Annotated in this window: 53 protein-coding genes and 1 pseudogene (2 of these 54 only partly in view); 18 read left to right on the top strand and 36 right to left on the bottom strand. The window is 71.8% G+C overall.

The features are described from left to right. Positions 1 to 898, bottom strand: the 5' portion of a protein-coding gene (locus JIX56_RS37920) for an argininosuccinate synthase (RefSeq protein WP_257547449.1). It extends 305 nt beyond the left edge of the window; 898 of the gene's 1203 nt are visible here — the first part of the coding sequence; the start codon lies at positions 896 to 898; the stop codon falls past the left edge of the window. A 192-nt stretch (positions 899 to 1090) separates the two neighbouring features. Between JIX56_RS37920 and JIX56_RS37915 the strand changes: the two genes are divergently transcribed. From JIX56_RS37915 to JIX56_RS37895, 5 genes are all read left to right on the top strand, one after another. Next, positions 1091 to 1999, top strand: a complete 909-nt coding sequence (locus JIX56_RS37915) for a hypothetical protein (protein WP_257547447.1) — start codon at positions 1091 to 1093, stop codon at positions 1997 to 1999. A gap of 229 nt (positions 2000 to 2228) precedes the next feature. Next, positions 2229 to 2816: a pyridoxamine 5'-phosphate oxidase family protein gene (locus JIX56_RS37910; protein ID WP_257547445.1), complete on the top strand. Its 588-nt coding sequence runs from the start codon at positions 2229 to 2231 to the stop codon at positions 2814 to 2816. Between the two features lie 202 nt (positions 2817 to 3018). Next, positions 3019 to 4356, top strand: a complete 1338-nt coding sequence (locus JIX56_RS37905) for a ferredoxin reductase family protein (RefSeq protein WP_257551340.1) — start codon at positions 3019 to 3021, stop codon at positions 4354 to 4356. A gap of 109 nt (positions 4357 to 4465) precedes the next feature. After that, the gene (locus JIX56_RS37900; protein WP_257547443.1) at positions 4466 to 5551 is read left to right on the top strand and encodes an FMN-binding protein; all 1086 of its coding nucleotides are present in this window, start codon (positions 4466 to 4468) and stop codon (positions 5549 to 5551) included. A gap of 4 nt (positions 5552 to 5555) precedes the next feature. Next, positions 5556 to 6350 (top strand): FAD:protein FMN transferase, encoded by a 795-nt coding sequence (locus JIX56_RS37895; RefSeq protein WP_257547442.1) that lies wholly within the window; start codon positions 5556 to 5558, stop codon positions 6348 to 6350. A gap of 81 nt (positions 6351 to 6431) precedes the next feature. Here JIX56_RS37895 and JIX56_RS37890 read toward each other — a convergent pair whose 3' ends face one another. From JIX56_RS37890 to JIX56_RS37860, 8 genes and pseudogenes are all read right to left on the bottom strand, one after another. Then, positions 6432 to 6989, bottom strand: a complete 558-nt coding sequence (locus JIX56_RS37890) for an arginine repressor (RefSeq protein ID WP_257547440.1) — start codon at positions 6987 to 6989, stop codon at positions 6432 to 6434. Positions 6990 to 6996: 7 nt separating this feature from the next. Continuing rightward, on the bottom strand, positions 6997 to 8223 hold the full coding sequence (locus JIX56_RS37885) for an acetylornithine transaminase (protein ID WP_257547438.1): 1227 nt from the start codon (positions 8221 to 8223) through the stop codon (positions 6997 to 6999). Next, positions 8220 to 9140 (bottom strand): acetylglutamate kinase, encoded by a 921-nt coding sequence (gene argB, locus JIX56_RS37880; protein ID WP_257547436.1) that lies wholly within the window; start codon positions 9138 to 9140, stop codon positions 8220 to 8222. Before argB ends, JIX56_RS37885 begins: the two co-directional genes overlap by 4 nt. Further along, positions 9137 to 10291 carry a bifunctional glutamate N-acetyltransferase/amino-acid acetyltransferase ArgJ gene (gene argJ, locus JIX56_RS37875; RefSeq protein ID WP_257547434.1) on the bottom strand — a complete coding sequence of 385 codons (1155 nt, stop codon included), beginning with the start codon at positions 10289 to 10291 and terminating at the stop codon, positions 9137 to 9139. Before argJ ends, argB begins: the two co-directional genes overlap by 4 nt. After that, entirely contained in the window at positions 10288 to 11316 is a 1029-nt protein-coding gene (gene argC, locus JIX56_RS37870) for an N-acetyl-gamma-glutamyl-phosphate reductase (RefSeq protein WP_257547432.1), read from the bottom strand. The genes argJ and argC overlap by 4 nt, the downstream gene beginning before the upstream one ends. Positions 11317 to 11389: 73 nt before the next feature. Further along, positions 11390 to 11575, bottom strand: a pseudogene (locus tag JIX56_RS48165) (SAM-dependent methyltransferase); the annotation flags it as partial. A 42-nt stretch (positions 11576 to 11617) separates the two neighbouring features. Further along, on the bottom strand, positions 11618 to 13165 hold the full coding sequence (locus tag JIX56_RS37865; RefSeq protein ID WP_257551339.1) for a hypothetical protein: 1548 nt from the start codon (positions 13163 to 13165) through the stop codon (positions 11618 to 11620). Positions 13166 to 13673: 508 nt separating this feature from the next. Next, positions 13674 to 14078 carry a DUF5997 family protein gene (locus JIX56_RS37860; RefSeq protein ID WP_257547431.1) on the bottom strand — a complete coding sequence of 135 codons (405 nt, stop codon included), beginning with the start codon at positions 14076 to 14078 and terminating at the stop codon, positions 13674 to 13676. Between the two features lie 93 nt (positions 14079 to 14171). Between JIX56_RS37860 and JIX56_RS37855 the strand changes: the two genes are divergently transcribed. After that, the gene (locus JIX56_RS37855) at positions 14172 to 14918 is read left to right on the top strand and encodes a LysR family substrate-binding domain-containing protein (RefSeq protein ID WP_257547429.1); all 747 of its coding nucleotides are present in this window, start codon (positions 14172 to 14174) and stop codon (positions 14916 to 14918) included. A 118-nt stretch (positions 14919 to 15036) separates the two neighbouring features. Here the strand turns inward: JIX56_RS37855 and JIX56_RS37850 are convergent, their stop codons facing one another. Beyond that, positions 15037 to 17520, bottom strand: coding sequence for an alpha-L-arabinofuranosidase C-terminal domain-containing protein (locus tag JIX56_RS37850; protein ID WP_257547427.1), 2484 nt, complete (start codon positions 17518 to 17520; stop codon positions 15037 to 15039). A 144-nt stretch (positions 17521 to 17664) separates the two neighbouring features. Between JIX56_RS37850 and JIX56_RS37845 the strand changes: the two genes are divergently transcribed. Then, the gene (locus JIX56_RS37845; protein WP_257547425.1) at positions 17665 to 18114 is read left to right on the top strand and encodes a DUF6314 family protein; all 450 of its coding nucleotides are present in this window, start codon (positions 17665 to 17667) and stop codon (positions 18112 to 18114) included. Positions 18115 to 18128: 14 nt separating this feature from the next. Here JIX56_RS37845 and JIX56_RS37840 read toward each other — a convergent pair whose 3' ends face one another. The 3 genes from JIX56_RS37840 to JIX56_RS37830 form a co-directional block, all read right to left on the bottom strand. After that, positions 18129 to 18704 carry a histidine phosphatase family protein gene (locus JIX56_RS37840; RefSeq protein ID WP_257547423.1) on the bottom strand — a complete coding sequence of 192 codons (576 nt, stop codon included), beginning with the start codon at positions 18702 to 18704 and terminating at the stop codon, positions 18129 to 18131. Between the two features lie 75 nt (positions 18705 to 18779). Beyond that, on the bottom strand, positions 18780 to 19223 hold the full coding sequence (locus JIX56_RS37835) for a GNAT family N-acetyltransferase (protein ID WP_257547421.1): 444 nt from the start codon (positions 19221 to 19223) through the stop codon (positions 18780 to 18782). A gap of 18 nt (positions 19224 to 19241) precedes the next feature. Beyond that, positions 19242 to 20687, bottom strand: coding sequence for an aminotransferase-like domain-containing protein (locus JIX56_RS37830; protein WP_257547419.1), 1446 nt, complete (start codon positions 20685 to 20687; stop codon positions 19242 to 19244). On the opposite strand from JIX56_RS37830, the gene JIX56_RS37825 reads away from it, so the two are divergent. Both JIX56_RS37825 and JIX56_RS37820 read left to right on the top strand, forming a co-directional pair. Beyond that, positions 20686 to 21618: a DMT family transporter gene (locus JIX56_RS37825; RefSeq protein ID WP_257547417.1), complete on the top strand. Its 933-nt coding sequence runs from the start codon at positions 20686 to 20688 to the stop codon at positions 21616 to 21618. The genes JIX56_RS37830 and JIX56_RS37825 overlap by 2 nt on opposite strands. 91 nt (positions 21619 to 21709) lie before the next feature. Beyond that, positions 21710 to 21907, top strand: coding sequence for a DUF1918 domain-containing protein (locus tag JIX56_RS37820; protein WP_257547415.1), 198 nt, complete (start codon positions 21710 to 21712; stop codon positions 21905 to 21907). A gap of 51 nt (positions 21908 to 21958) precedes the next feature. Here the strand turns inward: JIX56_RS37820 and JIX56_RS37815 are convergent, their stop codons facing one another. Beyond that, positions 21959 to 23200 (bottom strand): glycoside hydrolase family 10 protein, encoded by a 1242-nt coding sequence (locus JIX56_RS37815; protein ID WP_257551338.1) that lies wholly within the window; start codon positions 23198 to 23200, stop codon positions 21959 to 21961. A gap of 197 nt (positions 23201 to 23397) precedes the next feature. Here JIX56_RS37815 and JIX56_RS37810 point away from each other — a divergent pair, with 197 nt between their 5' ends. Together JIX56_RS37810 and JIX56_RS37805 are read left to right on the top strand one after the other, a co-directional pair. Then, complete coding sequence (locus JIX56_RS37810) at positions 23398 to 24273, top strand: 3-hydroxybutyryl-CoA dehydrogenase (protein ID WP_257547413.1); 876 nt, start codon at positions 23398 to 23400, stop codon at positions 24271 to 24273. A 189-nt stretch (positions 24274 to 24462) separates the two neighbouring features. Then, the gene (locus JIX56_RS37805; RefSeq protein WP_257547411.1) at positions 24463 to 24720 is read left to right on the top strand and encodes a hypothetical protein; all 258 of its coding nucleotides are present in this window, start codon (positions 24463 to 24465) and stop codon (positions 24718 to 24720) included. Positions 24721 to 24747: 27 nt separating this feature from the next. Here the strand turns inward: JIX56_RS37805 and JIX56_RS37800 are convergent, their stop codons facing one another. The 10 genes from JIX56_RS37800 to infC form a co-directional block, all read right to left on the bottom strand. After that, positions 24748 to 25293: an NUDIX domain-containing protein gene (locus tag JIX56_RS37800; protein WP_257547409.1), complete on the bottom strand. Its 546-nt coding sequence runs from the start codon at positions 25291 to 25293 to the stop codon at positions 24748 to 24750. A gap of 98 nt (positions 25294 to 25391) precedes the next feature. Further along, a complete protein-coding gene (locus JIX56_RS37795) occupies positions 25392 to 26732 on the bottom strand; it encodes a transcriptional regulator (protein ID WP_257547407.1) in 1341 nt (446 codons plus the stop codon). Between the two features lie 104 nt (positions 26733 to 26836). Beyond that, on the bottom strand, positions 26837 to 27922 hold the full coding sequence (locus JIX56_RS37790; RefSeq protein ID WP_443031938.1) for a PP2C family protein-serine/threonine phosphatase: 1086 nt from the start codon (positions 27920 to 27922) through the stop codon (positions 26837 to 26839). Positions 27923 to 28209: 287 nt separating this feature from the next. After that, the gene (pheT, locus tag JIX56_RS37785; protein WP_257547403.1) at positions 28210 to 30729 is read right to left on the bottom strand and encodes a phenylalanine--tRNA ligase subunit beta; all 2520 of its coding nucleotides are present in this window, start codon (positions 30727 to 30729) and stop codon (positions 28210 to 28212) included. Further along, on the bottom strand, positions 30729 to 31850 hold the full coding sequence (pheS, locus tag JIX56_RS37780) for a phenylalanine--tRNA ligase subunit alpha (RefSeq protein ID WP_257547402.1): 1122 nt from the start codon (positions 31848 to 31850) through the stop codon (positions 30729 to 30731). Before pheS ends, pheT begins: the two co-directional genes overlap by 1 nt. A 136-nt stretch (positions 31851 to 31986) precedes the next feature. Then, on the bottom strand, positions 31987 to 33123 hold the full coding sequence (locus tag JIX56_RS37775; RefSeq protein ID WP_257547400.1) for a sensor histidine kinase: 1137 nt from the start codon (positions 33121 to 33123) through the stop codon (positions 31987 to 31989). Between the two features lie 53 nt (positions 33124 to 33176). Continuing rightward, positions 33177 to 34022, bottom strand: coding sequence for a TrmH family RNA methyltransferase (locus JIX56_RS37770; protein WP_257547398.1), 846 nt, complete (start codon positions 34020 to 34022; stop codon positions 33177 to 33179). A 322-nt stretch (positions 34023 to 34344) separates the two neighbouring features. Beyond that, positions 34345 to 34728: a 50S ribosomal protein L20 gene (gene rplT, locus JIX56_RS37765; RefSeq protein WP_257547396.1), complete on the bottom strand. Its 384-nt coding sequence runs from the start codon at positions 34726 to 34728 to the stop codon at positions 34345 to 34347. 114 nt (positions 34729 to 34842) lie between these two features. Next, the gene (gene rpmI / locus JIX56_RS37760) at positions 34843 to 35037 is read right to left on the bottom strand and encodes a 50S ribosomal protein L35 (RefSeq protein WP_003977225.1); all 195 of its coding nucleotides are present in this window, start codon (positions 35035 to 35037) and stop codon (positions 34843 to 34845) included. Positions 35038 to 35169: 132 nt separating this feature from the next. Continuing rightward, on the bottom strand, positions 35170 to 35874 hold the full coding sequence (infC, locus tag JIX56_RS37755; protein ID WP_257551337.1) for a translation initiation factor IF-3: 705 nt from the start codon (positions 35872 to 35874) through the stop codon (positions 35170 to 35172). A gap of 369 nt (positions 35875 to 36243) precedes the next feature. Here infC and JIX56_RS37750 point away from each other — a divergent pair, with 369 nt between their 5' ends. Further along, positions 36244 to 36600 carry a DUF1844 domain-containing protein gene (locus JIX56_RS37750; RefSeq protein WP_257547394.1) on the top strand — a complete coding sequence of 119 codons (357 nt, stop codon included), beginning with the start codon at positions 36244 to 36246 and terminating at the stop codon, positions 36598 to 36600. A gap of 40 nt (positions 36601 to 36640) precedes the next feature. Here the strand turns inward: JIX56_RS37750 and JIX56_RS37745 are convergent, their stop codons facing one another. Beyond that, positions 36641 to 37372: an SseB family protein gene (locus JIX56_RS37745; RefSeq protein WP_257547392.1), complete on the bottom strand. Its 732-nt coding sequence runs from the start codon at positions 37370 to 37372 to the stop codon at positions 36641 to 36643. Between the two features lie 149 nt (positions 37373 to 37521). Between JIX56_RS37745 and JIX56_RS37740 the strand changes: the two genes are divergently transcribed. After that, positions 37522 to 38565 (top strand): class A beta-lactamase-related serine hydrolase, encoded by a 1044-nt coding sequence (locus tag JIX56_RS37740; RefSeq protein WP_257547391.1) that lies wholly within the window; start codon positions 37522 to 37524, stop codon positions 38563 to 38565. Positions 38566 to 38679: 114 nt separating this feature from the next. On the opposite strand, the gene mycP is transcribed toward JIX56_RS37740, so the two are convergent. Together mycP and JIX56_RS37730 are read right to left on the bottom strand one after the other, a co-directional pair. Continuing rightward, positions 38680 to 39924: a type VII secretion-associated serine protease mycosin gene (mycP, locus tag JIX56_RS37735; protein ID WP_443031937.1), complete on the bottom strand. Its 1245-nt coding sequence runs from the start codon at positions 39922 to 39924 to the stop codon at positions 38680 to 38682. A 98-nt stretch (positions 39925 to 40022) separates the two neighbouring features. Beyond that, the gene (locus JIX56_RS37730; RefSeq protein WP_257547389.1) at positions 40023 to 41015 is read right to left on the bottom strand and encodes a hypothetical protein; all 993 of its coding nucleotides are present in this window, start codon (positions 41013 to 41015) and stop codon (positions 40023 to 40025) included. 325 nt (positions 41016 to 41340) lie between these two features. Here JIX56_RS37730 and JIX56_RS37725 point away from each other — a divergent pair, with 325 nt between their 5' ends. Together JIX56_RS37725 and JIX56_RS37720 are read left to right on the top strand one after the other, a co-directional pair. Further along, the gene (locus tag JIX56_RS37725) at positions 41341 to 41766 is read left to right on the top strand and encodes a hypothetical protein (RefSeq protein WP_257547387.1); all 426 of its coding nucleotides are present in this window, start codon (positions 41341 to 41343) and stop codon (positions 41764 to 41766) included. Between the two features lie 978 nt (positions 41767 to 42744). Beyond that, entirely contained in the window at positions 42745 to 43947 is a 1203-nt protein-coding gene (locus JIX56_RS37720) for an amino acid deaminase/aldolase (protein ID WP_257547385.1), read from the top strand. A 37-nt stretch (positions 43948 to 43984) separates the two neighbouring features. On the opposite strand, the gene JIX56_RS37715 is transcribed toward JIX56_RS37720, so the two are convergent. Genes JIX56_RS37715 through JIX56_RS37700 form a run of 4 tightly spaced genes read right to left on the bottom strand, consistent with a single transcriptional unit; the run spans position 43985 to position 48562 of the window. After that, complete coding sequence (locus JIX56_RS37715) at positions 43985 to 44911, bottom strand: DUF2510 domain-containing protein (protein ID WP_257547383.1); 927 nt, start codon at positions 44909 to 44911, stop codon at positions 43985 to 43987. Between the two features lie 43 nt (positions 44912 to 44954). Next, the gene (locus tag JIX56_RS37710; protein WP_257547381.1) at positions 44955 to 45764 is read right to left on the bottom strand and encodes a 3-oxoacyl-ACP reductase; all 810 of its coding nucleotides are present in this window, start codon (positions 45762 to 45764) and stop codon (positions 44955 to 44957) included. Further along, a complete protein-coding gene (locus tag JIX56_RS37705) occupies positions 45761 to 47158 on the bottom strand; it encodes an aldehyde dehydrogenase family protein (RefSeq protein ID WP_257547379.1) in 1398 nt (465 codons plus the stop codon). The genes JIX56_RS37710 and JIX56_RS37705 overlap by 4 nt, the downstream gene beginning before the upstream one ends. A 45-nt stretch (positions 47159 to 47203) precedes the next feature. Next, entirely contained in the window at positions 47204 to 48562 is a 1359-nt protein-coding gene (locus tag JIX56_RS37700; protein ID WP_257547377.1) for a glutamine synthetase family protein, read from the bottom strand. A gap of 137 nt (positions 48563 to 48699) precedes the next feature. Here JIX56_RS37700 and JIX56_RS37695 point away from each other — a divergent pair, with 137 nt between their 5' ends. Next, positions 48700 to 49434, top strand: a complete 735-nt coding sequence (locus JIX56_RS37695) for a FadR/GntR family transcriptional regulator (RefSeq protein WP_257547375.1) — start codon at positions 48700 to 48702, stop codon at positions 49432 to 49434. Positions 49435 to 49545: 111 nt separating this feature from the next. After that, entirely contained in the window at positions 49546 to 50226 is a 681-nt protein-coding gene (locus JIX56_RS37690) for a gamma-glutamyl-gamma-aminobutyrate hydrolase family protein (protein WP_257547373.1), read from the top strand. 238 nt (positions 50227 to 50464) lie between these two features. Here the strand turns inward: JIX56_RS37690 and JIX56_RS37685 are convergent, their stop codons facing one another. Beyond that, positions 50465 to 51391 (bottom strand): LysR family transcriptional regulator, encoded by a 927-nt coding sequence (locus JIX56_RS37685; RefSeq protein WP_257547371.1) that lies wholly within the window; start codon positions 51389 to 51391, stop codon positions 50465 to 50467. A 301-nt stretch (positions 51392 to 51692) separates the two neighbouring features. Between JIX56_RS37685 and JIX56_RS37680 the strand changes: the two genes are divergently transcribed. Further along, the gene (locus JIX56_RS37680; RefSeq protein ID WP_443031936.1) at positions 51693 to 52754 is read left to right on the top strand and encodes a TDT family transporter; all 1062 of its coding nucleotides are present in this window, start codon (positions 51693 to 51695) and stop codon (positions 52752 to 52754) included. Here the strand turns inward: JIX56_RS37680 and JIX56_RS37675 are convergent. From JIX56_RS37675 to JIX56_RS37660, 4 genes are all read right to left on the bottom strand, one after another. Beyond that, a complete protein-coding gene (locus JIX56_RS37675; RefSeq protein ID WP_257547369.1) occupies positions 52681 to 53433 on the bottom strand; it encodes a helical backbone metal receptor in 753 nt (250 codons plus the stop codon). The two genes, JIX56_RS37680 and JIX56_RS37675, sit on opposite strands and share 74 nt — an antisense overlap. Positions 53434 to 53440: 7 nt before the next feature. Further along, entirely contained in the window at positions 53441 to 54019 is a 579-nt protein-coding gene (locus JIX56_RS37670; RefSeq protein ID WP_257547367.1) for a helix-turn-helix domain-containing protein, read from the bottom strand. Between the two features lie 207 nt (positions 54020 to 54226). Continuing rightward, positions 54227 to 55213, bottom strand: coding sequence for a hypothetical protein (locus tag JIX56_RS37665; protein ID WP_257547366.1), 987 nt, complete (start codon positions 55211 to 55213; stop codon positions 54227 to 54229). A gap of 184 nt (positions 55214 to 55397) precedes the next feature. Further along, on the bottom strand, positions 55398 to 56234 hold the final stretch of the coding sequence (locus tag JIX56_RS37660) for an ABC transporter permease/substrate binding protein (RefSeq protein ID WP_257547364.1). 1776 nt of this gene lie beyond the right edge of the window; only the last 837 of its 2613 coding nucleotides appear in the window; its start codon lies beyond the right edge, outside the window — the gene reads right to left on this strand; it ends in the stop codon at positions 55398 to 55400.

Here is a 56234-nt window from a genome sequence, read left to right as displayed (position 1 = left end):
GCTTGTAGCGGGCGAGTTCGCGCTCGACGGTGACGTTCTCCAGTTCCTGGTGGGCCGTGATGAGGGCGATCGCGCCCGGGGCCTCGTAGACCTCGCGGGACTTGATGCCGACGAGACGGTCCTCGACCATGTCGATCCGGCCGACGCCCTGGGCGCCGGCGCGCTCGTTCAGCTCCTGGATCGCCTGGAGGACGGTGACGGGCCTGCCGTCGATCGCGACCGGGACGCCCTGCTCGAACGTGACGACGACCTCGTCGGGGTCGCGCAGGCCCGCCGGGTTCTGGGTGTACTCGTAGATGTCCTCGATCGGGCCGTTCCAGATGTCCTCCAGGAAGCCCGTCTCGACGGCGCGTCCGAAGACGTTCTGGTCGATGGAGTACGGGGACTTCCTGGTGGTGGCGATCGGGAGGCGCTTGGCCTCGCAGAACGCGATGGCCTTGTCGCGGGTCATCGCGTAGTCGCGGACCGGGGCGACGCACTTCAGGTCGGGGGCGAGGGCGACGATGCCGGCCTCGAAGCGGACCTGGTCGTTGCCCTTGCCGGTGCAGCCGTGGGCGACGGTCGTGGCGCCGTGCTTCCGGGCGGCGGCGACGAGGTGCTTGACGATCGTCGGGCGGGAGAGCGCGGAGACCAGCGGATAGCGATCCATGTAGAGGGCGTTGGCCTTGATCGCCGGGAGGCAGTACTCGTCGGCGAACTCGTCCCGCGCGTCGGCCACTTCGGCCTCGACCGCGCCGCAGGCGAGGGCGCGCTTGCGGATGACGTCCAAGTCCTCGCCGCCCTGGCCGACGTCCACCGCGACCGCGATGACCTCGGCACCCGTCTCCTCGGCGATCCAGCCGATGGCGACGGAGGTGTCAAGACCGCCCGAGTAGGCGAGTACGACGCGCTCGGTCACGGGGCTCTCCTCACCTTGCGTTCACCGATATGCATGAGTATGCGGGATCCTGCATGAATAGTCAATCTGGGAGAACTTCCAGAGATCCCCAGAAACGTTTGAACAAACGAAACCGCTTTCCCGTAACTCTCCCCGAACGCAGGCGCCGCGTTTGTAAACAACGACCACACCCGACCCGAGTGAGGCATCCGCATGTCCAGGGCTCTTCCGAAGTACAACAAGCGTCGCGTAGGGATCATCGGCGGCGCCGCCGCGGTCGTGCTCTCCGGAGCGGTCATCGCGGGTTCCGCCCTCGCCGGTGAGGGTGCCAACAACAACGGGCAGGACGCCGCGGGGAACGCGTCCCCCGGCACCATCTCCTGCCCGGCCGTCGAGGGCAGCCTCCCGGCGATCCCCGCCTCCGCCCAGGCCGAGGTCACCAGCAACCTCGCCCAGCTGCAGACCCAGATCCAGGAGGCCAACCAGCGCCTGATCGACACGGTCGGCCAGGGCGGCCCCAACTTCGTCCAGAACGCCATCCTCGGCCCGCTGGAGGACAAGCGCGTCGCCGCGCTCAACCGCATCGAGACCGCCATCGGCCGCGCCGCCGCCAAGCCCGAGGGCCTGGAAGCCCTCGCGCCCTGCGAGCTCGTCCAGGGCGGCGCGGCGGGCGCCGGCGAGGAGGCGGGGGCCGGTGCGGGCGAGGAGGCCACCGCCGCGCCGACCGAGACGGCGGCCGGTGGGGAAGCGGGCGCGGGCGAGGAGGCCGGGGCCGGCGAGGAGGCGGGCGCGGGTGACGCCGCCGGGGACGCGGGCGACGCCGGTGCCGCGGGCACCATCTCCTGCCCGGCCGTCGAGGGCAGCCTCCCGGCGATCCCGGCGTCCGCGCAGGCCGAGGTCGACCGCAACCTGGCCCAGCTCGACACGCAGATCCAGGAGGCCAACCAGCGCCTGATCGACACGGTCGGCCAGGGCGGCCCCAACTTCGTCCAGAACGCCATCCTCGGCCCGCTGGAGGACAAGCGCGTCGCCGCGCTGAACCGCATCGAGACGGCGATCGGCCGCGCCGCCGCCAAGCCGGAGGGCCTGGAGGCGCTCGCCCCCTGCCAGCTCAACCAGTAGGACAGCCGGTCACGGTGACCTGGCCGCTCACCGAGTGACCTGGCCGCTCACCGAGTGACCCCCTGCGCTCCTTGTGGGCGACAGGAACCGTGGTCGCCCCGCGCGCCGGCCGGGGCGGCCACGGAAGACCCGGTTCCGGGTGGATCCCAGCGATGGGTCCACCCGGAATTCGCGTCTTCGAGCACAATTCCTCAGACAGGCGAAGCGTTTCTGCCGATAATCGTTAGACATGGGAAAGACTTACGAGCGCATCGACGGCCGCCTGCGTACCTTCATCGAGGCCCAGCCCCTCTTCTTCACCGCGACCGCACCCCTGTCCGCCGACGGCACGGTCAACCTCTCCCCCAAGGGCCTCAAGGGCTCGTTCGTGATCCTCGACGAACTGACCGTCGCCTACCTGGACTTCGCCGGGTCCCACGCGGAGACCATCGCGCATCTGCGCGAGAACGGCCGGATCACCCTCATGTGGTGCGCCTTCCAGGGCCCGCCCAACATCGTGCGCGTACACGGCAAGGGCGAGGCCGTCTTCCGTGACGACCCGCGCTTCCCGGAACTCCTCGCCCGCTTCCCCGACATCGACCCCGCCTCCCACGGCCTGCGCGCGATCATCGTGGTCCGGGCCGAACACATCCGCGACAGCTGCGGCTACTCCGTGCCGTTCATGGCGTACGAGGAGGACCGCGACCTGCACGCCCGGCGCTTCGCGCGCGAGGACGACGACTCGCTCAGCGCGTACTTCGGTTCCAAGGAGCACATCGCGACCAGCATGGACGGACTCCCGGGGCTGCCGTTGCCGCTGCCGCCCTCCCACGCCTGAGGCCGGGGCGAGAGCCGCACCTCACGATCGGGGCGAGCGGCGGGCGTACGGCCGTCATCCGGTACCGACCGTTCCGCGAGGCAGTTGGGCACGGGGTTGAACACACGGCACTCCCAGCACGTACGTGTGGGCCAAGGGTCCAGCCCACCACGGAGGAACCGTGTCCACGATCGCCGGAGGTCGCGCCGCGCGCCGCCAGACGATGCGCCGCATCCGACCTCGTCGCTCCCCCGCCGTCCCGCTGCTGATCATCTTCTTTGCGGGCGTGGCCGCGGTGGTGTGGCTGTGGTGGGACAACACGCCCTCCATCGCGGACCAGGGCAGCAAGATGGTGAACGCCGGCCGGATCACCGGCCTGCTCGGCGGCTACCTGATGGCCCTGGTCGTGCTCCAGATGGCCCGCGTGCCCGCGCTGGAACGCCGTGTCGGCTCCGACCGGGTGGCGCGCTGGCACGCGATGACCGGCCGCTACACGCTCTGCCTGGTCGTCGCGCACGTCGTCCTCACGATGTACGGGTACGCCCTCCAGGCCGGGCTCACCCACACCGCGATCCTCCAGCAGACGATCGACTCGATCAACCAGCTGCCGGACATGGGCAAGGCCGCCATCGGCACCGGTCTGCTGGTGCTGATCGGGCTCATGTCGATCGGCCCGGTACGCAAGCGGATCCCGTACGACCTCTGGTACCACACCCACCTGCTGACGTACGCGGCGACGTTCCTGACGTTCTGGCACCAGATCTCCACCGGCAACGAGTTCGCCGTCACGCCCGCCGCGAAGACCGGCTGGTACGCGCTGTACGGGTCGGTGACCGCGCTGGTCGTCTGGTACCGGATCATCACGCCGATCCGGCTCAACATGCGGCACCGGCTGCGGGTCGAGGCGGTCATCGAGGAGTCGCCCGGCATCGTCTCGGTGCTGATGAGCGGGCGCAAGCTGCACCGGATGGGCGCGGAGGCCGGGCAGTTCTTCCGCTGGCGGTTCCTCGCGCCGGGCATGCGGTTCAGCTCCCACCCGTACTCGCTGTCGGCGGCGCCCCGCCCCAACATGCTGCGCATCACGGTCAAGGCGATCGGCGACCACAGCTCGGCGCTGCGCGACCTTCAGCCCGGCACCCGCGTGTGGGCCGAGGGCCCCTACGGGGCGCTGACGGCCGGCAAGCGCAGCCGGGGCAAGGTGCTGCTGGTGGCCGGCGGTGTGGGTATCACGCCGATGCGGGCCCTGTTCGAGACGCTGCCCGGCGCGGCCGGTGACCTGACGCTCCTCTACCGGGCCAACAGCACCCAGGACCTGGCCCTCTGGGACGAGCTGGCGCAGATCGCGGAGGAGCGCGGGGCGCGGCTGATGTACGCGGTGAACAGCCCGGAGGGCGAACGCCCGGACATCTCGCCGGACTCCCTGCGCCGCAAGATCCCGGACATCGAGCGCCACGACGTCTTCCTGTGCGGGCCGCCCGGCTTCGCCCAGGGTGTGTACGCGGCGCTGCGCGGCGCGGGCGTCCCGACCCGCCGTATCCACCACGAGTCGTTCGAGATGTGAGCGGACGCTCCCTCTCCCCACCGGTCCCACCCGACCTCTCCCCTGCCCAGGGGGCTCCCCCACGGGGTTGTCCCTCACGAGACTTCACTTTTCAGGAGCTGAAGGAGCGATGAAGAAGAGCCACCCCATCCGGCGGACCCTGCTCGCCACCGCCGCCACCGTGTCCGGCATCGTGCTGCTGCTGTCGCTGAAGCCCGCCTCGGACCCGGCCGGATCGGTACAGGCCGGTGCGGCGGGGGGTGCTCCTTCGGCACAGGGCGGTCTGGGGGCGGCGGCCGGCGCGCAGACCCTCACGGGCACCGCCGTGACGACCGACTACGGCCCCGTCCAGGTCCGCATCACGGTCAACGGCGGCAAGATCACCAACGCCGAGGCCGTACAGCAGCCCAGTGGCGGCCGTTCCACCCAGATCAGCAGCGACGCCATACCCAAGCTCAACCAGGCGGCCGTGGCCGCCGGTACCGCCGAGATCGACGCGGTCTCGGGCGCCACCTACACCAGCGCCGGCTACAAGGAGTCCCTCCAGTCCGCCCTGGACCAGGCCGGCAGCGCACAGGACTCGGGCGCGCAGGTGCTCACGGGTACCACCGTCCAGACCGACTACGGGCCGGTCCAGGTCCGGATCACCGTCAGCGGCGGCAAGATCACCAACGCCGAGGCCGTGCAGGCGCCGAGCGGCGGTCGCTCCACGCAGATCACCAGCGACTCGGTGCCGAAGCTCAACCAGGCGGCCGTGGCCGCGGGCAGCGCCGAGATCGACGCGGTGTCCGGCGCCACCTACACCAGCGCCGGCTACAAGGAGTCCCTCCAGTCCGCCCTGGACCAGGCCGGCAACGCACAGGACTCGGGCAGCGAGGCCGAGGCGGGCGGCTCGCAGGACGCGGGCGGCGGCGCCGAGGACTCCGGGGCGGGGCAGGCGACGGGCACCCAGGTGCTCACGGGCTCGGCCGTACAGACCGACTACGGCCCCGTCCAGGTCCGGATCACCGTCAGCGGCGGCAAGATCACCGACGCCGAGGCGCTGCAGCAGCCCAGCGGCGGCCGCTCCACCCAGATCAGCGGGACCGCCATCCCCCAGCTCAACCAGAACGCCGTCTCGGCAGGGAGTGCTGACATCGATGCTGTCTCAGGCGCCACGTACACCAGCGGCGGTTACAAGGAGTCCCTCCAGTCCGCCCTGGACCAGGCCGGCTGATCCGGTGGCAGAACCCGCCGGGGGCGCCGCGCCCGCCCAACTGCGGCACGTCGAGGAGGTCATGGGCACCGTCTTCTCGTTCGACATCCGGGGAGGCGAGCCCACGGCGGTCAAGGCCGCGCTGGGAGAGGCGGTGGCCGGGCTCCACGCCGTGGACGAGGTGTTCAGCACCTACCGCGAGCAGAGCCAGATCTCCCGGCTGGCCCGGGCCGAGCTGACCATCGAGGAGTGCGACCCCGAGGTCGCCGAGGTGCTCCAGCTGTGCGCCGAGGCCGAGCGGTTGAGCGGTGGCTGGTTCAGCGCGACGTACGAGGGCCGCTTCGACCCGACGGGCCTGGTGAAGGGCTGGGCCACCGAACGGGCCGCTCTGCGCCTGGTCGAGGCCGGAGCGGTCGGGGTGAGCGTCAACGGCGGCGGCGACGTCCAGCTGTGCGGTGTCCCCGGCCCCGACCGGCCGTGGCGCGTCGGCGTGGCCGATCCCCTCCGCCCCGGTGGTCTCGCCGCCGTCGTCACCGCGGCCGGTACCGACCGCCTCGCCGTCGCCACCTCCGGCACGGCCGAGCGCGGCGCCCACATCGTCGACCCCCGCACGGGTAAGTCCGCCGTGACGGACCTGGTCGCGGTGACGGTCGTCGCCCCTCGCCTGACCTGGGCGGACTGCTGGGCGACCGCGGCCTTCGCGATGGGTTCGCGGGAGGGCCTGGCGTGGCTGGAGTCCCTGGAGGACACGGAGGCGCTGCTGATCACGGCGGGCGATGAGGTGCGCTGCACGGGAGGCTTGGCTTCGCGATTGGGCTGAGGTGCGGCGCCCCGAACGGGGCGCGGGGAACTGCGCGACCGGCCACGACGAACCCGCGGCCGGTGTCCCCGCAAAGCACCCCTATCCGTGCCCGTGCCCGTTCCCGTTGCCGTTCTGAGCCAGCCGCAGCAAGTGATCCGCCAACGCCTGCCCACCCACAGGATCCCGGCTGATCAACAGCAACGTGTCGTCACCGGCGATCGTCCCCAGAATGTCGTGCAGTTCCGCCTGATCGATGGCCGAGGCCAGGAACTGGGCCGCACCCGGCGGCGTACGCAGGACGACCAGGTTCGCCGAAGCCTCCGCGGAGATCAGCAGCTCCGCGGAGAGCCGCCGCATCCGCTCCTCCTTGGCCGACTCCCCCAGCGGGGCCCGGGGGGTCCGGAAACCCCCCTCACTCGGCACCGCGTAGATCAGGTCGCCGTCGTTGTTACGGATCTTCACCGCGTTGAGCTCGTCCAGGTCCCGGCTGAGCGTCGCCTGCGTGACGCTCAGCCCGTCGTCGGACAGCAGCTTCGCCAACTGGCTCTGCGACCGCACAGGTTGCCGGTTGAGGATGTCCACGATCCGCCGGTGGCGTGCGGTGCGGGTCTGCGGCACGGCGGGCCCCGCCTGGTCGTGCTCCTGCGCCTGGCTCATCGTCGTCTCATTCCCCGGCTCGTCCGTCCCCACTGGCTTCGTGCGCCGCCCGCGCCGCGTCGAGAATGCCGGGAAGCGCCTGGAGGAGGGCGTCCACCTCTGCGTCACCGATGTTCAGCGCGGGCATCAGCCGTACGACATCGGGGGCGGGCGCGTTCACCAGGAAACCGGCGTCCTGAGCGGCCTGTTGCGCCAGGGGCGCGAGCGGCTCGGTGAGCACGATACCCAGCAGGAGGCCCGCGCCACGGACATAGTCGATCATCGGGTCGCCGAGGGACTCGATTCCGTCCCGCAGCTTCTCGCTCTGCCGCTTGACGTTCTCCAGCAGGCCCTCCGCCCGGATGGTCTCCAGGACGGCGAGTCCGGCGGCGCAGGCGATCGGGTTTCCGCCGAACGTGGTGCCGTGGTGGCCCGGCTGAAGCAGCTCCGCGGCCCGCCCGAAGGCGACGGTCGCGCCGAGCGGCAGTCCGCCGCCGAGGCCCTTGGCGAGGGTGACGACGTCGGGCAGGACGCCCTCGTGGGCCTGGTACTCGAACCAGTGCCCGGTCCGGCCGACACCGGTCTGCACCTCGTCGAGGACGAGCAGCGAGCCGGTGGCGGCGGTGATGGCCCGGGCGGCCTTCAGATAGCCGGCCGGCGGGACGACGACGCCCCTCTCGCCCTGGATGGGCTCGATGACGACGAGGGCCGTCTCCTCGGTGACCGCGGCGGCCAGGGCCTGCGCGTCGCCGTACGGGACGTGCGTGACGTCGCCGGGCAGCGGCAGGAAGGGCTCCCGCTTGCCGGGCTGGCCGGTGAGGGCGAGGGCGCCCATGGTCCGGCCGTGGAAGCCGCCCTCGGTGGCGACCATGTGGGACCGCCCGGTCAGCCGGCCGATCTTGAACGCGCCCTCGTTGGCCTCGGCGCCCGAGTTGCAGAAGTAGACCTTGCCGTCCCGGCCGAAGTGCTCGAGGAGCCGTTCGGCGAGCGCGACGGGCGGTTCGGCGATGAACAGGTTGGACACATGGCCGAGGGAGGCGATCTGTGTGCTGACGGCCTCGACGATCGCCGGGTGAGCGTGGCCGAGCGCGTTGACGGCGATGCCGCCGACGAAGTCGACGTACTCCTTGCCGTCGCCGTCCCAGACCTTGGCGCCCGCTCCGCGGACCAGCGGCAGCTTGGGGGTGCCGTAGTTGTTCATGAGCGAGCCCTGCCACCGCTGCGTCAGCTCTGCGTTCTTCGCGGTCTCGGTCATCCGGCATCCCCCTCTTGCTCCGCATCCGGCACGACCATCGTGCCGATGCCCTCGTCGGTGAAGATCTCCAGCAGGATCGAGTGCTGGACCCGGCCGTCGATGACGCGGGCGGTCTGCACGCCGTTGCGCACGGCGTGCAGGCAGCCCTGCATCTTCGGCACCATGCCGGAGGACAACTCCGGCAGCAGCTTCTCCAGTTGGGAAGCGGTGAGGCGGCTGATCACCTCGTCACTGTGGGGCCAGTCCTCGTAGAGGCCCTCGACGTCCGTGAGGACCATGAGGGTTTCGGCGTCCAGAGCAGCAGCGAGTGCCGCAGCCGCCGTATCAGCATTGACGTTGTAGACATGCCCCCTGTCACCTTCGTCCTGGCTACGGGCGATCGACGAGACGACCGGGATCCGGCCGTCGGCGAGGAGCGCCTTGATCGCGCCCGTGTCGATCGCGGTGATCTCGCCCACCCGCCCGATGTCGACCAGTTCGCCGTCGATCTCGGGCTGGTGCTTGGTGGCGGTGATGGTGTGCGCGTCCTCGCCGGTCAGTCCGACGGCGAGCGGTCCGTGCTCGTTGAGCAGCCCGACCAGCTCGCGCTGCACCTGTCCGGCGAGCACCATGCGTACGACGTCCATGGCGTCCTCGGTGGTGACGCGCAGGCCGGCCTTGAACTCGCTGACGATGCCGTGCCGGTCGAGGGCGGCGCTGATCTGCGGGCCGCCGCCGTGCACGACGACGACGTTGAGGCCGGCCTGCCGCAGGAAGACGACGTCCTGGGCGAAGGCGTTCTTCAACTCCTCGTCCACCATGGCGTTGCCGCCGAACTTGATGACGACCGTCCTGCCGTGGTGGCGGGTCAGCCAGGGGAGCGCTTCGATGAGGATCCTGGCCTTGGGGAGGGCGGTGTGCTTCCGCGTGGTGCTCATGAGGAGTACGCGCTGTTCTCGTGGACGTAGTCGGCGGTGAGGTCGTTGGTCCAGATGGTGGCCGTCTCGGACCCGGCGGCGAGGTCGGCGACGATGTGCACCTCGCGGTAGCGCATGTCGACGTTGTCGCGGTCCTCGCCGACGCCGCCGTTCTTGCACACCCAGACGCCGTTGATGGCGACGTTGAGCCGGTCCGCCTCGAAGGCGGCCCGCGTGGTGCCGATGGCGGACAACACCCGTCCCCAGTTGGGGTCCTCACCGTGGATGGCGCACTTGAGGAGGTTGTTGCGGGCGATGGAGCGGCCCACCTCGACGGCGTCGTCCTCGGTCGCCGCGTTGACGACCTCGATCCTGATGTCCTTGCCGGCGCCCTCGGCGTCCCGGATGAGCTGCTGCCCGAGGTCGTCGCACACCTTGCGGACGGCCTCGGCGAACTCCGCGTACTCCGGGGCGACTTGGGAAGCCCCGGAGGCGAGCAGCAGCACCGTGTCGTTGGTGGACATGCAGCCGTCGGAGTCGACCCGGTCGAAGGTGACCTTGGTGGCCGCCCGGAGGGCCTTGTCCAGCGTCTCGCTGTCGAGGTCGGCGTCGGTGGTGAGGACGACGAGCATGGTGGCGAGGCCGGGGGCGAGCATGCCCGCGCCCTTGGCCATGCCGCCGACGGTCCAGCCGTCGCCCTGGGCCACGGACGTCTTGTGCACGGTGTCGGTGGTCTTGATGGCGATGGCGGCCTTCTCACCGCCGTGTTCGGAGAGCTGCGCGGCGGCGGTCTCGACGCCGGGGAGCAGCTTGTCCATCGGCAGCAGTACGCCGATGAGGCCGGTGGACGCGACGGCGACCTCGCCCGCGTTGTGCCCTTCGAGGACCTCCGCGACCTTCTCGGCGGTCGCGTGCGTGTCCTGGAAGCCCTTCGGCCCCGTACAGGCGTTGGCACCGCCGGAGTTGAGGATGACGGCGGAGACCTGACCGCCCTTCAGCACCTGCTCGGACCAGAGCACCGGTGCGGCCTTCACACGGTTGGAGGTGAAGACGCCCGCGGCGGCGAGGCGGGGCCCGTTGTTGACCACGAGGGCCAGGTCCGGGTTGCCGTTCTCCTTGATCCCGGCGGCGATGCCCGCCGCCGTGAATCCCCTTGCTGCCGTCACGCTCACGGTGCGACTCCGATCGTCGTCAGCCCGGTGCTCTCGTGGAGCCCGAGGGCGATGTTCATGCTCTGGACGGCGCCACCGGCCGTGCCCTTGGTGAGGTTGTCGATGGCGCTGATCGCGATGATGCGGCCCGCCGCCTCGTCGTACGCGACCTGCACCTGAACAGCGTTGGAACCGTAGACGGACGCCGTCGCCGGCCACTGTCCCTCGGGGAGCAGGTGGACGAACGGCTCGTCGGCGAAGGTCTTCTCGTACGCGGCGCGGACGGAGTCGGCGGTGACGCCCGGCTTCGCCTTCGCGCTGCATGTGGCGAGGATGCCGCGGGGCATCGGCGCGAGGGTCGGCGTGAAGGAGACGGAGACCGGCTCGCCGGCGACACCGCCGAGGTTCTGCATCATCTCGGGCGTGTGCCGGTGGCCGCCGCCGACGCCGTACGGGGTCATCGACCCCATGACCTCGCTGCCCAGCAGGTTCGCCTTGGGCGCCTTGCCCGCGCCGGAGGTGCCGGAGGCGGCGACGATCACGGCCTCGTTCTCGGCGAGGCCCGCCGCGTAGGCCGGGAACAGGGCCAGCGTCACGGCCGTGGGGTAGCAACCGGGTACCGCGATGCGCTTGGACCCCTCCAGCGCGGCGCGGGCACCCGGCAGTTCGGGGAGGCCGTAGGGCCAGGTCCCGGCGTGGGGCGAGCCGTAGAACTTCTCCCAGTCGGCCGCGTCCTCCAGCCGGAAGTCGGCGCCCATGTCCACCACGAGCACATCCGGCCCGAGCTGCTCGGCCACGGCGGCGGACTGCCCGTGCGGCAGCGCGAGGAACACCACCTCGTGCCCGGCGAGGACCTCGGCTGTCGTCTCCTGGAGCACCCGGTCGGCCAGCGGCAGCAGGTGCGGCTGCAGCCCGCCCAGACGCTGGCCCGCGTTGGAGTTGCCGGTCAGTGCACCGATCTCGACCTCGGGGTGCGCGAGCAGCAGGCGCAGCACTTCGCCGCCCGCATAACCACTCGCTCCCGCCACCGCCACGCGTACCGCCATGGAACCCTCCTCTTGGATGGCATGACTATACGTTTCGTTGCACGTTTATGCAATCCATGCAGGGTCTTCAGGTGTCGATCTCCGACCGTGTCGCGTGGCCCTTGGCCACCAGCTGGTCGCGGACCTGCCACACCGTGGGCGCCGCCAGGGCCGCGCAGGCCGGGCCTATGACGGGAAAGTATGCGTCCGCCCGGGCGTGGGTCAGGCCTGTCTCGCGCAGCAGGCGCGGGAGGCGGTAGCCCGAGGCAGGGCCCGCGCCGGGCTCACCCGCGGCGGTGGACGGGCCGGTGGAAGCGCTCGGTCACACCGGCGCGTGACGGAGCACCGGCGCCGGCGGCCGGCGCAGCAGCTCCGTCATCGCGGTGAGCGGAAGCGACGGGTTGGCGGCCGCGGCTTCCGCCACCTGCTCGTCGGTGTCGGCGAGCAGGTCGACGACGAGCTGCGGCGGGAGGGCCGGGTGGCCGGCGGCGAGGGGCCGCGCCCGGTCGTCCGCCAGGCAGGCGAGCAGCGCGGGGGCCGTCGCGCGGGGGTGGCGGGCGATCTCTCGGAGTGCCTTGCGCACCGGTGGCCGCTGTCGGGTCACGTGTTCCAGGAAGGCCGCAGTCGCGTCCGGGTTGGCCGCCGCACCGGCGATGACCTGGGCGCCGTGCCGGTCGACCATGGCGCGCAGCCGCGCTGCGGAGAGGCCGGGGTGCGGAGCGACGGACTTGACCACCTTCGCGTCGGGGTCGCCGGCCAGCGCGTCACGGATCCCGGCCGGCAGATCACGCCGCTGGGCGAGGAGCATCCGTACGGCCGCGCTCGGCGACCGCGCCAGGTCCTCGACCTCGGCGGCCGTGGCGGCGGCGATCCGCGGCAGCAGGGTGGCGCCGATCCTGGTGATGGCCGCCAGGTCCGTGAGCACGTCGAGCGGCACCCGGGGGTTGTGCGCGAGTCCACGCCGTACGGCGGGGTCGGCGTCGCCGGCCAGCGCGCGGATCAGGGTGTCGTCGATCGCGGGGTTCTCGGCGAGGTCCGCGCGGACGCCGGGCGTGGGGTCCGCGGCGAGCCGGGCGTACACCTCCGGGGGCAGACCGCGGCGGGCGGCGAGCGGCCAGCGCAGCAGCATCGAGGGGTGGTCGGCGAAGCCGGCGACGGCTGCGGCCGGTGTCGCCGGGTTCTCCAGCGCCGCCCGCAGCATGACGTGCGCGGTGGACTCGTGGGAGCCGTCGCAGGAGGCACCCGGCGGCAGCTCGCAGTCGGTCCGCGCGCAGTGGGGACTGTGCGTGAACGGCGGCTCCTCGCGGTCGCAGACCAGGCACCGCCGCGCGGGCGGCAGGCCCTCGCCGGTGACGAGTGCCGCCAGCACGTCCGGCGGTGTCGCCTCGTTGGCGGCCACCGCACGGCGCACCTCGGCATGCGGATGCCCCGCGAGCCTGGCGGCCACGTCCGGCGCGGCCCACCACGCGAGCTCCACCACGACCCGTACGTCCGCGTCCTCGGCCAGCGTCTCCACCACATCGGACGGGAGGTCGGGGCAGGCGGCCAGCTTCTCCCTGCGCTCGACCACCGGGTCCGCCGCGAGGAGACGAGCCCACTCCGGAGTGCCGGCACCCTCGTCGAGCAGCGCGAGGGCGACGTCCGGCTGTGCCGCCGGATCGATGTCGGCGGCGGTCAGCAGGCCCTCGTACGCCAGCCGCACACCGCTCTCCTCGACACGCGAGGCCAGGGCGAGCGCCTGCGCCCGGGTGAGGTCCGTACGACCGGCGAGGTCATGGGCGACATCGGCGTCCGCGACGGCGATCAGCCGGTCGACCAGGTCGGACGGCAGCGCGGGATTGGCGGCGAGCCCGCCCAGGAGATGGTTCACGGAGAGCATCCTGCCCGGGCCCCCGGCCCAACGGCTCATGGTTTTTCGCTGGTGCGGGGCCGATGTGCGGAGCAGAGCGCGGACCTCGCGGCCGACGCCGTACGGCAGATCGCGGACCTCGGCGACCCGGAGCGCGAGGAGCAGCAGGACGAGCCGCTCGTGCGGGTCCTCCGTGGTGGGATGCCGGCGGGCGGCCCACACCGCGATGTTCTCGGCGGCCGGATCGAAGTCCTCGCTGTCGACGACGCGCTGGTCAGTGCGCCGATGTCCGGGCCGCCGTCCGGCAGGACGTGGACGGCGTCCACGCTCGGCCTCCGCGGGGTCGATCTCGGCCCGGACCCGGCTTCAGACGTGGAGCAGTTCGACGGTGCGGGAGTTCGTTCCGGCGGTGTGCGAGTCGGGGCTCTCGGGGTCGGGGCCCTCGGGGATGCCGATCACGCCCTTCAACCACGCGTGATCGGCATCGGCGGTTGCCGCCGGGCGCTCGACACGCCCCCGGTGAGCCGGTTCAGGAACGCCGGCCGTCCGACTGGGCCGCTCGCTCCGCGTTGCGCTTCTTGATGCGGGCGCCTTCCTTGCGGACCTCCGCCTGGGTGGCGCGCTCCTTCCGCAGCCACTCGGGGCTGTCCTGCTTCAGGGCCTCGATCTGCTCGGTGGTGAGGGCCTCGGTGACTCCCCCGCGCGCGAGCCCCGCGATGGAGACGCCCAGTTTCTCGGCGACCACAGGGCGCGGGTGCGGGCCGTTGCGGCGCAGTTCCTCCAGCCAGGCGGGCGGGTTCGCCTGGAGCGCGGTCAGCTCGGCGCGCGTGACGACGCCCTCCCGGAACTCGGCGGGAGTGGCTTCGAGGTACACACCCAGCTTCTTCGCCGCGGTGGCGGGCTTCATGGTCTGGGTGGTCTGGTGCGACGTCATGGGGTCAAGGGTAACGAGCGTGCGCGCCACCGCCGACCACGACCGGACGGTCACGGTGACGGTGACGGTGACCGCGACCGTTAGCCTGGTCACGTGACAGGCTCGGAAGCATCCCCTTCGTTCCGGCTCGCGTACGTCCCGGGAGTGACGCCCACGAAGTGGGTGCGGATCTGGAACGAGCGGTTGCCCGACGTCCCCCTGACCCTCCTCCAGGTGTCCGCCGCCGAGGCGTTCGGCCTGCTGCGGGAGGGCGGTGCGGACGCCGGTTTCGTACGGCTGCCGGTGGACCGGGCCGACCTCAGCGCGATCCCCCTCTACACCGAGACCACGGTGGTCGTGATCCCCAAGGACCACGTCGTCGCGGCGGTCGACGAGGTGACCACCGAGGACCTGGCGGACGAGGTCGTGCTGCATCCCCTCGACGACACCCTCGACTGGGAGCGCCCGCCGGGAGAGCCCGCGTTCGAGCGTCCCGCCACCACGGCGGACGCGATCGAGCTGGTGGCGGCCGGAATCGGGCTGCTCGTCGTCCCCCAGTCGCTCGCCCGCCTGCACCACCGCAAGGACCTCACCTACCGGCCGGTCACGGACGCCCCCGAGTCACGGGTCGCCCTGTCCTGGCCGCAGGACGCGACCACCGACCTGGTCGAGGACTTCATCGGAATCGTCCGGGGCCGGACCGTCAACAGCTCACGCGGCCGCACCAAGGCCCCGGAGGAGAAGCAGCCGCCGAAGGCCAGGCGTGCCGCCGCGGCCGGCAAGCCGACCACCCGAAACCCCCGCGGCAGCAGGAACACAAAGAGCGGCGGCAAGGCCGGAAAGCCCCGCCGCCGCTCCTAGATGGGTCGCAGGCCCGAAGGGGGCGCGGGGCTGCGTCGATCATGCGGCTCCGCCGCGTGGGCGCGACCAGCCCCCACACACCCGCGCCCGGCTCACCAAGCCCAGGCCGCCCCCACCCTCACCGCTTCCTGATCCGCAGGAACGTCACAGAGTTCGCCGGAAACGTGTAACTGAACTCCCCAGCCACCCCACTGAACGTCGACGAAACCGGCGCGACCGGCGTAGCCGTCTCCGTGTTCACCGCATCCGGCGCGGCGGTCAGCGTGGTCACCCGGGCCTTCGAGCGGACCTTGGCCCCACCGAGGTCGATGGCGGTACGCGCGTCCGCGGACTGCGCGTTGACGACCTTGACGATCAGATCACCGGTCTTCGCGTCACGCGTCACCACCTGCCGGAACGGCTCCGCCGGCTTGTCGTCGGTGAAGCTCCCCCACTCCTGGCCGTCGAGCAGCAGGGTCACCTGCCGCCCGCGCACCTTGACCTCGACGTCGTACGTACGGCCCGTCTCGATCGTCCCCGGCTTGGAGATCAGCGTGGACTTGCCGCCGTCCACGGCCTGCTCGACCGCGCTGGTGGTGTTGTTCCAGCCGCCGAGGTTCCACCAGTAGAAGTTGCCGGTGTCCTTGACGCCGAAGGCGACCAGGAAGCCCTCCTTGCCGGCCTTCTTGGTGGCCTTCACCTTCACGTCGTAGTCGTGCCAGGCGGTGTCACCGGCCCAGACCATGGTGTTCTCGGCAGCCACGTCCGTCTGCACGTACTGCCCGTCCTGGATGCTCCAGCTGCCCCGGCCGTTGTGGGTCCACTTCGAGGCGTCACCGCCGAAGTCGTCGCTGAGCAGGCTCGTGCCGTCCGCGGCCGTCACCCGCACATCGTCGTACGCCGCTGTCGTGGCCCAGGTGGACAGGCCCACGGCTCCGGAGATCGGGCCGGTCAGCGCCGGTGTGCCGGTGGCCGTCGACGGCACCACACGGTCGCCGACGTTGTTCATGAAGAGCTTCTGCGTCTCGTAGTTGGCGGAGTTCCACGACGCGTGGTTGTTGAACCAGATCATGTCGGGACTCCACTGCACATAGTCCTCGTTGGCGAGGAGTGGTGCGTAGGAGGCGAGCTTCACGATGTCGGCGTTGCGCTCCAGGCCGGTCATGAACGCGGCCTCGGAGAGGGCGTTCTTGAAGGCGTTGCCCTGGGAGGCGTACTCGCCGAGGAAGACCTTCGGGCCGCCGCGGTCGTAGGAGTCGTAGCGGTCGTTGTTCTGGAGGAACCACTGGGGGCTGTTGTAGTAGTGCTCGTCGACCATGTCGACGTGTCCCTCGCGGTTCAGCTGCCACGCGGTGTCGAAGGTGGTGCCCGTGTCGTCGGGGCCGGAGTTCGAGATCACCGTGATGTCGGGGTACTTCGCCTCGATGGCGGCCCGGAACTTCTGGAAGCGGGCGAAGAACTCGTCGGGCAGGTTCTCCTCGTTGCCGACGCCGAGGTGGGTGAGGTGGAAGGGCCTGGGGTGACCCATCTGCGCCCGCTTCTTGCCCCACTCGCTGGTCACGGGCCCGTTGGCGAACTCGATGAGGTCCAGCGTGTCCTGGATGTGGCGCTGGAGCAGGGCGTCGTCGTCGGTGGCCTTGTTCTGGCCGCAGCCGGTGACGAGGGCGGGCACCACGGGCAGCGGCATCGCGCCGACGTCCTCGGAGAACTGGAAGTACTCGTAGTAGCCGAGGCCGTAGGACTGGTTGTAGCCCCAGAAGTTGGCATTCGTGGCGCGCTGCTCGACGGGGCCGATGGTGTCCTTCCACTGGTACGAGCGCTTGCGCTCCCAGTTCGAGGCCTCGCTGTAGTCCTGCATGGAGCCGGTGTTGACCAGGCAGCCGCCGGGGAAGCGGACGAAGCCCGGCTTCAGGGCGGCGATCTTCTCGGCGAGGTCCTTGCGCAGACCGTTCTTGTGCCCCTTGTAGGTGTCGCGCGGGAAGAGGGACACCTCGTCGAGGGCGGCGGCGCCCGAGGAGGCGACGGCGAGACGGCCGTCGCTGCTGGTGCGGGTCGCGGTGAAGGTGGCCCGGTACTTGGCCCAGCCGCCCTTGACGGCGACCTGGCGGGCCTCGGCGAGCGTGCCGTCGGCGTCCTGGAGGGTGACGGTCAGCGTCGCGGGGCTCTCGGCGCGCGCCCACACCGAGAAGTCGTACTTCTTGCCCTCCTCGACGCGGACGCCGGTGTTGTAGCCGGCGTTCGTGACGGCCGAACCGGCGCCCAGGGAGAGGTAGTTGCGGTTGCGGTCGTTGAGCCGGCCGTCGTCGTTCACGACCTGCGCGGTGCCGTCGACGGTCCAGGAGGTGAGGGGGGTGTAGGCGCGGTTGTCGGCGGTCGAGTACTCGAAGGACCGGTTCTGCACCAGTTCGGCGTAGAGGCCGCCGTCCGCGGCCCGGTTGATGTCCTCGAAGAAGACGCCGTACATCGTGTCGTCGATCTTCGCGCCCTTGGCGGCCGGGTCGACGGTGATCGCGTAGTCGGTGACGTCCTCGGCGTGCGCGGGCGCCGGGACCGAGGCGGCCGCCACCAGGAAGGCGGTGGTGGTGAGGCCGAGTCTCCAACGGGTGCGGGTGCTGCGTGACATGGATACTCCGCGGCTCGGGGTGGGGGTCATGGAGTTGTTCGAAATATCAGACAATGATCAGCACATCGAACGGCAAGATAGGGAGGAGACTCGGAGGCGTCAATGGGTCGCGCAGCATCGGATGTGACGGAAGGGAGGCCCGGTATGGGCGGGTTCCGGCCAGTGCCCGATGTGCTGGCCCACCTCTCCGGGAGTTGGCGGGTCCGGCGGTCCGTGCGGGATCTCGCGAGCGGGGCGGAAGGGCAGTTCGCGGGGACGACCGTTTTCAGCCCGCTGGACGACGGCGGTCTCCTGTACCGCGAGGTCGGAACCTTCACCTGGCAGGGCGTCCCGCGCCCGGCCGAACGCACCCTGCGCTTCCTGCCTGGCCCCACGCCCGGCACGGCGGACGTCCGCTTCGCCGACGGCCGCCCCTTCCACGACCTGGACCTGACCACCGGCCACTGGCGGACGGACCACCCCTGCGTCGCGGACCTCTACCGGGGCGAGTTCGAGGTGTACGACGAGGACCGCTGGCGTACGACCTGGCGGGTCGGCGGCCCCGCGAAGGACCAGCTCCTGGTCACCGACTACACGCGCGAGCGCACGCGGTAGAACCCGCCCCTCGCCTACCGGTCGGCACCCAGCCGCAGATTCCAGCGGCCCGAACGACCGGCCACCGTGACCGTCGACAAGGGGCGGATGTCCATGTTCCAGTACGACGACGGCGGGGCCTTCAGCGCGTAGACCAGGGCGGCGCGCAGCACGGACGGCTCGGCGACGGCGACGATACGGCCGCCGTCGTCCGCCGGACGGGTGTCGAGCCAGCCGCCTATCCGGGAGATGAAGGCGTTCAGCGACTCGCCACCGTGCGGGACGGAGTGCGGGTCGGCGAGCCAGGCGTCCACCGCCGAGGGCTCCCGGGCCATGGCCTCGCCGAGCGTGAAACCGCGCCAGCGGCCCATGTCGCAGTCCCGCAGCGCGGGCTGGGCCAGCGGCGCGTAGCCGAGGGCGTCACCGGTGGCCCGGCTGCGGGGCGTCGGCGAGCAGTAGCGCAGCTCGGCCGCCGCCAGCGGCACCAGCTCGTGGGCGGCGCGCTGCACTTCCTCCCAGCCGGCCTGGTCCAGCGGCCGGTCGTCCTCGAAACGCTCCGCGAGCAGCGAGGAGCAGCGCGCGGCGGCGACGAACGTGACCCGAAGATGCATGCGGCGATCGTGGAGCGGGGGACTGCGCAGGTCAAGAGGCGTTACTCAGGAGTTACCGCCTCACCGGTCACCCTCTCACTCGAGCACGAGCGCCATCCACTGGTCCGGCTTGGCGAGCGGCTCGAACCCGAGCTTCGCGTAGACGCCGTGCGCGTCGTGCGTGGCGAGCAGGATGCGGCGCAGACCGTACGGCCGCAGGTGCTCGCGCGCGGCGGCGACCAGGGCGGTGCCGAGGCCCTTCCCGCGCGCCGACCGGTCGACGTACACATCGCAGAGCCACGCGAACGTGGTCCGGTCGGTCACCACCCGCGCGTACGCCACCTGCTCCCCCGAACCCACCTCGTACGCCCCGAAGTTGAGCGAGCCGTGTATCGCGCTCTCCTGCTTCTCTCGGGGGCGGCCGATGGCCCAGTACGCGTCGGTGGACAGCCAGTGGTGGACGCGTCCGACGTCGATGCGGCCGGGGTCGTCGGAGATCTCGTAGCCCTCGGGGAGGCTGAGGTTCAACTCATCGCTCATGGCGGGACGTTCGCAGGGTCAGGCCCACGCTGTCGAACCGTTTACCGCCGTACGCAACCTCCGCACCCCCTCCGCGATCTCCCCCGCCCCGGTGACTCCCGCGAAGCTCAACCGCAGGTGTCCGGCCGGGGGTTCGGCGCTGAAGTAGGGGCGGCCGGGGGTGACCGCGACGCCCGCGCGGAGGGCGGCGGCGACCAGCGCGGGTTCGTCCGTGCCGTCGGGGAGGCGCAGCCACAGGTGGTACCCGCCGGAGGGGATGTGCGGCAGGGCGAGTTCGGGGAGGTGCATGCGCAGCTCGGAGGTCAGCACATTGCGACGGTTCTTCAACTCCCTGGAGACCGCCCGGAGATGGCGGGGCCAGGCGGGTGAGCCGACGAGTTCGAGGGCGGCCTCCTGGAGGGGGCGCGGTACGAAGAAGGTGTCGACGACCTGGATGGCGCGCAGCCGTTCCAGGACCGGGCCCCGGGCGGCCAGGGCACCGACGCGGAAGCTGGGCGAGGTCGCCTTGGTCAGCGAGGAGACGTGCACGACCACACCGTCCGGGTCGTCGGCCGCCAGCGGTCGCGGCAGTGGCCCGGCGTCCTCGTGCACGAGTCGGCGTACGAAGTCGTCCTCGATCACGAAGGCCCCCGCCTCGCGGGCGATCCGCAGCACCTCGCCGCGGCGGTCGGCGGACAGCGCGGCGCCGGTGGGGTTCTGGAAGAGCGGCTGGCAGACGAAGACGCGGGCGCCGGACGCCTTGAACGCGTCGGCGAGCAGGGCGGGCTTGACCCCGTCCGCGTCCACCGGCACCGGAACGGGCCGCAGCCCGGCCGCCCGCGCGATGGCCAGCATGCCCGGATAGGTGGGCGATTCGACCAGTACGGGTGCCCCGGGCGGCGCGAGGGCGCGCAGGGCGGTGGTCAGGGCGGACTGGCCGCCCGCCGCGACGATCACCTCCGCCGCGGTGATCGCGCCGCCGATGCTCCGCGCGAACCACTCGCGCAGCTCCGGGACGCCCTCGACCGGCGGCCGCGCCCACACCCCGGGCCGCCGCCCCGCCCGGGACAGGGCCGCACCCATCGCCTGCTCCGGTTGCAGCGACGGGTGCAGATAGCCGCCGTTGAACTCGATCACGCCGGGCGGCGGAGTGGCGAGCGAGACCAGCACCCCCGAGGCGTCCACCGTGCGGGGAGACGGCTCGGCGCTGCCGTCGGCGCTGAGCGCGACCTCCTGCCAGGACGTGTCCCCCACGGGCGCCGCCCCGCTCTCGCGGGGGCTCGCCCGGAAGGCTCCCGCTCCCGGCCGGGTCACCACGAGCCCCTCGGCGGCCAGCTGCGCCAGGGCTCGGGAGACGGTCACCGGGCTCACCCGGAAGCGCTCGACGAGCGCCCGGCTCGACGGCAGCTTTCCACCGGATGAGTAGCGGTCCAGCTCCTTTCGCAGCTGTTCCGCCAGTTCCGCCCCACTGCTACGCTCTTGCATGAGAGCAGAGAGTAGCGCTATCGCCCAGATTTCAGTAGCGGTGGACGGTGGCCGGGAAGGCGCCCGACCTCGACCGGCCACCGGCGGCACCCTCCAGGCCGCCTTGGGCGTCACCGCCTTCTCGCTCACCTTTCCGGCCACCGCCTGGGGCCTGGAGGGCTTCGGCCCCTGGTCCCTCGTGGCCGTGCGCAGTGTCCTCGCCGCCGTGATCGCGGGCGGCTGTCTGCTGGCCCTGAGGGTGCCGCTGCCGGGCCGCCGGCACTGGGCGGGGCTCGCGGTGGTCGCCGGCGGTGTCGTGGTCGGCTTCCCCTTGCTGACCACGCTCGCACTGCGGACCTCGACGACCTCTCACGCCGCCGTCGTGGTCGGTCTGCTCCCGCTGACGACCGCCCTGTTCTCTGCGCTGCGCATGGGCACCCGCCCCTCGCGCACCTTCTGGACCGCCGCCCTCGCCGGCGCCGCCGCGGTCATCGCGTTCACCGTGACACAGAGCGGCGGCGCCCTCACGACCGCCGATCTCCACCTCTTCGGCGCCCTGCTGGTGTGCGCGGCCGGTTACACCGAGGGCGGCCGGCTGGCCCGGGTGATGCCGGGCTGGCAGGTCATCGGCTGGGCCCTGGTGCTGTGTCTGCCGCTGAGCGTGCCGGGCGCCCTGCTGGCCCTGTCGTACGAGCCGGTCCAGCTGACCACGCACAGTGTGGCCGGGCTTCTCTGGGTGGCCGCCGGGTCCCAGTTCCTGGGGCTGGTCGTCTGGTACCGGGGCATGGCGGCGATCGGCATACCGAAGGCCAGCCAGTTGCAGCTGGCGCAGCCCCTGCTCACACTGGTGTGGTCGGTGCTGCTGCTCGGCGAGCAGCTCACCCCGGCCGCACCCCTGACGGCCGCCGCCGTACTGGTCTGCATCGCGGTCACCCAGCGCTCAGCCGCCTGAGACCCCGTACGCACACCGGTTCCCACCGGCGCCGCCCGCAATAGACTGCGGCTACGGACAGCCGCTCCCGTGCAGAACGAGGAGGCCCCCGATGCAGGCAGATGTAGGCGACACCCTGCTGGTGCACGGCAGGACCGTCGGACACCACGACCGGACCGCGGAGGTCCTGGAGGTGCTCGGCCAGAACGGGAATCCGCCCTACCGGGTCAGGTTCAACGACGACGGACACGAGGCGCTGATGTCCCCGGGCCCGGACACGGTCGTCCGCCACCCCGGAGATCCGAAGTAGCCGTACCGCGTCGGATCCGCAGTAGCCGTACCGCGTCCGCCCACGGTCCGGTCAGCGAGGTGGTTCCGCCGGCCGCTGGTAGTGGTCGGCGACCACACGCGCCATCGCACCGATCGTGTCGAGCCCGACCTCCCTGGCCGAGAAGAACACATGCCCGCGTGCCTCCGGAAGGTCGCGGGCCAGGGTGAGGTGCGCCGACAGCTCGGCGGGGTCCTGCCAGGCCGCGGGCTGCGCCGGGTCGCCCGCCTTGTACAGGGCCTCCCCGATGTACAGCCGCGTCCCGCTGTCGCGGGCGGTCTCCGCCCACCAGGGCAGCAGCTTGGCGTAGTCGGCGGCGGCGAAGCCGATGTTCCAGTACAGCTGCGGGACGATGTAGTCGATCCAGTTCTCCCGGACCCATTTCCGCGTGTCCGCGTGCAGATCGTCGTACGTCTGCACACCGGCCTGGGTGTCCGAGCCCCGTTCGTCGGTCACGGCGTTGCGCCACACTCCGAAGGGGCTGATGCCGAACTGCGTGCCGGGGCGGATCACCTTGATCTGCGCCGCCGTCTCCCGCACCAGCTTGTCGATGTTGTCGCGCCGCCAGGCCGCCCGGTTCGGGAAGCTCCCGCCGTACCGGTCGTACGCCTCGTCGTCGTCGAAGACCTGGCCCGCGACCGGGTACGGATAGAAGTAGTCGTCGAAGTGCACGGCGTCGACCGGATACTTCCGCAGGGCGTCGAGCATGGCCTTCTGAACGAAGGCGCGGACCTCGGGGACGCCGGGATTGTAGTAGAGCTTGCCGCCGTAGGGGACGACCCAGTCGGGGTTCTTCCGAGCCGGGTGCGAGGCGACGAGACGGGTCGGGTCGGTGTGGTTGGCGACCCGGTACGGATTGAACCAGGCGTGCAGCTCAAGACCCCGGGCGTGGGCCTCCTCGACCGCCGTGCCCAGCGGGTCCCAGCCGGGATCCTTGCCCTGGGTGCCGGTGAGGTACTGCGACCAGGGCTCGTACGGGGAGGGCCAGAGCGCGTCGGCGGTGGGGCGGACCTGGAAGATCACCGCGTTGAGGCGGCGCTCCACGGCGGTGTCGAGATGGGTGAGGAGCTCGGCGCGCTGCTCGTCGGCGGTCAAGTCGGGCTTGGAGGGCCAGTCGCGGTTGACGACGGTGGCCAGCCACATGCCGCGCAGTTCGCCCTCGTCCGCCCTGCGACGGGGGCTCGGCTCCCCACCGGCGATGGCGGTGCCCGCCGCGACACCGCCCGCCGCCACGAGCGTCGCCGCCGCGGTCGCCCAGAACGCCCGTCGTGACATCCGTGGCTTCCGATGCATCGTCCCCTACCTCCGCGTACCGCGTCCTGCGTGTCCGCAACCGTCGCGGACCGTCCGCGGCCAGCCTTCCATGTGACACCCGGGATACTGCTCAGTAGCCGTCGCGGGTAACGTGCAGGTTTGGCACAGGCCCACACCACGGGTATCTGCCAGGCACGTAGACCAGTGAAAGGGACGATGTGACGGACTTCCCAACGGGAGATCTCGCACGAGTCGGAGTCGTGGGCTGCGGCCAGATGGGAGCGGGCATCGCCGAGGTGTGCGCCCGCGCCGGTCTGGACGTGAAGGTCGCCGAGACCACCGGTGAGGCCCTGGAGATCGGCCGTACCCGGCTGTTCAACTCCCTGTCCAAGGCGGCCGAGCGCGGCAAGATCAGCGACGAGGAGCGGGACGCCACCCAGGCGCGCCTCAGCTTCACCACCGACCTCGGCGAGTTCGCCGACCGTGACCTCGTCATCGAGGCGGTCGTGGAGAACGAGCAGGTGAAGACCGAGATCTTCCAGGTGCTCGACCAGGTGGTGACCCGCCCGGACGCGATCCTCGCCTCCAACACCTCCTCCATCCCGCTGGTGAAGCTCGCGGTCGCCACCTCGCGGCCCGACCATGTCATCGGCATCCACTTCTTCAACCCGGCCCCGGTGCAGAAGCTCGTGGAGCTGATTCCGGCGCTCACCACCTCCGAGGGCACCCTCAGCCGGGCGCAGCTGTTCGCCGAGAAGACGCTCGGCAAGCACGCCGTGCGCGCCCAGGACCGCTCGGGCTTCGTCGTCAACGCGCTGCTCGTGCCGTATCTGCTCTCCGCGATCCGGATGTTCGAGTCGGGCATCGCCAGCCGCGAGGACATCGACAACGGCATGGAGATGGGCTGCGCCCACCCGATGGGCCCGCTGAAGCTGTCCGACCTGATCGGCCTGGACACGATCGTCTCCATCGCCCATTCGATGTACGAGGAGTACAAGGAGCCGCTGTACGCCGCTCCCCCGCTGCTCCAGCGCATGGTCGACGCGGGCCGGCTCGGCCGGAAGACGGGGTCGGGCTTCTACTCGTACGCCTGACTACGGACCGTAGGTCTACGACCCGCACGGGCCCGGCACCGGAAACGGTGCCGGGCCCGCCGTATTCACACACCGTGTGCGCGGCGAACACGCATATGCCGGTCGCACACTCTCCCCACGCGCCCACCAGGCGAGTTGACTTGCCGTGCGCATGCAAGGGACGGGACGACTACAGAAAGGAGCGGACTCGTGGCCATCGACCCCGAGCATCCCGTGCTCCACGGCGAACTCGCAGAGTTACGCCGCCGCCTGGATGTGGCGCACGCGCGCGTCGAAGGCGGGCACACCCTGCTGAGCCACCGCGCCGAACAGACCGCCAAGGAACTGGACGACCTGAGCGCACGGATCGTCGCCCTGGAGCACGCCCGCTGGCCGCTGCCCGCGGTCGCGGTCCTGACAGCACTGGGCGCCCTGGTGGTGGCCGTCTGGCAGGCGCTGGGCCACTAGCCGGCCGGGCGGGACGCGACGGGGGGTTCAGGGCTTGGCGTCCTGCCCGAGCCTGAGGTGGTGCAGCAGGAGCAGTGCGGCCGCCATGGTGGCGGCCGGGACCTCGCCGCGGGCGACCATGTCGGGAACGAGCTTGAGGGGAACCCATTCCCGACGGTCCGACTCGAAGTCGTCCACGGGGTGACCGACATACGCGCCCTCGTCGGCCCAGTAGATGTGGTGCCGGGCGTCGGTGAGCCCGTTGGAGGGCTCGACGCTCATCAGGTGGTGCAGGGGTCCCGGCCGCCATCCGGTCTCCTCCTCCAGTTCACGGGCGGCCGCCTCGGCGATGGCCTCGCCGTCCTCGACGACGCCCGCCGCGAGCTCCCACCCCCAGCTGTCGGTGATGAAGCGATGCCGCCACAGGAGCAGTACCTCGTTGGACTCGTTGATCACGGTGGCCACGGCGACGGGCCGCAGCCGTATGAGGAAGTGATCGAGGTGCCGCCCGTCCGGCAACGCCACATCTGCGAGATTGACGCTGAACCAGCGGTTCCAGTACACAGTTTGTTCGCTCTGTTTCGTCCACTGCACGGTTCTGCCACCTTCCGCCGAGTAAGTGGCAATATCGCAGCAGAAGCTTGGTGACAGCAGGCGCACAGCCGGTGCACGGCCGCGCCCCGCGGACGGTGTCAGAGCGGTACGCGCAGTGCTCCGTCGATGAGGTCGGCTGCTTCGGCGGTCCCCGCGCAACCGCTGCGCACGAGGTGCTCGCGTACGGCCCGCAGTCTGTCGCGCAGGCGCATGGACTCCATTCCCCGCGCCCGCTCGGCCATTTCCAGTGCGGTGGGCACCGCCTTGTCCGCGTTGCCCTGCCGCAGTTCGATCTGGGTGAGCATCGCGAGCCGGTGCACGCGTCCCCGGTCGTGCGCCGGGGTGTCGACGGCTGCCGCGGCGTGCTCCGCCGCGGCCGTCAGGTCGCCGAGGCTGAGCAGCGCCTCCGCCACCTGTACGTTGACCAGGCCGGGCTGGACATAGCCTGTCTCGTCGGGTTCGTAGCCGCGCCGGATGCGCTCGGCGGCCTGCTCGGCCCGCCTGATGCAGGACAGCGCGCTCGTGCCGTCGCCCAGGTGCGCGTACGCCTTGGCCTGCATCGCGTACAGGTCGGAGGCGAGCGCCGGGGTGATGTGCTTGCCGGCGGTCCGCAGCGCCGCCTCGGCGAAGGCGACGGCCTGCCGGTACTCCCTCATGAACAGCGACTGGTTGACAAGGAGCGCGATGACATAAGCACCCAGCCCTCGGTCCCCGCTGGCCTTCGCCAGCCGCAGCGCCTGGTGGAAGTACCGCTGGGCGAGCCCGTGGGCGTCGGAGTCGTAGGCACAGATCCCGGCGACCGCCACCAACCCCCCGGTGGCGCGGTGCAGTTGGCGGCCGGTGGCGTCGGTGTAGCTGCCGCGCAGCAGGGGCGCGGCCTCCGCGTTGAGGAACCCGACGATCCGGCTCCGCGTCGCGACGCCGCCCGCCTTGCGGTACATCTGCTCGTAGTGGGTGCGGGCCGCGCGCAGCATGTCGATGTCGGCCATGCTGACGTGATGCCGCCCGCCGCGCGAGACGTCGACGTCCTCCGGCGGGTTCTCCCACTCCCATACGGGCATCACGGCGGGCGTCCCGGTGACGGCGGGGGCACCGAGGACATGCGGGCGCTGCTGTTCGTCGGAGCGCCACAGGGCGGTGGCGCGCTCCACGAAACCGGAGAGGCCGGCGCCGTGCGGGGAGGTCGCCCCGCCCGGGACACCGAGCCCGATGTCGTCGAGGGTGACCGTCCGGTGCAGCCGTCCGGCGAGCACCTCGCAGATCAGGTCGGGCACCTGGCCGCGTGGCCGCTGCCCCTTCAACCACCGTGCCACGGCGGTGTGTTCGTATCTCAGCGCCAGCCCACGGGCCCGACCCGCCTGGTTGACGTGCGCGGCGAGCCCGGCGTGGGAGATACCGGCCTCGTCGAGGATCGCGTCGAGCAGGGTGTTGGGCTGCATGGAGGCCCTCCGGTGGCTCGGTGCCGGCGCTGGCAGCGTAGCGCTTCCCCTTTCACACGGGGTGTGAAGCGAATGCGGTTGCCCTGCCGGGGGAACGGGGGCGACTAAGGGGTGGGGGCTACGGGTGGGTTGTCGACTGCGGGTACATGGTGGCTTGTCGCGCAGTTCCCCGCGCCCCTGAAAGCGAGTGCACGCTCGTTGCGAAGTACCAGTATCGCGATGTCGTCCTTGGGCCTTCCCCCTGTGTGGCGCAGGAGTTGGGTGAAGACGGCCCGGAGTACGGACTGGGGGGAGATGGGGCGACTTCGTACGGCTCCCGCCAGGGCGCCCGCCAAGGGGAAGAAACGGCCCTGCGTGTCCCTCGCGTCCTCCACCCCGTCCGTGTGGAGGAACAGGGCCTCGCCCGGGAGGAGTTGGCCGCACGGCGTGATCGGCAGCTCGCCGGGGAGGGGAAAGGCGCCCAGCGGGGGCATGGGGTCGGCGCGTGCCAGCAGCTCCGCTCGACCGGCGCTCAGCAGATACGGCCAGGGATGGCCGCAGTTGAGGGCGTGGAGTTCGCCGTCGGGGGCGATCTCCAGGAGGAGGACGGTCACGAAGTCCTCGGTGTCGTCGGCGCGGTCGCGGAGGTGGCGGGCGAGGGCACGGTCGAGGCGCGCGAGGACGCCGGCGAGTTCGGCCTCGTCGTGGACGGCCTCGCGGAAGCTGCCGAGTACGGCGGCGACGGTGCCGATGGCGCCGAGACCGTGACCGCGTACGTCGCCCATCACCACCCGTACGCCGTGTTCGGTGGCGATCACCTCGTACAGGTCACCGCCGACGCTCGCGCCGCGGTCGGCGGAGAGCTGCGCGGCGGCGGTGGCCAGTCCGTCGATCCGCGCGGGCAGCGGCCTGAGCAGCACGCTCTGCGCGGCGCCCGCGACCGCGCGGGCCTGCCGCACTTCCCGCAGCATCACCTGTCTGACGTGCAGCAGCAGCCCGGTGCCGACCGTGAAGAACACGGCGCTACTGGCGATCCGGGCACCGAGCCCGTCCTGCCGCGCCGGCGGACAGACCCACTTGTATGTGATCGCCGTCGCGCCCCAGACCGCCGGCAACCCCAACGCCAGCGCCCTCCGGACGGACCGGCGGTCGGAAAGGCGACGCCCCCGGGACCATGCCCGACAAGGAGCCCCAGCCCTGATTCGAATCATGCCGTTGGCCCCCCATCAGGCCCGGACAGCGCGTAAGACCCCGAAAGGCCGGTCCGATTCTGTCGACCGCATGCCCCTATCGGCCAGATCGCCAGAGATTGTCACCCAAATGAGTGAGGTGGCTCCGGGGACCCGCGATGGGGGCCGGGGGGGGGACGCTCGATGGGGGCCGGGGGGGACGCTCGATGGGGGCGCAGCCCCCAATCGAGGGGCGCGGGGAACTGCGCGACCAGCCACGAACCACCCGCGGCCGCCAGAAAACCGCAGCTCCCCGCCCCTTGGGCGCCCTAGCTCCGCAGAACCGCTCCCGTACGCTCGCCCGCGAGGGCGACCGCCGCATCCCGAGCCGCCGACGCCTCGTCGACGGTGAGCGTGCGGTCCCCGGCCCTGAAGCGGAGCGCGTACGCCAGTGACTTCCGCCCGTCGCCCAGCTGCTCCGCGTTCTCGTAGACGTCGAACAGCCGGATGCCCTCAAGGAGTTCACCCGCGCCCTCACGCAGCGCGGCCTCCACCTCGGCGTGCGGCACAAACGTGTCGACCACGAGCGCGACATCCTGCGTGGCGACGGGGAACGAGGAGATGCTCGGCGCCAGCGGGGTGCTGTCCCCCACCTGCTCCAGGGCGTCCAGGTCGATCTCCATCGCGGCGGTACGGGCCGGCAGCCCGAGCGCCTTGACCACACGCGGGTGCAGCTCACCGGCGTGCCCGACGACCCGCTCGGTGTCACCGTCGACGACCACGAACTCGGCACAGCGGCCCGGGTGCCACGGGCCGTACTGCCCCTGGCGGACGATCAGCTCAGCACCGGCCTCGCGCGCGACCGAGCGCCCCGCCTCGACCGTGTCGGCCCAGTCGGCGGCGCGGCCCTTGCCCCACCAGCCGGCCTGCTCGCGGGCCCCGGCGAGGACGACGGCGACGTGGCGCGGCTGCTCGGGCAGCGCGGCGTTCAGCGTCGCGATCTCCTCGTCGGTGGGCCGGCGGTCGACCGGCAGTGCCACGGCGACGCTCTGCTCCTCACGCGGGAGGAAGACCAGGCCGGTCTCGAACAGGGCCAGGTCGTGCGAGCCCCTGCCGTCGTTGCGCCGCAGGGCGCCCAGCAGGCCCGGCAGCAGCGACGTGCGGAGCGCGGGCTCCTCGTCGTTGAGCGGGTTGGTGAGCTTGACGACGCGGCGGGCCGGGTCGTCGGCGTCCAGACCGAGCTGGTCGAAGACCTGCTCGCCGATGAACGGGTAGTTGGGCGCCTCGACGTACCCGGCGCCGGCCAGTGCCCGGCCGACCCGGCGGTGCAGCCGCTGCCGCCGGGTGAGACCGCGGCCCGCCGGGGGCCTGGGCAGCGTGGAGGGCAGGTTCTCGTAGCCCTCGAGCCGGATGACCTCTTCGGCCAGGTCGTTCGGGTCGGTGAGGTCGGGCCGCCAGGACGGCACGGTGACGATCAGTTCGTCCTGCCCGTACACGTCGCAGCCGACCTCCTGGAGGCGGCGTACGACGGTCTCGCGGCCGTAGGTGACGCCCGCGACCTTGTCCGGGTGGTCCGCCGGGATCGTGATCGTGCGGGGCGCGGACGGGGCGATCACCTCGGTGACGCCCGCGTCGGCGGTGCCGCCCGCGAGAAGCACCAGCAGGTCGACGGTGCGCTGGGCGGCGGCGGCCGCCGCCAGCGGGTCGACGCCACGCTCGAAGCGGCGGGACGCCTCCGACGACAGCTTGTGCCGGCGGGCCGTGCGCGCGATGGCGACCTGGTCGAAGTGGGCGGCCTCGATGACGACGTCGGTGGAGGCGTTCGCCCCGTTCTCGGCGTCGTGGTCGGCGATCTCCGTGTTGGCGCCGCCCATGACACCGGCGAGACCGATGGGGCCGCGCTCGTCGGTGATCACCAGGTCCTCGGCGTGCAGGGTGCGCGTGACACCGTCGAGGGTGACGATCTTCTCGCCCTCCTCTGCCCGGCGGACCCCGATCGTGCCCTGGACGAGGGAGCGGTCGTAGGCGTGCAGCGGCTGGCCCAGCTCCATCATCACGTAGTTGGTGATGTCGACGGCGAGGGAGATCGGGCGCATGCCGACCTTCTGCAGCCGGCGCTTGAGCCAGAGCGGGGAGCGCGCCTCCGGGTCGAGACCGGTGACGGTGCGGGCGGTGAAGCGGTCGCAGCCGAGGGGGTCGGAGACCTGGACGGGGTGGCCGAACGCGTTGGGGCCCGGTACGTCGAGGAGCGCCGGGTCGCGCAGCGGCAGGCCGTAGGCGATGGCGGTCTCGCGGGCGACGCCGCGCAGGGAGAGGCAGTAGCCGCGGTCGGGTGTGACGGCGATGTCGAGGACCTCGTCGACCAGCTCGAGGAGCTCGATCGCGTCCTTGCCGACCTCGGTCTCCGGGGGCAGCACGATGATGCCCTTGGTGCCGTCGTCGCCCATGCCCAGCTCGTCGCTGGAGCAGATCATGCCGTGCGAGTTGCGGCCGTAGGTCTTGCGGGCGGAGATCGCGAAGCCGCCGGGCAGTTCGGCGCCGGGGAGGACGACCACGACCTTGTCGCCGACCGCGAAGTTGCGGGCGCCGCAGACGATCTCCTGGGGCTCACCGGTGCCGTTGGCGGTGCCGACGTCGACGGTGCAGAAGCGGATCGGCTTCTTGAACTCCGTCAGCTCCTCGATGGTCAGCACCTGACCGACGACGAGGGGGCCCTTGAGGCCGTCGCCGAGCTGCTCGACCGTCTCGACCTCGAGGCCGGCCGAAATGAGTTTGGCCTGGACGTCACGGCCGGTCTCGGTGGCCGGCAGGTCGACGTACTCCCGCAGCCAGGAAAGCGGGACCCGCATCAGATCTCCATCCCGAACGGCCGGGTGAACCGGACGTCACCCTCGACCATGTCTCGCATGTCTTCGACGTTGTGGCGGAACATCAGCATCCGCTCGATGCCGAACCCGAAGGCGAATCCGCTGTACTTCTCGGGGTCGACGCCGCAGGCGGTGAGGACCCGCGGGTTGACCATGCCGCAGCCGCCCAGCTCGATCCAGCCCTCGCTGGAGCAGGTGCGGCAGGCGCGGTCGGGGTTGCCGACGGAGGTGCCCTTGCAGACGTAGCAGAGCATGTCCATCTCGGCGGACGGCTCGGTGAACGGGAAGAAGTTCGGCCGGAGCCGGGTCTTCATGCCCTCGCCGAACAGCGCCTGGACCATGTGGTCCATCGTGCCCTTGAGGTCGGCCATGGTGAGGCCCTCGTCGACGGCCAGCAGCTCGACCTGGCGGAAGACCGGGGTGTGCGTGGCATCCAGCTCGTCGGTGCGGTAGACGACGCCGGGACAGATCACGTACACCGGCAGCTCGCGGTCGAGCAGGGAGCGGATCTGCACGGGCGAGGTGTGGGTGCGCAGGACGACTCCGGATTCGGTGCCGCCCTCGGGACCCTGCACGAAGAAGGTGTCGGCCTCGCCGCGGGCCGGGTGGTCCGGGCCGATGTTGAGGGCGTCGAAGTTGAACCACTCGGCCTCGACCTGCGGGCCCTCGGCGACCTCGTAGCCCATGGCCACGAAGATGTCCTCGATGCGCTCCGACAGCGTGGTGAGCGGGTGGCGTGCGCCGGCCGGTACGCGGTCGTAGGGCAGCGTGACGTCCACGGCCTCCTCGACCAGCACCCGGGTGTCGCGCTCGGCCTCCAGCTCGGTCTGGCGGGCGGCGAGGCCCTTGTTCACCGCGCCTCGGGCCTGGCCGACGAGCTTGCCGGCGGCGGCCTTGGCGTGCGGGGGCAGGGCGCCGATCTCGCGGTTGGCGAGGGCCAGCGGGGAGGTGCCCCCGGTGTGGGCGACCTTGGCCTCCTGGAGCGCGTCGAGGGAGTCCGCGGCGGCGAAGGCGGCGAGCGCCTCGTCCCGCATGCGCTCGATCTCTTCCGGTTTCAACGCCTCGACCTCTACAGGGTCGTACGACTTATTCGGTGCCGACATCTCTTCCCGTGCTTCCGATTGGCTGGCTGAAGGTCCCCGTACCGACTCGTGGACAGATCGTCACGGTTTTTGGGACACAAAGGTGCCAAAGGCCGAGTCTAACGGGGTTGAGGTGTTCGAATGCGCCCGTGGTGCGCTAGGCCAGATAGGCCGGGGCCGCCACGGGCAACGTAAATCGGAACTCGGCGCCGCCGCCGGAGGCGCGTCCGACCGTGATGGTGCCGCCGTGGGCTTCGACGATGCCCTTGACGATGTACAGCCCGAGGCCCGTGCCGCCGCGCTTGCTGCCCCGCCAGAAGCGGGTGAAGACGCGGTTCATGGACTCCTCCGGGATGCCGGCGCCCTCGTCGCTCACGGTGACCGACGTCCCGGTGTCCTCTCCCTCCCGGGGGGACACGGCGGGCGTGACGTCAATCGTGACGGTTCCCTCGCCGTGCCGCACCGCATTTTCGAGGAGATTGCTCAGCACCTGGTCGATCTTGTCCGGGTCGGCCCACAGATCGGGCAGCGGCTGCTCGATCCGCAGCAGGAACCGGTCGGCGGGCTGTCCCGCGGCGACGTACGCCTGGATGTGGCGTCCGACGGCCGCGCCGATGTCGACGGGCTGCCGCCGCACTTCGAGCCGCCCCGAGTCGATCCGCGAGATGTCGAGCAGCTCGGCGATGAGCCGTGTCACCCGATTGGCATCGGCGTCGACGGTCTCCAGCATCAGCTTCTTCTGGTCGTCGGTGAACCGCTCCCACTTGGCGAGCAGCGTCGCCGTGAACCCCTTGACCGACGTCAGCGGCGAGCGCAGTTCATGGGCCACCGTGGCGATCAGTTCGGCGTGGCTGCGCTCGGTGCGGCGCCGGGCCTCGGTGTCACGGAGGGAGACGACGACCCGGCGGACGGGTCCGGTGGGCTCCGTACGGATGTAGCGGGCCGAGACGAGGATCTCGCGTGCCCCGGGCAGGAGCAGGTTCCGCTCGGGCTGTCCGACGCGGATCGCGAGTCCCCCGTACGGGTCGGTCAGCTGCCACCAGCGGCGGCCTTCGAGGTCTTCTAATGGGAGGGCCCGTTCGAGGGGGCGGCCGAGGGCGTCGGCGGCGGCGGTGGCGGTGATCCGGGCGGCGGCCGCGTTGAAGCAGATCACGCGGCCGTTCTCGTCGGCCACGACCAGTCCGTCGGGCAGGTCGTCGGGGTCGATGCCGAGCTCGGCGAGATCACCGTGCCGGGCCGCGGATGTGGCGAGCACGTCCCGTGCCACCGGTGTGCTGCTCGTGCCGACCCTCATCCCCGTACCCCACCTCTCGCGTTGTGCAGTGGGCCCCCGAGCCCGTCACCCTACTAGCTGGGAGTGACGGTGCGGCACCCTCCGAAGGCGCGCTGTGCACGGGCGGACGCGTAGAGACATACGGCGGCGGCGGTCGCCAGGTTCAGGCTCTCCGCCTTTCCGTGGATGGGCACGCGGACGACGGCGTCGGCCAGCCCTCGCGTCTCCTCCGGCAGCCCCCACGCCTCGTTCCCGAACACCCAGGCCGTGGGCCCGCCCATGGTCCCCTTGTCCAGCTCGGCGTCGAGATCGTCCTCCCCCGCCCCGTCGGCGGCGAGAATCCGCACCCCGGCGCTCCTGAGCCCGGCCACGGCCGCCTCGACCGGCACGCCCACGGCGACCGGCAGATGGAACAGCGACCCGACGGATGCCCGCACGGCCTTGGGGTTGTAGAGGTCCACGGAGGCGTCGGTGAGCACGACGGCCTCCGCCCCGGCCGCGTCGGCACACCGCAGGACAGTGCCGGCGTTCCCGGGGTCACGGACGTGCGCGAGCACGGCGACGAGCTTGGGCCGGCTCTTCAGGATCTCCTCGAAGGGGGTGTCGAGGAACCGGCAGATCCCGACGAGGCCCTGTGGGGTGACCGTGGTGGAGATGTCGGCGATGACCGCCTCGTCGGCGAGGTGCACGCGCGCGCCGACGGCCCGGGCCTCCCCCACGATGTCGGCGTACCGCTCCGCGGCCTCGACCGTGGCGAACAGCTCGACCAAGGTGTCCGCGTGCCCGGCGGCCTCCCGCACGGCCTGCGGCCCCTCCGCCAGGAACAGACGCTCCTTCCCCCTGAAGTTCCGCTTCGCGAGCCGCCGCGCGGCGGAGACACGGGCGGAACGGGGGGAGAGCAACTCGGGGGCGGGGGGCATGGGTCACCTTTTGCGTCGGGCGGGGGATGGATGGGCGCCTAAGAGCTCGGGGGTTCCGTTGACTGGCGAGTGCGGGCGGGTGGGGGCTGATCGCGCAGTTCCCCGCGCCCCTGGAAGCCCAGGCCCTGCAGGCCTGGAAGACGACGGTTGCTGCGGGCCGAAAAGCACGGGGCGCAGCCCCTGCTTTTCAGGGGCGCGGGGAACTGCGCGAGAACCCCCACCGAACCCGCACCCGACAACGCACCCAAAAAACCCGGGCCCGCAGGCAGCGAACACCTGCGGGCCCGGGTCACACCACACACGGCTCAAGCCAGCGCGAGCGTCACGCCGCCTTGGGCGCGTTCACGTCCGCCGGCAGTGCCTTCTGAGCCACCTCGACCAGCGCGGCGAAAGCCGCGGCGTCGTTGACGGCCAGCTCGGCGAGGATCTTGCGGTCGACCTCGATGTTCGCGGCCTTCAGACCCTGGATGAGGCGGTTGTACGTCATGCCGTTGGCGCGGGCAGCGGCGTTGATGCGCTGGATCCACAGCTGACGGAAGTCGCCCTTGCGCTTCTTGCGGTCGTTGTAGTTGTAGACCAGCGAGTGGGTGACCTGCTCCTTGGCCTTGCGGTACAGGCGCGAACGCTGACCGCGGTAGCCGGAGGCCTGCTCGAGGATCGCCCGGCGCTTCTTGTGGGCGTTGACTGCCCGCTTGACGCGTGCCACTTGTTTAACTCCTTGTAGCGGGGCCGTGGGTGTCGTCACACGGCCCGGAAACGATTGGGTCCCGGTCCAGACGTACGGCGCGCAGCGATCGACGGACGATCAGGCGCCGCTTCGTCACTTGCCGAGAAGCTTCTTGATCTTCGCGGCGTCGCCCGGGGCCATCTCGGCGTTGCCGGTGAGGCGACGCGTCACGCGGGACGACTTGTGCTCGAGCAGGTGGCGCTTGCCGGCACGCTCACGGAGCACCTTGCCGGAGCCGGTGATCTTGAAGCGCTTGCTGGCACCGCTGTGCGACTTGTTCTTCGGCATAGCGCCGTTCTCTCCTCGTCAGTGGCGTTCCGGTGCCCGGTCGCTAAACCGGGCACGACGGAACGTCATTTCTATCGGTTGACACCCTGGACTCGCCGTCCAGGGCTTCCCCCGGACTCGCGTCCCGGGGACTTACGCCTCGGCAGGCTCCTCGGCCGGCGCCTCGACATCGACCACGTCGGAGTCGACAGCATCGGGGTCGGAGTCGGAGTCGGCGGCGTTCTGCGACTTGCCAGGGTTGGCCTTCGCTTCCGCCTTCCGGGCCTCCTGCGCCTGGCGGGCCTCGGCCATCGCCTCGGTCTTCTTCTTGTGCGGGCCGAGAACCATGATCATGTTTCGGCCGTCCTGCTTCGGGTTCGACTCGACGAACCCGAGGTCCTCGACGTCCGAAGCGAGACGCTGCAGCAGTCGGTAGCCCAGCTCGGGGCGGGACTGCTCGCGACCGCGGAACATGATCGTGATCTTGACCTTGTCGCCCTGCTTGAGGAACCGGACGACGTGACCCTTTTTGGTGTCGTAGTCGTGCGGGTCGATCTTCGGCCGGAGCTTCATTTCCTTGATGACCGTGTGCGCCTGGTTCTTGCGCGCCTCACGAGCCTTCATGGCCGACTCGTACTTGAACTTCCCGTAGTCCATGAGCTTGCAGACCGGGGGACGCGCACTCGCGGCCACCTCGACCAGGTCGAGGTCGTACTCCTGCGCAAGCTCCAGGGCCTTGGCAAGCGGAACAATCCCGACCTGCTCGCCGCTGGGACCGACAAGTCGCACTTCGGGAACGCGAATCCGGTCGTTGATGCGGGGCTCGGTGCTGATGGATCCTCCTCGGTAGCACCACACGCCGGTCTGGCGGACCGCCGTGTTATGTCTGGTTGACATATGACCAACCATCAGGAGCCATGAAAAATGCCCCGACGGGACACAGGCGGGGCTCCATGTACTGCCGGAGCACCGCCGCGGGTGTGCCGCGGGGCGCAATCTCGGACGACTCCACCGTCCGTACGGAACGGTGGGGGCCGTCTGACCGGGTGACCTGCCGTCCCGGAGGACAGTCAGGTGGGAGTTCGGAGCCTCCACTTGCGGGCCGGACACGCAGGTGTCCAGCCGGTCGTAGCCACAACCATACCGGGTTGAAACCTGACGTGCCAATCGGGGTGCGGCGGACTCCCGCAGGCCGGGGCGTACGTGCCGGGGCCTATCGTGTGGGGCATGAGTGAGACCCCTCCTGAGAACCCCGACTTCGACTCGATGACCCGCGACATCGCCGAGGTCCCCGCGGTCGAGGTGATCGTGACGGTCGCCGTCAACCTGATGAGCGCCGCCGCGGTGAAGCTCGGCCTGACGGAGGAGGGCGACAAGTACAAGGACCTGGACGAGGCCCGCAAGCTGGTGCACGCCCTCGCCGGTCTGCTGGACGCCTCCGCGACCGAGATCAGCTCCTTCCACGCGGCCCCGCTGCGCGACGGTCTGAAGTCGCTGCAGCTGGCGTTCCGCGAGACGTCGCTCGTCCCGGACGAGCCGGGCCAGGGGCCGGGCGAGAAGTACACGGGCCCGATCTACGGCTAGGCCCTCGATCCCCTCATCCCGCTCACCGACGTACGTGCTTTCACCGGCGTACGTACAAGGGCTCGCCCGGTGGCGTCGCCCCGGCCGGCAGCAGTGCCAGGTCGAGGCCGCGTACCAGGCGGGCCCGCAGTGTTTCGTCGGCGGCGAGCCGGCCGGCGACGGACCGCGCGGTCTCGGCCGGGCCGGCGGACGGGTCGAGGACGAGCGCGAGGGTGCCGTCGGCCTGTCCGGGGCCGAGGTGGGCGCGGAGCACCGCCGGCTCGGCGGCGACGGCGGCGCGTACGGCGTCGAGGACGGCGGGGTCGGCGAGCGGGTCGGTGGTGGTGCGTCCCTCGGCGAGCGCGAGCAGGGCGCGGCCGGTCAGCTCGTAGGGGACGGGCCCGGCGAGGTCGAGCACGATCGTGTCGGCCTTCTCGTGCGCGGCGGCCTGCAGGGCCTGGTGCAGGGGTACGGCGACGGGGCGGGCGGCGGGGTCCCATCGGGTGAGGGAGTCGGTGGAGGTGAAGGCGGGCAGGGCCGTGCGGCCCCCGGCCTTCAGGGTGGGCACGGCCATGTCGCTGGTCTTCTCGCGGCGCAAGCCGTTCTCGTCCACCTCGACCTCGCCGAGCACGGCCACGACGGGGACGAGCAGCCGGGCGCCCTTGAGCGCCTCCAGAACGGGGCCCACGGCGGTCCGGTCCTCGGCCCAGGCGGCGAGCGCGGCGCTCAGCCGGGGGTCGGCGGAGCCGTCGTCGTCGGAGAAGCCGGGGTCGGGAATGTTCTTGTTCGCCACGGTCGTCGACCCTATCGGGGGAACTCTCCTGGGCTTTTGCCGGGCCGGAAACGTGAGCGTCACATCACTCACGGTTTTCTCAGCTTTCCCTGACAAGCATCTAACAATCGCCTAACCAAGCGCACAGCGCGGGGCAGAAGCATCGCGGCATGCCCGCACCCAGAGCCAGTCGCCGCGCCCGCCCCTCCGGGCGCCGTCCGCTCTTCCATGTCGCGCTGGCGGCCCTCTTCCTCGTCGGCGGCACCGCCTCCGGGACGGTGTACGTGAGGGCCCAGGCGCATGACGGCGGGAGTGCCGCCGTATCGTCGTCGGCGTCATCGTCGGTATCGCCCTCGGCCTCCGCTTCCACCGCGCCGGGCGCGGACGTGGTCGCTGAGGAGGCCTCGATGGAACCAGTGGCGGCGCCCGAGGTGGACCACGACGCTCTGCTCTCGGCGGCCCTGGCGGAGGTGACCGTCGAGGACGGGGCGGCGGTGTCCGTGGCCGTGCTGGACGTGGCGTCCGGGGATTCGGCCGTGTACGGGGACGCGCGGTTCGACACCGCGAGCATCGTGAAGACGAACATCCTGGCGGCGCTGCTGCTCCAGGCTCAGGACGCGGACCGGCGGCTCACCGCGCAGGAGAGGGCGTACGCCTCCGCGATGATCCGGAACAGCGACAACGCCTCGGCGACGGCCCTGTGGAAGGCCATCGGGCAGGCGGACGGCCTGGACGCCGCGAACGAGCGGTTCGGGCTGACGGGGACCGAGGGCGGCGACGGCCTGTACTGGGGCCTGACGCAGACCACGGCGGCCGATCAACTCGCCCTGCTCCAGCAGGTGTTCGGGGACGACGACACATCGAAGCTGAGTGCGGCCTCGCGGGCGTACGTCCAGGAGCTGATGGGGCGGATCGCGGCGGACCAGGACTGGGGTGTCTCGGCGGCTGCCTCCGCCTCGTCGGCATCGGCGTTCGCCCTGAAGAACGGGTGGCTGCCGCGTACGGCCACCGGGCTGTGGGTCATCAACAGCGTCGGCCGGGTCACGGTCGGCGGGCAGGAGTACCTGGTCGCGGTGGTGTCGAACGGCAACACGACGAAGGCGCAAGGGATTTCGCTGGTCGAGGCGGCGGCCCGGGCGGCCGTCTCGGTGTTCGGGGACACGGCGGGTGCCTCGGACGCCACGGTCACGGGGAGCGCGGTCACCAGCTCGTAGCCGCGGCGGGCGACCACTGGGTCGTAGCCGTCGCAGGGCGGCCACCAGCTCCTGGGCGTCGGAGGGCGGCCACCGACTCCTGGGCGTCGGAACGCTGCCCTCGGCTCCGAGGTGTCAGATGACGTACTCGTCGGGGCGGCCGCGACCGCGTCCGCGCCAGACCACCACCCCGGTGACCAGCAGGATCACGCCGAGGCCGCCCGCGGCGGGGGCGGTCCAGCCGGCGGTCGGGTCTTCCTGCTCCACCGGGTCCGGGCCGGAACCGAAGTACTTCCGGCCGTACGACGCCGACTTGAGGTCGTCGGGGACGAGTTCGCCGCCCGCCTCGATGGCGGCCGCCGGGTCGACGAAGCCGAAGCCGCGGGAGTCGTCGCGGCCGCCGACGGGGGCGTCGCGGGCGGTGTCTTCCAGGAGGCGTTTGACCTGGGCGGGGGTCAGGCCCGGGTGGGCCGCCTTGATGAGGGCGGCGGCGCCGGAGACGAAGGCCGCGGCGGCGCTGGTGCCCCAGCCCTCGTAGTACTTGCGGTCCGGGTCGGCGATGACGACGTCGACACCGGGGGCGCTGATGGTGGCGTACCAGCGGCGCGTGGAGAACGGGGCGCGGCTGCCGTCCTCGTCGACGGCGGTCACCGCGATCACGCCCGGGTAGGCCGCCGGGTACGAGATGTGGTCGCCCTTCTCGCCGCCATTGCCGGCCGAGGCGACGACGATCGAGCCCTTCTTCAGGGCGTACTGGACGGCGGCGTCCTCGGAGGGTTCCGGGTGGGCGGACTTGGAGTCGTCGCCGAGGGAGAGGTTGATGACGTCGACGCCCTGGTCGGCGGCCCAGCGGATGCCTTCGGCAAGGGCGTTGCCTCGGGTGCTGCGGGCTTTGGAGCGGGCGGAGTCGCCGTCTTCGAGGATGACGCGGACGGGGAGGATCTTCGCCTCGGGGGCGACGCCGAGGACGCCGTCGGCGTTGTTCACGCCGTGTCCGTGTCCGGCGATGATCCCCGCCATGGCGGTGCCGTGCCGGGCCCAGGAGCGGTCGCCGCGCGACGCGCCGAAGCCGACCATGTCCTTCGTCGGCAGGACGTTGCCGGTCAGGTCCGGGTGCTCGTCGTCGACGCCCGTGTCGAGGACCGCGACGGTGATGCCCGCACCCTTGGTCGTGCGCCACGCCTCCTGCGCGTGCATCGCGTCCAGCGCCCACTGCTGGTCACGGATGCCGTCGGCGTGCGCGGCGGTGGACGGCAGGAGGGCCAGGGAGGCGGCGAGGGGGACGCTGAGAAGGCCGAGGCGGGGGGCGCGGCGGCCGCGCAGGCCGCGTCGGTCACGAAGGCCATGCCGGTCGCGCAGGCCGCGCCGGCCGGCTTTCACGGCTCTTCCGGCGGCTGCTGCTGTCGCGGCCTTTCCGGTGGTCGCGGCCTTTCCGGTGGTCCCGGGTTTATCGGTGGTCGGGGCGGGTTTCTCGGCTCTCATGAAGGCTGCTCCGTGGCGGACGCGGCGGTCTTGCGCAGGCCGCGTTCGACGCGGTCGGCGAGGCCCTGGGCCTCGTGGCCGAGGCCGGACTGGGCGGGGGCCGTGGTGGCGCCGGACTTCATCGCGTCCGCGGCGGGCTGCGGGTCGGTGACGGTACGGCCGTCGGCGAAGCCCGAGACGGCGTAGACGACGACCGGGGCCTCGGTGAGGACGGAGATCGTCCAGGAGGCACGCTGGCTGTCGCCGAACCCGGCCGCGACGGTGTCCTCGGCGGCGTACGGGCGGGGCATCAGGTCGGTACGGCGGTCGAGGCCGTCCTTCTCGAAGCGGGCCTTGAGGGCGGTCATCGCGGTGGCGTCGCCCTTGGTGAACAGCAGGCCGACGGTGGTGACGTTGCTGCGGGTCGCGTCGGTGTAGGTGGCGCGCAGCAGCCGCAGGCAGCCGACGGGAGCGAGGGCCTTGCGCAGCAGCGGGTCGAAGGCGTCCGCGCAGCCGCTGTCGGGCGCGACCGCGATCCGGGTCCAGGTGCGGTCGGTGCCGCCGGGTCCGGCGCCCTCGCCCTGGAGGGTGGGCGGGAACAACTCGTCCACGGGTACGCCGTGCCACAGCTGCCCGGCCGCCGCGAAGGTGTCGCGGGAACCGTCCGACCCGGGGTCCCCGGTGAGCCAACTCCCCGCCGCCGCGCCGCCGATGAGCCCGACGCCCAGCACCACACAGGCCGCCACGGCCGCCGCACGCGCCTTGGAGGGCCTCGGCCTGCGCCGCCCGTCGTACGACTCGGGCGGCGTCCACGGCGACGTGTCCGGCTGCGCGAACGTCACGAAGGGCCGCCCGGCCGACGCCTCGAACGCGGCGTCGAGCGCTTCGGCGGACCGCCGGGAGGGGCCCGTCGGGGGCTGCCAGCCACCGGGCCGCTCGGGCGTGAGGGGACGCGGCCGGGGGGTCGACGCCGGGCCGACCTCTTCGGGCAGGGGGCTACGAAGGGGCACTGCCTGCGGCGGTACGGCACGACCGGAGGCCGGCACGCCGGTGCGGGGCGCGGACGCCCGTGGCTGCCCGGTCTCGTGGGGCGATGTGCTGCCGGGAGTGGGGCCGGAGGGGCGAGACGCCGCGCCGCCGGCAGTGGAACCGAGAGGTCGAGACGACGCGCCACCGGGAGTGGAACCGGAGGGGTGCGAAGACCCGCCGTCGGGAGTGGAATCCGTGGGGCCCGGCAACGCGCCGCCGGGAGGGGAACCGGTGGCATCACGCGACGCCATCCCGTCGGGCGTAGGGCCGGAGGGACGGGACGAACGGTCACCGGGGGTGGGGCCCGTGGAACGTGGAGATGAGCCGTCGGCGGAAAAGCCGGAGGCAGCGGAAAAGTCGGAGGCACGGGACGACCGGCTGCCGGGGATCGGGGCCGAGTCGTCGGCCCGGCCGCCCGAGGTCTGTGCGGCGCCCGTGCGCCGCCCGGCATGGCGCGCCGAGGGCGGGGCGTCGGGGAAGCGTGCCGAGGCCGGGGGCGGGGCCTCGTCCGGGAGCCGAGAGGCCGAGCGGGAGTCCGAAAAGCGTGTCGTGGCTGCCGGTGGGGCGTCCGGGAAACGGGCGGAGGCCGCCGGGGGCGGCGGGGCGGCGGGGGTGCCGCCGTTCTGGCCGACGCTACGGCGGAAGTCGGAGAAGCGCGGGTGCTCGACGCGGTGGGGGGCGGCGCCACCGTCCACGACGGAACCGCGCGAGGGGCTCTGCCCGACCGACTGACCGACGCCACGTGCAGGACTGTGCCCGGCCCCACGGTCGGAACCACGTGCGAAGCCCTCCCCGACCGACTGGCCGGAACCACGCGCAGGGCTGTGCCCGGGGCCCTGATCGGAACCACGTGGGGAGCTCTGCCCGGCTGTCTGCCGGGAGTTGTGCGAGGGGCCGCTCTGGCCGGCAGCCGGGCCGGAGCCGTGCGTACGGGAGGGCGTGGGCCCGCCCTGCCCGTCGGAACTCTGCCTGTTCTCCGTCGTGTTCGTCGCGTCGGGGCCGTAAGGCCGCCGTTGCGCGTCGCCCGCGCCCAGGTGCCGTACGTCCCGGGACCCACCCGGCGTCGATGAGGGCGCCGAGGACGGACGGGGCGGAGTGCCGGGCCGCACGGGCACACCGGCAACCGGCGGCCGCTGCGGGCGCCGTGGCACGGTCGGCCCGCCCCCGGTCGAGGGCGCGCGATCCGGTCGGGGCGGCAGAGCCGAGGAGTCCCCCACCGGGCCGGAGCCGACCGGAGGAAGCGGTCCCGGAGTGCCTGCGTCCGACCGATCCGACGCGGACTCACGCGACGGCGGCTGCGCCTGCGGATGCGGAGGGTCGCCCGGTGTCGCCGGCGACGGTTCGTGGCCCGGCGGTATCGGCGGGCGGGGTGGGGCCGGTGGGCGCGGAGGGATGGAGGCGCGGCGCGCTTCCGTGCTCATGCACCCCCCGTTTCCTCGTCCCGGGCCGACCCGGAGGTCGTCCGGGCGTCCGACCGCCCGTGGGGAGCGGCCGTCACGCAAACCGTGGGAGTCGCCCCGCCGACGGCCCGCCAACACCACGGGCAAGCCATACCCGTGGCAGCGGATGTGCATCCCCGTCGAGGTCGTCCCTGCGTGCGCGTCACTCTACGGGTTGGCCCCGGTCGAACGGGAACCAGACCGCGGGACCGTGGCTTTAGCCCGGAACGTCCCCCTACCCTGCGGTAATCATGTCTGGCAGTCTTCGTTCATGACTGCGCGCGCCGCCGACCGGGCCCGGTACGACCGGGCCACAGCTCATCTCGACGCACCGTTGGCGATCGTCGACCTCGACGCCTTCGACGCGAACGCCGACGATCTCGTCCGCAGGGCCGGCGGCAAGCCGATCCGCGTCGCGAGCAAGTCCGTACGGTGCCGGGCACTCCTCGAACGCGTCCTGGCCCGTGAGGGCTTCCAGGGCATCATGTCGTTCACCCTCGCCGAGTCCCTGTGGCTGGCCCGCTCCGGGTTCGAGGACGTCCTCCTCGCCTACCCGTCGGCCGACCACGAGGCCTTCGCCGAGCTGGCGGGCGACCCCAAGCTCGCCGCGGCCGTGACCGTCATGGTCGACGACCCCGCCCAGCTCCAGCTGATCGACGGCGCCCGGCGGGGCGGCACCGAAGTGGTGCGTGTCTGCCTGGAGTTGGACACCTCGCTGAAGCTGCTCGGGGGGCGTCTGCGGGTCGGGGCCCTGCGCTCCCCGCTGCACTCCCCCACGCAGGTCGCCGACATGGCCCGCGCCGTCGCCGAGCGCCCGGGGTTCAAACTGGTCGGGATCATGGCGTACGAGGGTCATATCGCCGGTGTCGGTGACTCGGTGGCCGGGCGGCCGATCCGGTCGCGTGCCGTGCGGCTGATGCAGGCCACCGCGAAGAAGGAGCTGGCCGCGCGGCGGGCCGAAGTCGTGCGTGCCGTACGGCGGGTGGCGCCGGACCTGGAGTTCGTCAACGGCGGCGGCACGGGCAGTGTGCAGCACACGGCGGCGGAGGACGCGGTCACCGAGATCGGCGCCGGGTCGGGCCTGTACGTACCGCGGTTGTTCGACAACTACACCTCGTTCAGCGGGCGTCCGGCCGCGCTGTTCGCCATGCCCGTCGTACGGCGCCCGGGTGTCGGGGTCGTCACCGTCCTGGGCGGCGGCTATCCGGCCTCCGGCGCGCCCGGCCCCGACCGACTGCCGGTGCCGTATCTGCCGGAGGGGCTGAAGTACGACCCGCAGGAGGGCCCGGGCGAGGTGCAGACCCCGCTGCTCGGCGCGCCCGCGGACGACCTGCTGCTCGGCGACAAGGTGTGGTTCCGGCACGCCAAGGCCGGCGAGCTGTGCGAGCGGTTCGACGTGCTGCACCTGGTGGAGGGCGACGAGGTGACGGCGACCGTGCCGACGTACCGCGGCGAGGGCCACACGTTCCTGTAGCACCGGAGCCCGGGAGCCCGCTCGTAGGCGCCCGGGCTCACGACGGGCCGAGGCTGCTGCCCACTCCCCCGCCGGTGTCGGCGTCGTCCACCGGTCGGATGCCCTTGACGATCCTGTCGATGTCGCCGACCGGCGGTCCGTCGTCGCCCGCGTCGAGGGCGAACCGGACGAGGACGGGGGCCTCGGAGCCGCTGCTGGACGGGAAGACGAGGGACTGGACGTAACCGCCGGGTCCGGCCCCGGTCGTCACCCGCCAGCGCACGAAGTACCCGGCGCGGCCCGCGACGGCGACCGAACCGGAGTCGACGACCTCGTGGCCGGTGATGCCGTTGTACGGGCGCCGGTCCAGTTCGTCGCGGTCGTACGCGTCGTTCGCGGCGTCCTCGATGTCGTTCTCGGCGAGGACCTTCGGGGATGTCTCGCTGCTGCCGGTCACGGTGCGCGACACGACGGTGCCCCTGCGGCACAGCCCGTTGTCACCGGGGCAGTCGTAGATGCCACCGTCCGTGACCAGGACGGCGTCGTCCTCGGCGGATCCGTCGCCGTCGACCCAGCCGTCGAGGACCGGGAAGGTGATGCCGTTGAGGCCGTCCACGACGACGGTCGGGTCCCCGGTGGGGGACGCGGTGGCGGGCTTCGTGGGGGTCGGGCTGTCGCTCCCGTCGCCGTCGGAGGTCGGGGAGGTCGTCGCGGTCCTCGTCTCCTGGCCTCCGTCGCCGTCCTTGCCGAGGACGAGGACGCCGCCCGTGATCGCCCCGGCGACCAGGACGGCCCCCGCCACGGCGAGCACGACGACCTTGGTGCGCCCGGGGCCCCTGCCCGCGGGCGGCTGTGGCTGGACCACCGGCGGCACGGGCTGCTCCGGCTGGCGGCGGTGGTCGGTCCACGCGGCCCCGTCCCACCAGCGTTCGGTGAGCGGGAAGGACGGGTCGCGGTACCAGCCGGGCGGCGGCGAACTGCTCATCCCGGCACTTTAATCACACCGACGGTGTCGGTGTTCCGGTTGCCTAGAGCGGGGTGACGTACGCGCCCGAAATGCCGCCGTCGACCAGGAAGTCGGTGGCGTTCACGAAGGACGAGTCGTCGCTGGCGAGGAACGCGACGGCGGCCGCGATCTCGGTGGCCTCCGCGAACCGTCCGACCGGGATGTGCACGAGCCGGCGCGCGGCCCGCTCCGGGTCCTTCGCGAACAGTTCCTGGAGGAGCGGGGTGTTGACCGGCCCCGGGCAGAGGGCGTTCACGCGGATGCCTTCCCGCGCGAACTGCACGCCCAGCTCCCGTGACATGGCCAGCACACCGCCCTTGGAGGCCGTGTACGAGATCTGGGAGGTCGCCGCGCCCATGCGGGCCACGAAGGACGCGGTGTTGATGATCGAGCCCTTGCCCTGGCGCCGCATGTAGGGGAGCGCGGCCTTGCAGCACAGGTAGACGGAGGTGAGGTTGACCTCCTGGACCCGCTTCCAGGCCTCGAGGCCGGTCTCCAGGATGGAGTCGTCGTCGGGCGGCGAGATGCCCGCGTTGTTGAAGGCGATGTCGACGCTGCCGTAGGTGTCGTACGCGGTCCTGAACAGCGCCTCGACCTGCTCGGGGTCGGTGACGTCGACCTTCACGAAGATACCGCCGACCTCCTCGGCGGCCGCTTTGCCGCGCACCTCGTCGACGTCACCGCAGACGACGTGCGCGCCCTCGGAGGCGAGCCGCCGCGCGGTGGCGAGGCCGATGCCGCTGCCGGCACCGGTGATGACGGCGGTACGGCCGACGAGGCGGCGGCAGATGTTTTCGCCCGTCGATCCAGTCGATCCAGTCGATTCGGTCACTGTGCGGGGCCCTCCGTGCTGATGAAGACGTTCTTGGTTTCGGTGAAGGCGGTCAGGGCGTCCGGGCCGAGTTCACGGCCGATGCCGGACTGTTTGAAGCCGCCGAAGGGGGTCCAGTAGCGGACGCTGGAGTGGGAGTTGACGGACAGGTTGCCCGCGCGGACGGCCTGGGAGACGCGCAGCGCACGGCCGACGTCCCGGGTCCAGATGGAGCCGGAGAGGCCGTACGGGGTGTCGTTGGCGAGCCTGATCGCGTCGGCCTCGTCCTCGAAGGGGAGCACCACGGCTACGGGTCCGAAGACCTCCTCGGCGGCCACGCGCGCGTGGGGCTCCACGCCGGTGAGGACGGTCGGCGGGAACCAGAAGCCGGGGCCCTCGGGGGCCTTGCCGCGGATGCCGGGCGCGTCCGGGTCGACGTACGAGCGGACGCGGTCCAGCTGGACCTTGGAGATCAGTGGGCCCATCTGGGTGGCCTCGTCGGCCGGGTCGCCCACGCGGACGGACTCGATGCCGGGGGCGAGGAGGTCGAGGAAGCGGTCGTAGGCGGAGCGCTGGACGAGGATGCGGGTGCGGGCGCAGCAGTCCTGGCCGGAGTTGTCGAGGAATGCCATGGGAGCCGCTGCGGCGGCGGCCTCGATGTCGGAGTCGGCGAAGATGATGTTGGGGCTCTTGCCGCCGAGTTCGAGGGTGACGCGCTTGAGCAGCGCCGAACCCTTTGCCAACACCTGTTTGCCCACGGCTGTTGACCCGGTGAAGACGATCTTCGCCACGCCGGGGTGCTCGACGAGGGCGTTGCCCGCGACGGGGCCGTGCCCGGGCAGCACCTGGAACAGCCCCTCGGGCAGGCCCGCCTCACGGGAGAGTTCGACCAGGCGGAGGGCGGTGAGCGGGGTGGTCTCCGCGGGCTTGAGGATCACCGCGTTGCCGGCCGCGAGCGCGGGGGCGACGCCCCAGGCCGCGATGGGCATCGGGAAGTTCCAGGGCGCGATCACGCCGACGACGCCGAGCGGTTCGAGGAACGTGACGTCGAGGCCGCCGGCCACGGGGATCTGCCGTCCGGTGAGCCGTTCGACGCCGCCCGCCGCGTAGTCGAGCAGGTCCCGGACGTTGCCGGCCTCCCAGCGGGCGTTACCGATGGTGTGCCCGGCCTCCCGGACCTCGAGCAGGGCCAGCTCTTCGAGGTGTTCGTCCACCGTCGCGGCGAAGCGGCGCAGTCGCCGGGCCCGGTCGGCGGGGCTCATGGCGTGGGCCCACAGCCGCTGGACCTTGGTCGCCAGGGCGACGGCCGCGTCGACGTCCGCCGGGGTGGCGGCCGGGACGGTGGCGACGACCTCCTCGGTGGCGGGGTTGAGTACCTGGAGCTGCTGCTCGTACTGCTCGGACTGTCCGGACAAGAAAGGGCCTCTCACAGCGGGTGAATCACGGACGTGCTCGGTGAATCACAGACGTTCGAAGGAGCGGCGCAGCTCCCAGTCGGTCACGGCGGCGTCGAAGGCGGCCAGCTCGACGCGGGCCATGTTGCGGTAGTGCGCGACCACCTCGTCACCGAAGGCGGCCTTGGCGATCGGGCTGTTCTCCCACAGCTCGGCGGCCTCGCGCAGGGTGGTCGGCACCTGGGCGTATCCGGCGGTGTACGCGTTGCCCTCGCAGACCTCGGGCAGCTCCAGCTTCTGCTCGATGCCGTGGAGCCCGGCCGCGATCAGTCCGGCGACGGCGAGGTGCGGGTTGACGTCACCGCCGGGGAGCCGGTTCTCGAAGCGCAGGGAGCGGCCGTGCCCGACGACCCGCAGCGCGCAGGTCCGGTTGTCGTAGCCCCAGGCCACGGCGGTCGGCGCGAAGGAGCCGGGCTGGAACCGCTTGTACGAGTTGATGTTGGGCGCGTAGAGCAGTGAGAAGTCGCGGAGCGCGGCGAGCTGTCCGGCGAGGAAGTGGCGCATGACCGGCGACATGTCGCGGCCGTCGGCCATGACGTTGACGCCGTCGGCGTCCGCCAGGGACAGATGGATGTGGCAGGAGTTGCCCTCGCGCTCGTTGTACTTCGCCATGAAGGTGAGCGACACGCCCTCCTGGGCGGCGATCTCCTTGGCGCCGGTCTTGTAGATCGCGTGCTGGTCGCAGGTGACCAGGGCCTCGTCGTACTTGAAGACGATCTCGTGCTGCCCGGGGTTGCACTCGCCCTTGGCGGACTCGACGGTCAGCCCGGCGGCCGCCATGTCGTTCCTGATCCGCCGGAGCAGGGGCTCGATACGGCCGGTCCCGAGCACGGAGTAGTCGATGTTGTACTGGTTCGCCGGAGTCAGACCCTTGTAGCCGGCGTCCCAGGCCTGCTCGTAGGTGTCCTTGAAGACGATGAACTCCAGCTCGGTGCCGACGTTGGCCGTGTAGCCCAGCTCGGCGAGGCGCTCCAGCTGGCGGCGCAGGATCTGGCGGGGCGCGGCGACGACCGGGGAGCCGTCGTTCCAGGCCAGGTCGGCGATCAGCATGGCCGTACCCTCGTTCCAGGGCACCCGGCGCAGAGTGGACAGGTCGGGATGCATGGCGAAGTCGCCGTAGCCCCGGTCCCAGGAGGACATCTCGTAGCCGTCGACGGTGTTCATCTCGGTGTCGACGGCGAGCAGATAGTTGCAGCCCTCGGTGCCGTGGGCGAGGACCTCGTCGAGGAAGAAGCGCGCGGCGAACCGCTTGCCCTGGAGTCGGCCTTGCATGTCGGGGAAGGCCAGGACGACAGTGTCGATCTCACCGCCCGCGACGAGGGCGTGCAGTTCCTCGACGGAGAGCGGGGGTGTGCGGTCTGCCACGGGGGAGGCCTCCTTGGGCTTTCTTCGGCGCTCGCGCACTTCTGCTCGTACTGCTTTCGTACCGCGCGCTTCATCGGCCGGACCGGGAGTCATAAGGTATTGCCGAGAACCATTGCTTGGGAAGGGGGCACGGCCACATGTCGGTGGATCCTGACGGCGGTCCCGAGGACCGGCTGACCCCGGTGCTGCGGCCGGTCCGGGCGGGCAACGGCTTCGAGGAGGCCTTGGAGCAGATCCTGCAGGTCGTACGGCTCGGACTGGTGCCCGGCGGCGAACGGCTGCCCGCGGAGCGCGAGCTGGCCGAACGGCTCGGGATCAGCCGGGTGACGCTGCGCGAGGTGCTGAAGGTCCTCCAGGACCAGGGTCTGGTGGAGGCGCGGCGCGGGCGGTACGGCGGCACGTTCGTGCTGCCGCGTACCGACGCCGGCGGCGAGGACGAGTTGCGCCGGCGTATCGCCGAGGTCGACATCGAGGACGTGCTCCGCTTCCGGGAGGTGCTGGAGGTGGGGGCGGCCGGGCTGTGCGCGGCGCACGGGCTGACCGACGAGCAGGCCGGCCGCCTCCGTGAGGCGCTGGCCCGCACCCACGAGGCACCCCTCGCCGAATACCGCCGCCTCGACACGCTCCTCCACCTCACCCTCTCGGAACTGTGCGGCTCCCCCTCCCTCACCGCCCAGTACGCGGCCGTACGCGCCTCCGTCAACGAGCTCCTCGACTGCATTCCGCTCCTCGTGCGCAATCTGGAGCACTCCCAGCGGCAGCACGTCGCCCTCGTCGAGGCCGTCCTCGACGGGGACGCGGACGGGGCGCGCGAGATCATGCGGGAGCACTGCGCGGGAACGGCGGCGCTGTTGCGGGGGTTCCTGACGTGAAGGTCCCCGCCGGCGGGCGGGCTTACCAGGGGCGCCTTGCCCTCACCCGTCCATAAAGGTATGAACGATTTCCATTGGGTGACGGTCCCGTCGAGCGCGAGGGAGAAGCACGTGGCCAGGCCGCTGATCGGTGTGAGTACGTATCTGGAGTCCGGTACGCGCTGGGGCGTGTGGGAGCTGGAGGCCGCCCTGCTGCCGGTCGGCTACCCCCGGCTCGTCCAGGCGGCGGGCGGGCTCGCCGCGATGCTGCCACCGGACGACCCGTCGTACGCCGCGGAGACCGTCGCGCGGCTCGACGGGCTGGTGATCGCGGGCGGGCCGGACATCGACCCGTCGCGCTACGGCGCCGAGCGCGAGCCGCGCACGGGCCCGCCGGCGCCGGCGCGTGACGCCTGGGAGCTGGCCCTGATCCACGCGGCCCTCGACTCCGGCACCCCGCTGCTCGGCATCTGCCGCGGCATGCAACTCCTGAACGTCGCCCTCGGCGGCACGCTGATCCAGCACCTCGACGACCACGTCATCGAGGTCGGCGTCTTCGGCCACCACCCGGTGAAGCCCGTACCGGGCACGCGCTACGCCGGGATCGCCCCCGAGGAGACCGACGTCCCGACCTACCACCACCAGGCGGTGGACCGGCTCGGCGGTGGCCTCCTGGCCTCGGCGCACGCGTCCGACGGCACGGTCGAGGCCATCGAACTGCCCGCCCCCGCGTGGGTGTTGGGCGTCCAGTGGCATCCCGAGATGGGCGAGGACGTACGGGTGATGCGGGCGCTCGTGGAGGGAGCGTCCTGAGCCATGCCGTGCCGGGTGCCGTCAGGCTTTTTCGCCCCCGCCGCCCCTACCCGTCCCATCCCTGGGGCTCCGCCCCAGACCCCGCTCCTCAAACGCCGGAGGGGCTGGATTGATGCGGGCCTCAGGCATATCCAGCCCGTCCGGCGTTTGAGGACGAGGCCGTTCAGGCCGAAGGGGGGTCTGGGGGCGCAGCCCCCAGGGATGGGACGGGAAGGGGCGGCGGGGGCGCAACTCCCCCTCAACCGCCCGCCGCAGGCCCCCGCGTGAGCCCCAGCAGATCCCTCGCCGGCCCCGTCGGCCGGTGGCCCGTCGGCCAGACCGCCCGTAGGGCCCGGCGCAGCCGTACCCCGTGGACGGGGATGCGGACCAGACGGCGAGCGGACAACTCCTCGCCGAGGGCCAGCTCGCTCAGGACGGCCGGCCCCGCCCCGCTCAGCGCGGAGGACTTGACCGCCGTGGTCGAGGAAAGCTCGATGAGGGGGCGGGCCAGGCCGCCGAGGGCCCCTTCCAGGACTTGCCGCGTACCGGACCCCTTCTCACGGAGGATCAGCGGCGTGGAGGCCAGTTCCGCCGCGTCCAGGGCCTTGCGACGGCGGGCCCAGGGATGGCTCGGGGCGGTCACGACGATCAGGTGGTCGTGGGCTATCACGGCCGCGTCCAGCCCGGCCGGAACGGTCGGCCCCTCGACGAAGCCGAGGTCGGCCTCGTCCGCGAGCAGCCGTTCCGCGACGACCGTCGAGTTGCCCGCGAGGAGCGACACCGCCGTGTCCGGGCGTTCGGCGCGCAGCGCGATGAGCCAGCCGGGCAGCAGATACTCGGCGATGGTCATGCTCGCGGCGACCCGGAGCCGGGAGTCGCGCCGGTCCCGCAGCGCCTGCGCGCCCACGTCGAACGCCTCGGCCGCCTCGACGATCCGCCGGGCCCAGTCCGTCACGAGCGCCCCGGCGTCCGTGAGCCGGGACCCGCGCGGCGACCGGTCGACCAGAGCCACGCCCAACTGCCGTTCCATGGAGCGGATCCGGCTGCTCGCGGCCGGCTGTGTGATCCCCAGCTCCCGCGCCGCCCGCCCGAGCGAGCCCAGCCGCGCGACGGCCAGCAGCAGTTCGAGCGCCCCGAGATCCGGCACCCGATGCCCCAGCCCGCCCCGCTCCTCGCTCTCACTCATAACCCCAGCTTATGTCCCCATACAACCGAACTCCCTGGTGGGGCCCGCGCGACAGCGGAACGCTCGGAACATGGCCATCGCAGCCCGTCCGGAGCACCCGGTTCCCCCGGCTCCCCCGGCTCCCCCAGCCCACCCAGCCCCTCCGGCCCGTCCAGCGGCTCACCCGGTCCGCCCGGTCCGCCCGGTCCATGCTGCGCATCCGGCCCGTCCGACCCGCTCCTCGACGACGCCTCCCGGCCCCAGCCCCCACCCCCGCTTCCCCGCCCTCCGCCACCTCGGCCCCCACTGGTACGCCCCGATCATGGGCACCGCGATCGTGGCCACCGCCGGTGCCGGCCTTCCCCTGGACGTGCCGGGCCTGCGGACGGTCTGCACGGCGGTCTGGGCGCTCTCACTCCTCGCTCTGGTCGCCCTCCTCGCCGCCCGCGCCCTGCACTGGGTCCACCACCGCGACCAGGCCCGTGCCCATCTCCTCGACCCGGCCGTGGCCCCCTTCTACGGCTGCTGCTCCATGGCCCTGCTGGCCGTGGGCGGCGGTGCCCTCGTCGTCGGCCGGGACTGGACCGGGGTCCGGGCAGCCGTCGCGCTGGACGTGGTGCTGTTCGGCGCCGGGACGGTCGTGGGGCTGGCCGCCGCCGTCGTCGTGCCGTACCTGATGGTCGTCCGCCACCGGATCGAGCCGGCCCAGGTCACCCCCGTACTGCTGCTCCCCCTCGTCGCGCCCATGGTCTCCGCCGCGCTGGGCCCGCTGCTCGTCCCGTATCTGCCGCCCGGGCAGGCCCGGCAGACGCTGCTGTTCGGCTGTCTCGCGCTGTTCGGGCTGAGTCTGCTGGCGACGCTGCTCGTGCTGCCGCTGGTGTTCGGGCGGCTGGTCGCAGCGGGGCCGTTGCCGCTCGCGCTCACGCCGAGCCTCTTCCTGGTCCTGGGCCCGCTCGGGCAGTCGACCACCGCCGTCGGCAACCTCGCCGACGCGGCCCCCGAGGCCGTACCGACCCCGTACGCGCACGGCCTCGTCGTGTTCGCCGTCCTCCACGGCGTCCCGGTCATGGGCTTCGCGCTGCTCTGGCTCGCTCTCGCCGGGGCGATGCTCGTGCGGGCCCGGCGGCGGGGCATGGGGTTCTCGATGGCGTGGTGGGCGTTCACCTTCCCGGTGGGGACCTGTGTGACCGGAGCGGAGGCGCTGGCCCGGCACACGGGCCTCGTCGCCTTCGACGTCCTCGCCGTCGCGCTCTACGTGCTGTTGCCGGCCGCCTGGGCGACGGCCGCCGCACACACCATGCGCGGACTGGTCAGCGGACAGCTGCTCGCAGCGCCGCGCCCAGCACCTGAGGGGCCTCGGCCAAGGACGGGCCGTACCACGTGAGATGACGGCCGCTCAGCAAGGCGCTCGGCAGCCCGGGGAACGCCTCGGGGCCGTCGTCGGCGGTGAAGCGGTACGGCTCGTCGGGCAGGACGACGACATCGGGCGCGGCAGCCCGCAGCTCCTCGACGGGGACCCTCGGGTAGCGCTCGGCGTGCCCGGCGTACAGGTTGTCGACGCCGAGCCGGGCGAGCACGTCACCGGCGAAGGTGTCCCGGCCGAGGACCATCCAGGGCCGCCGCCAGATGGGCACGACGGCGGTCGTACGACGGCCGGGGGTCAGCGGGCCGACCGCCGGATCCGGCAGCCGTGACCACGCCGACTCCGCCTCGTCGAGCCAGCGCGGGCGGGACCGGGCTCCGCAAGCCCGCAGCACGCGGTCCAGTTCCGTGACGGCGCCCGGTACGTCCCGCACCTCGGTGACGAGGACCTCGACGCCCGCCTCCCGCAGGGCGGTCAGGTCGGGCTCGCGGTTCTCCTCCTCGTTGGCGATCACGAGGTCGGGGGCGAGGCGGGCGATCACGTCGGTCTTGGGGTTCTTGGTCCCGCCGACCCGTACGACATCGAGATCACCCGGGTGGTCGCACCAGTCGGTGGCGCCGACCAGCAGACCGGGCAGTGAGACGGCGACGGCCTCCGTCAGTGACGGGACGAGGGAGACGACGCGGGAGACGGAGCGCACGACAGCCTCACGCGCCCTTGCGGTGGCGGTCCTCAAGGGCCTCGATGTGGTCCGCGACGGCCACCACGACGACCCGGGTGTCGGGCTCGGTGGCCCGCCACCGGTGCCGTACGCCACCGGACATGTACAGCGTGTCGCCGCGGCCGAGGCGGTGGGCGCGGCCCTCGGCCTCGACCTCGACGGCGCCGTCGACGACGTACATCAGCTCGTCGTTGCGGTGCTGGACCTCGCGGCCCTCGTCGTGGTCGCCGGTGAACTCCATGGCGTGCAACTGGTGGTGACCGCGCACCAGGGAGCGCGAGCAGGACTCGGGGGGCGTGAACCCCTCGTCGGCGGCGCGCACGACATCGACGCTGCACGCCGGGTCGGCCGCCGCGAGCAGTTCGACGGCGGTGGTGCCGAGGGCGTCGGCGATACGTTCGAGGGAGGGTTTGCTGGGGCGGGCCCGTTCGTTCTCCACCTGACTGAGGAAGGGAACCGACAGGCCACTGCGCTCGGCCACGGCGGCGAGGGTGAGCTCCTGTGCCCGGCGCCGCCGCCGGACGGCCGCGCCCACCCGAAGGGGCTGTTCTTTGTGGTCGCCCATCGCTCCGGCTCCCTCCTTCGCTCGTCGGTCGGCTCGCAGACGCCCGCTGGGTCGGCTTGCGAACGCTTACTGTTCCGGTTACGGATGCCCACCCGTCCGGCACTCATCGCGCGCACTTCTCCTGATGAGTTCTCTGCACCCTACGCATGTTCGGCAAACCGTTTCATGCGCCCGTCACATCCCGGTGAACCGGGACGGGGTCCATGCTCACAGTTCTCGCCAGTAGAGCAGCTGTCCCGCCTCCCCTTTCGCCGCTCCCTCGCGGGGCACGAAGAGGCTGACCAGGAGGGCGGGACGCCCGTCGGGACTGTTGACGAGGGCGGCCGACGGGTTGGCGAGGGAGGTGCTGCCGCCGTGGGTGCGTGGGGTGACACGGTCGGCACGTCCTGTCACCGGATCGTAGGCGTACGTCCGCCAGCTGCCGAAGTCGTCCCGCAGGCGCTGGCCCTCCACCAGTACCAGGGGTTCGCCGCCCAGTTCGACACGGGTGCGGTCGCCGATGTTCCCGGCGGTCCCCCAGGCCACCACGGCCCGGTCCAGCCGGTCATCGGCCTCGACGTGCCACGCCGTGAAGTCCCGCAGGCTCGCCCGGAGTTGGCGGTCCGTGCCGCACGACTCCTGGTAGTGCCCGGTGAGTTCGACCGTGTCGCCGTGCACGGCGGTCACGTCCGGTGTGCCCTCGGCGCAGGGCGACAGGGTGCGCGGGGCGTCGTACGCGCGGTCCGCCTCACCTGCCAGAAGGGCGTCGAGACCGGGGTAGCCGCGGACGGCGATGTGGTTGTCCGGATCTTTCTCGTACGCCAGTACGTAACCGCCTCGGCCGTTCGGTGCGAGCGACGGCTGGCTGGTGCCCGCGCCGAAGTCGTGGCGGCGGGTCCAGGTGCGCAGGTCCGTGGAGGTGGCGACCGCCGCGTGGAATCGGCCGTCGGCGAGCGTCGAGTGGTAGACGGCGAGATACGTGTTCCCGTCCGGGGCCTGGACGATCTGGGCGGTGTCCATCGTCCGCCCGCCGTCGTCCCGCACGTCGTACGCGAACCCGTCCGCCTCCCGCACATCCCCGGCCAGCTCGACGAACCGCTCGGCCGCCACCGACACCGGCTCCGCGTTCGCCACCGGCAGCCGCGCCGCCAACGGCACGGCGAGCACCAGCGCGACCACGACGGCGAAGGGCGGGGGACGGCGGCGAACGGGCATGCGGGGCTCACAGGAACGGGCGGAAGCGGCGAGTCGAGACTACGGACGCCCCCCGGGCCCGGGAACGCGACGAGGGGTGGGGTTCACCACACCCGGTCGGCGGCCCACGACGCGCAGAGCCCCGGCCGACGGCAGGACCGTCGGCCGGGGCTCTGCGCGGCACCGCGCGCGACACCGCGTCGGACTACTTCACGGGCGCCATCTCGTCGACGATGCCCGGATGGGCGTCGATCCACTGCTGGACGCCCTCGTCCTCCTTGCCCCGCCCGGCCTTCTGAATCGCCTGCTCCAGGCTCATCAGCTCGTCCGGGGTCATGTGCCAGTTCTTCAGCCAGCCGTTCAGCTCGGAGTACTTCTCGGGGAAGCTCCTGTGCGCGAGCGTCCGGATCTGGTTGTTGGCTCCCCAGGTCTTCTCGGGGTCGGCGAGCCGGGTGAGGTCGTACTTGTCGTACGCCCAGTGCGGCGACCAGAGCACGACCGCGATCGGCTCCTTCTTCGCGTACGCGCGCTCCAGCTCGGCGAGCATCGAACTCGTGCCGGCCTTGGTGAGCTTGAAGTCCGACAGGCCGTACGCCGGCATGACCGTGTTCTCCAGGCGGACCATCTCCCCCGTGCCGGGCTCGATGCCGACGATCCGGCCCTGGAACTCGTCCTTGTGCTCCCGCAGATCGTCCATCGTGGTCACGCCCTCGACATAGGACGGGACGGCGATCTCCAGCGAGGTCTTGTCGTACCAGGCGCCGACATCGACGAGATCGTTCTTGTACTTGTCCCAGTACTGCTTCTGCGCGACCGGCAGCCAGGCGTCGAACTCGACGTCGACCTGCCCGGTGGAGAGACCGGTGAACAGCGGGCCGATGTCGAGCTTGGTCTTCTTCGGCCGGTAGCCGCGCTTCTCCAGGACGTTCTCCCAGAGGTGGGTGACGGCGATGCCCTCGTCCCACGCGGGGTAGCCGATGACCGGCGCGGCTCCGGCCTGCCTGCCCTGCTCGTAGCGGGTCCTGGCGACCGGGGCCAGCTT

This window comes from Streptomyces sp. CA-210063, assembly GCF_024612015.1.
Lineage (GTDB): Bacteria > Actinomycetota > Actinomycetes > Streptomycetales > Streptomycetaceae > Streptomyces.
The sequence above is the reverse complement of the archived record's forward strand: the minus strand, read 5'-3'. Positions and strand labels throughout refer to the sequence as shown.

What these genes read in the sequence shown, in the direction of transcription:
- JIX56_RS37915 (WP_257547447.1), top strand. Translation starts at nt 1,091, where the DNA reads ATGTCCAGGGCTCTTCCGAAGTACAACAAGCGTCGCGTAGGGATCATC.
- JIX56_RS37910 (WP_257547445.1), top strand. Translation starts at nt 2,229, where the DNA reads ATGGGAAAGACTTACGAGCGCATCGACGGCCGCCTGCGTACCTTCATC.
- JIX56_RS37905 (WP_257551340.1), top strand. Translation starts at nt 3,019, where the DNA reads ATGCGCCGCATCCGACCTCGTCGCTCCCCCGCCGTCCCGCTGCTGATC.
- JIX56_RS37900 (WP_257547443.1), top strand. Translation starts at nt 4,466, where the DNA reads ATGAAGAAGAGCCACCCCATCCGGCGGACCCTGCTCGCCACCGCCGCC.
- JIX56_RS37890 (WP_257547440.1), bottom strand. Translation starts at nt 6,989, where the DNA reads ATGAGCCAGGCGCAGGAGCACGACCAGGCGGGGCCCGCCGTGCCGCAG.
- JIX56_RS37885 (WP_257547438.1), bottom strand. Translation starts at nt 8,223, where the DNA reads ATGACCGAGACCGCGAAGAACGCAGAGCTGACGCAGCGGTGGCAGGGC.
- argB (WP_257547436.1), bottom strand. Translation starts at nt 9,140, where the DNA reads ATGAGCACCACGCGGAAGCACACCGCCCTCCCCAAGGCCAGGATCCTC.
- argC (WP_257547432.1), bottom strand. Translation starts at nt 11,316, where the DNA reads ATGGCGGTACGCGTGGCGGTGGCGGGAGCGAGTGGTTATGCGGGCGGC.
- JIX56_RS37860 (WP_257547431.1), bottom strand. Translation starts at nt 14,078, where the DNA reads ATGACGTCGCACCAGACCACCCAGACCATGAAGCCCGCCACCGCGGCG.
- JIX56_RS37850 (WP_257547427.1), bottom strand. Translation starts at nt 17,520, where the DNA reads ATGTCACGCAGCACCCGCACCCGTTGGAGACTCGGCCTCACCACCACC.
- JIX56_RS37845 (WP_257547425.1), top strand. Translation starts at nt 17,665, where the DNA reads ATGGGCGGGTTCCGGCCAGTGCCCGATGTGCTGGCCCACCTCTCCGGG.
- JIX56_RS37840 (WP_257547423.1), bottom strand. Translation starts at nt 18,704, where the DNA reads ATGCATCTTCGGGTCACGTTCGTCGCCGCCGCGCGCTGCTCCTCGCTG.
- JIX56_RS37835 (WP_257547421.1), bottom strand. Translation starts at nt 19,223, where the DNA reads ATGAGCGATGAGTTGAACCTCAGCCTCCCCGAGGGCTACGAGATCTCC.
- JIX56_RS37825 (WP_257547417.1), top strand. Translation starts at nt 20,686, where the DNA reads ATGAGAGCAGAGAGTAGCGCTATCGCCCAGATTTCAGTAGCGGTGGAC.
- JIX56_RS37830 (WP_257547419.1), bottom strand. Translation starts at nt 20,687, where the DNA reads ATGCAAGAGCGTAGCAGTGGGGCGGAACTGGCGGAACAGCTGCGAAAG.
- JIX56_RS37820 (WP_257547415.1), top strand. Translation starts at nt 21,710, where the DNA reads ATGCAGGCAGATGTAGGCGACACCCTGCTGGTGCACGGCAGGACCGTC.
- JIX56_RS37815 (WP_257551338.1), bottom strand. Translation starts at nt 23,200, where the DNA reads ATGTCACGACGGGCGTTCTGGGCGACCGCGGCGGCGACGCTCGTGGCG.
- JIX56_RS37795 (WP_257547407.1), bottom strand. Translation starts at nt 26,732, where the DNA reads ATGCAGCCCAACACCCTGCTCGACGCGATCCTCGACGAGGCCGGTATC.
- JIX56_RS37790 (WP_443031938.1), bottom strand. Translation starts at nt 27,922, where the DNA reads ATGATTCGAATCAGGGCTGGGGCTCCTTGTCGGGCATGGTCCCGGGGG.
- pheT (WP_257547403.1), bottom strand. Translation starts at nt 30,729, where the DNA reads ATGCGGGTCCCGCTTTCCTGGCTGCGGGAGTACGTCGACCTGCCGGCC.
- pheS (WP_257547402.1), bottom strand. Translation starts at nt 31,850, where the DNA reads ATGTCGGCACCGAATAAGTCGTACGACCCTGTAGAGGTCGAGGCGTTG.
- JIX56_RS37775 (WP_257547400.1), bottom strand. Translation starts at nt 33,123, where the DNA reads ATGAGGGTCGGCACGAGCAGCACACCGGTGGCACGGGACGTGCTCGCC.
- JIX56_RS37770 (WP_257547398.1), bottom strand. Translation starts at nt 34,022, where the DNA reads ATGCCCCCCGCCCCCGAGTTGCTCTCCCCCCGTTCCGCCCGTGTCTCC.
- rpmI (WP_003977225.1), bottom strand. Translation starts at nt 35,037, where the DNA reads ATGCCGAAGAACAAGTCGCACAGCGGTGCCAGCAAGCGCTTCAAGATC.
- JIX56_RS37750 (WP_257547394.1), top strand. Translation starts at nt 36,244, where the DNA reads ATGAGTGAGACCCCTCCTGAGAACCCCGACTTCGACTCGATGACCCGC.
- JIX56_RS37740 (WP_257547391.1), top strand. Translation starts at nt 37,522, where the DNA reads ATGCCCGCACCCAGAGCCAGTCGCCGCGCCCGCCCCTCCGGGCGCCGT.
- JIX56_RS37720 (WP_257547385.1), top strand. Translation starts at nt 42,745, where the DNA reads ATGACTGCGCGCGCCGCCGACCGGGCCCGGTACGACCGGGCCACAGCT.
- JIX56_RS37715 (WP_257547383.1), bottom strand. Translation starts at nt 44,911, where the DNA reads ATGAGCAGTTCGCCGCCGCCCGGCTGGTACCGCGACCCGTCCTTCCCG.
- JIX56_RS37695 (WP_257547375.1), top strand. Translation starts at nt 48,700, where the DNA reads ATGTCGGTGGATCCTGACGGCGGTCCCGAGGACCGGCTGACCCCGGTG.
- JIX56_RS37685 (WP_257547371.1), bottom strand. Translation starts at nt 51,391, where the DNA reads ATGAGTGAGAGCGAGGAGCGGGGCGGGCTGGGGCATCGGGTGCCGGAT.
- JIX56_RS37680 (WP_443031936.1), top strand. Translation starts at nt 51,693, where the DNA reads ATGGGCACCGCGATCGTGGCCACCGCCGGTGCCGGCCTTCCCCTGGAC.
- JIX56_RS37670 (WP_257547367.1), bottom strand. Translation starts at nt 54,019, where the DNA reads ATGGGCGACCACAAAGAACAGCCCCTTCGGGTGGGCGCGGCCGTCCGG.
- JIX56_RS37665 (WP_257547366.1), bottom strand. Translation starts at nt 55,213, where the DNA reads ATGCCCGTTCGCCGCCGTCCCCCGCCCTTCGCCGTCGTGGTCGCGCTG.